This is a genomic window from Delftia tsuruhatensis NBRC 16741 (assembly GCF_001571325.1).
Lineage (GTDB): Bacteria > Pseudomonadota > Gammaproteobacteria > Burkholderiales > Burkholderiaceae_C > Comamonas > Comamonas tsuruhatensis.
This window is the reverse complement of the sequence record NZ_BCTO01000031.1, coordinates 1-56,526: the sequence shown is the minus strand read 5'-3', so window position 1 is coordinate 56,526 and position 56,526 is coordinate 1. Positions and strand designations below refer to the sequence as shown.

General features: G+C 66.7%; 51 protein-coding genes and 1 pseudogene (1 of these 52 only partly in view). 39 read left to right on the top strand and 13 right to left on the bottom strand.

Features of this window, described 5'->3' with window-relative positions; all coding sequences use genetic code 11:
- The 4 genes from DTS01S_RS16005 to DTS01S_RS15990 all read right to left on the bottom strand — a co-directional run.
- Nucleotides 1-401, bottom strand: the 5' portion of a protein-coding gene (locus DTS01S_RS16005; RefSeq protein WP_017406931.1) for a TonB-dependent siderophore receptor. Its footprint begins 2,074 nt before the window's first position; only the first 401 of its 2,475 coding nucleotides appear in the window; the start codon lies at nt 399-401; its stop codon lies off the left edge, out of view.
- 146 nt (nt 402-547) lie between these two features.
- On the bottom strand, nt 548-1,531 hold the full coding sequence (locus DTS01S_RS16000; RefSeq protein WP_017406930.1) for a FecR domain-containing protein: 984 nt from the start codon (nt 1,529-1,531) through the stop codon (nt 548-550).
- Between the two features lie 414 nt (nt 1,532-1,945).
- On the bottom strand, nt 1,946-2,689 hold the full coding sequence (locus tag DTS01S_RS15995) for a pseudouridine synthase (RefSeq protein ID WP_012203381.1): 744 nt from the start codon (nt 2,687-2,689) through the stop codon (nt 1,946-1,948).
- A gap of 53 nt (nt 2,690-2,742) precedes the next feature.
- Nucleotides 2,743-4,413, bottom strand: a complete 1,671-nt coding sequence (locus DTS01S_RS15990) for an MBL fold metallo-hydrolase (RefSeq protein WP_061288109.1) — start codon at nt 4,411-4,413, stop codon at nt 2,743-2,745.
- Between the two features lie 127 nt (nt 4,414-4,540).
- Between DTS01S_RS15990 and dapF the strand changes: the two genes are divergently transcribed.
- The 27 genes from dapF (at nt 4,541) to DTS01S_RS15860 (ending at nt 35,303) form a co-directional block, all read left to right on the top strand.
- Nucleotides 4,541-5,401: a diaminopimelate epimerase gene (dapF, locus tag DTS01S_RS15985; RefSeq protein WP_016448046.1), complete on the top strand. Its 861-nt coding sequence runs from the start codon at nt 4,541-4,543 to the stop codon at nt 5,399-5,401.
- Nucleotides 5,398-6,111 (top strand): DUF484 family protein, encoded by a 714-nt coding sequence (locus DTS01S_RS15980; protein ID WP_016448045.1) that lies wholly within the window; start codon nt 5,398-5,400, stop codon nt 6,109-6,111. The genes dapF and DTS01S_RS15980 overlap by 4 nt, the downstream gene beginning before the upstream one ends.
- A gap of 14 nt (nt 6,112-6,125) precedes the next feature.
- Nucleotides 6,126-7,214, top strand: a complete 1,089-nt coding sequence (locus tag DTS01S_RS15975; protein WP_017407135.1) for a tyrosine recombinase XerC — start codon at nt 6,126-6,128, stop codon at nt 7,212-7,214.
- Between the two features lie 134 nt (nt 7,215-7,348).
- Nucleotides 7,349-8,464, top strand: a complete 1,116-nt coding sequence (locus DTS01S_RS15970; protein WP_017407136.1) for a CobW family GTP-binding protein — start codon at nt 7,349-7,351, stop codon at nt 8,462-8,464.
- Between the two features lie 530 nt (nt 8,465-8,994).
- A complete protein-coding gene (gene dksA, locus DTS01S_RS31500) occupies nt 8,995-9,489 on the top strand; it encodes an RNA polymerase-binding protein DksA (protein WP_016448042.1) in 495 nt (164 codons plus the stop codon).
- 45 nt (nt 9,490-9,534) lie between these two features.
- Nucleotides 9,535-11,319: an STAS domain-containing protein gene (locus tag DTS01S_RS15960; RefSeq protein WP_026062825.1), complete on the top strand. Its 1,785-nt coding sequence runs from the start codon at nt 9,535-9,537 to the stop codon at nt 11,317-11,319.
- A gap of 69 nt (nt 11,320-11,388) precedes the next feature.
- Nucleotides 11,389-11,934 (top strand): ATP-dependent protease subunit HslV, encoded by a 546-nt coding sequence (gene hslV / locus DTS01S_RS15955; protein ID WP_016448040.1) that lies wholly within the window; start codon nt 11,389-11,391, stop codon nt 11,932-11,934.
- Between the two features lie 105 nt (nt 11,935-12,039).
- Complete coding sequence (hslU, locus tag DTS01S_RS15950) at nt 12,040-13,359, top strand: ATP-dependent protease ATPase subunit HslU (protein ID WP_174538910.1); 1,320 nt, start codon at nt 12,040-12,042, stop codon at nt 13,357-13,359.
- A 370-nt stretch (nt 13,360-13,729) separates the two neighbouring features.
- The gene (gene mraZ, locus DTS01S_RS15945) at nt 13,730-14,158 is read left to right on the top strand and encodes a division/cell wall cluster transcriptional repressor MraZ (protein WP_026062826.1); all 429 of its coding nucleotides are present in this window, start codon (nt 13,730-13,732) and stop codon (nt 14,156-14,158) included.
- A gap of 15 nt (nt 14,159-14,173) precedes the next feature.
- Nucleotides 14,174-15,103, top strand: a complete 930-nt coding sequence (gene rsmH, locus DTS01S_RS15940; RefSeq protein ID WP_016448037.1) for a 16S rRNA (cytosine(1402)-N(4))-methyltransferase RsmH — start codon at nt 14,174-14,176, stop codon at nt 15,101-15,103.
- Nucleotides 15,104-15,140: 37 nt separating this feature from the next.
- On the top strand, nt 15,141-15,425 hold the full coding sequence (gene ftsL, locus DTS01S_RS15935) for a cell division protein FtsL (protein ID WP_012203393.1): 285 nt from the start codon (nt 15,141-15,143) through the stop codon (nt 15,423-15,425).
- Complete coding sequence (locus DTS01S_RS15930; RefSeq protein WP_013804112.1) at nt 15,422-17,170, top strand: peptidoglycan D,D-transpeptidase FtsI family protein; 1,749 nt, start codon at nt 15,422-15,424, stop codon at nt 17,168-17,170. Before ftsL ends, DTS01S_RS15930 begins: the two co-directional genes overlap by 4 nt.
- Nucleotides 17,167-18,696, top strand: coding sequence for a UDP-N-acetylmuramoyl-L-alanyl-D-glutamate--2,6-diaminopimelate ligase (locus DTS01S_RS15925; RefSeq protein ID WP_016453129.1), 1,530 nt, complete (start codon nt 17,167-17,169; stop codon nt 18,694-18,696). Before DTS01S_RS15930 ends, DTS01S_RS15925 begins: the two co-directional genes overlap by 4 nt.
- Nucleotides 18,693-20,108, top strand: coding sequence for a UDP-N-acetylmuramoyl-tripeptide--D-alanyl-D-alanine ligase (locus tag DTS01S_RS15920; RefSeq protein ID WP_016453130.1), 1,416 nt, complete (start codon nt 18,693-18,695; stop codon nt 20,106-20,108). The genes DTS01S_RS15925 and DTS01S_RS15920 overlap by 4 nt, the downstream gene beginning before the upstream one ends.
- The gene (mraY, locus tag DTS01S_RS15915) at nt 20,099-21,277 is read left to right on the top strand and encodes a phospho-N-acetylmuramoyl-pentapeptide-transferase (RefSeq protein WP_016448034.1); all 1,179 of its coding nucleotides are present in this window, start codon (nt 20,099-20,101) and stop codon (nt 21,275-21,277) included. The genes DTS01S_RS15920 and mraY overlap by 10 nt, the downstream gene beginning before the upstream one ends.
- Nucleotides 21,278-21,281: 4 nt before the next feature.
- Nucleotides 21,282-23,243 carry a UDP-N-acetylmuramoyl-L-alanine--D-glutamate ligase gene (gene murD / locus DTS01S_RS15910; RefSeq protein WP_047217443.1) on the top strand — a complete coding sequence of 654 codons (1,962 nt, stop codon included), beginning with the start codon at nt 21,282-21,284 and terminating at the stop codon, nt 23,241-23,243.
- 5 nt (nt 23,244-23,248) lie between these two features.
- Nucleotides 23,249-24,514, top strand: a complete 1,266-nt coding sequence (gene ftsW / locus DTS01S_RS15905; protein WP_017404612.1) for a putative lipid II flippase FtsW — start codon at nt 23,249-23,251, stop codon at nt 24,512-24,514.
- Nucleotides 24,511-25,602, top strand: a complete 1,092-nt coding sequence (gene murG, locus DTS01S_RS15900) for an undecaprenyldiphospho-muramoylpentapeptide beta-N-acetylglucosaminyltransferase (RefSeq protein ID WP_017404613.1) — start codon at nt 24,511-24,513, stop codon at nt 25,600-25,602. The genes ftsW and murG overlap by 4 nt, the downstream gene beginning before the upstream one ends.
- On the top strand, nt 25,599-27,032 hold the full coding sequence (murC, locus tag DTS01S_RS15895; RefSeq protein WP_016453132.1) for a UDP-N-acetylmuramate--L-alanine ligase: 1,434 nt from the start codon (nt 25,599-25,601) through the stop codon (nt 27,030-27,032). The genes murG and murC overlap by 4 nt, the downstream gene beginning before the upstream one ends.
- Nucleotides 27,029-28,006, top strand: a complete 978-nt coding sequence (locus tag DTS01S_RS15890) for a D-alanine--D-alanine ligase (protein ID WP_017404614.1) — start codon at nt 27,029-27,031, stop codon at nt 28,004-28,006. Before murC ends, DTS01S_RS15890 begins: the two co-directional genes overlap by 4 nt.
- Nucleotides 28,003-28,803: a cell division protein FtsQ/DivIB gene (locus DTS01S_RS15885; RefSeq protein ID WP_016448028.1), complete on the top strand. Its 801-nt coding sequence runs from the start codon at nt 28,003-28,005 to the stop codon at nt 28,801-28,803. Before DTS01S_RS15890 ends, DTS01S_RS15885 begins: the two co-directional genes overlap by 4 nt.
- 84 nt (nt 28,804-28,887) lie before the next feature.
- Nucleotides 28,888-30,117, top strand: coding sequence for a cell division protein FtsA (ftsA, locus tag DTS01S_RS15880; protein ID WP_012203404.1), 1,230 nt, complete (start codon nt 28,888-28,890; stop codon nt 30,115-30,117).
- A gap of 119 nt (nt 30,118-30,236) precedes the next feature.
- Complete coding sequence (gene ftsZ / locus DTS01S_RS15875) at nt 30,237-31,475, top strand: cell division protein FtsZ (RefSeq protein ID WP_016448027.1); 1,239 nt, start codon at nt 30,237-30,239, stop codon at nt 31,473-31,475.
- Nucleotides 31,476-31,568: 93 nt separating this feature from the next.
- Entirely contained in the window at nt 31,569-32,492 is a 924-nt protein-coding gene (gene lpxC, locus DTS01S_RS15870; RefSeq protein ID WP_016448026.1) for a UDP-3-O-acyl-N-acetylglucosamine deacetylase, read from the top strand.
- Nucleotides 32,493-32,505: 13 nt separating this feature from the next.
- On the top strand, nt 32,506-32,682 hold the full coding sequence (locus DTS01S_RS30895; RefSeq protein WP_016448025.1) for a hypothetical protein: 177 nt from the start codon (nt 32,506-32,508) through the stop codon (nt 32,680-32,682).
- 218 nt (nt 32,683-32,900) lie between these two features.
- Nucleotides 32,901-34,385, top strand: a complete 1,485-nt coding sequence (locus tag DTS01S_RS15865; protein ID WP_074931936.1) for a coproporphyrinogen-III oxidase family protein — start codon at nt 32,901-32,903, stop codon at nt 34,383-34,385.
- Nucleotides 34,386-34,391: 6 nt separating this feature from the next.
- Entirely contained in the window at nt 34,392-35,303 is a 912-nt protein-coding gene (locus tag DTS01S_RS15860; RefSeq protein WP_061288107.1) for an alpha/beta fold hydrolase, read from the top strand.
- On the opposite strand, the gene ruvC is transcribed toward DTS01S_RS15860, so the two are convergent.
- Genes ruvC through DTS01S_RS15830 form a run of 6 tightly spaced genes read right to left on the bottom strand, consistent with a single transcriptional unit; the run spans nt 35,297 to nt 41,107 of the window.
- Complete coding sequence (gene ruvC, locus DTS01S_RS15855; protein ID WP_016448023.1) at nt 35,297-35,845, bottom strand: crossover junction endodeoxyribonuclease RuvC; 549 nt, start codon at nt 35,843-35,845, stop codon at nt 35,297-35,299. The genes DTS01S_RS15860 and ruvC overlap by 7 nt on opposite strands.
- Nucleotides 35,846-35,862: 17 nt before the next feature.
- A complete protein-coding gene (gene mtgA / locus DTS01S_RS15850; RefSeq protein ID WP_016448022.1) occupies nt 35,863-36,579 on the bottom strand; it encodes a monofunctional biosynthetic peptidoglycan transglycosylase in 717 nt (238 codons plus the stop codon).
- A gap of 7 nt (nt 36,580-36,586) precedes the next feature.
- The gene (gene aroE / locus DTS01S_RS15845) at nt 36,587-37,447 is read right to left on the bottom strand and encodes a shikimate dehydrogenase (RefSeq protein ID WP_017404620.1); all 861 of its coding nucleotides are present in this window, start codon (nt 37,445-37,447) and stop codon (nt 36,587-36,589) included.
- A gap of 41 nt (nt 37,448-37,488) precedes the next feature.
- Nucleotides 37,489-38,352: an energy transducer TonB gene (locus DTS01S_RS15840; protein WP_016448020.1), complete on the bottom strand. Its 864-nt coding sequence runs from the start codon at nt 38,350-38,352 to the stop codon at nt 37,489-37,491.
- A gap of 48 nt (nt 38,353-38,400) precedes the next feature.
- Nucleotides 38,401-40,467, bottom strand: a complete 2,067-nt coding sequence (locus DTS01S_RS15835; RefSeq protein ID WP_016453136.1) for a ribonuclease catalytic domain-containing protein — start codon at nt 40,465-40,467, stop codon at nt 38,401-38,403.
- Between the two features lie 55 nt (nt 40,468-40,522).
- Complete coding sequence (locus tag DTS01S_RS15830; protein ID WP_016448018.1) at nt 40,523-41,107, bottom strand: YqiA/YcfP family alpha/beta fold hydrolase; 585 nt, start codon at nt 41,105-41,107, stop codon at nt 40,523-40,525.
- A gap of 212 nt (nt 41,108-41,319) precedes the next feature.
- Here DTS01S_RS15830 and rodA point away from each other — a divergent pair, with 212 nt between their 5' ends.
- From rodA to DTS01S_RS15810, 4 genes are all read left to right on the top strand, one after another.
- Nucleotides 41,320-42,489, top strand: coding sequence for a rod shape-determining protein RodA (gene rodA / locus DTS01S_RS15825; protein WP_016448017.1), 1,170 nt, complete (start codon nt 41,320-41,322; stop codon nt 42,487-42,489).
- Between the two features lie 352 nt (nt 42,490-42,841).
- Entirely contained in the window at nt 42,842-44,302 is a 1,461-nt protein-coding gene (gene tldD, locus DTS01S_RS15820) for a metalloprotease TldD (RefSeq protein ID WP_017404622.1), read from the top strand.
- Between the two features lie 97 nt (nt 44,303-44,399).
- The gene (locus DTS01S_RS15815) at nt 44,400-45,020 is read left to right on the top strand and encodes a hypothetical protein (protein WP_016448015.1); all 621 of its coding nucleotides are present in this window, start codon (nt 44,400-44,402) and stop codon (nt 45,018-45,020) included.
- A 441-nt stretch (nt 45,021-45,461) separates the two neighbouring features.
- Nucleotides 45,462-46,619, top strand: a complete 1,158-nt coding sequence (locus tag DTS01S_RS15810; protein WP_016453139.1) for a 3-deoxy-7-phosphoheptulonate synthase — start codon at nt 45,462-45,464, stop codon at nt 46,617-46,619.
- Between the two features lie 57 nt (nt 46,620-46,676).
- Here DTS01S_RS15810 and DTS01S_RS15805 read toward each other — a convergent pair whose 3' ends face one another.
- Nucleotides 46,677-47,045: a YqcC family protein gene (locus tag DTS01S_RS15805; RefSeq protein ID WP_016453140.1), complete on the bottom strand. Its 369-nt coding sequence runs from the start codon at nt 47,043-47,045 to the stop codon at nt 46,677-46,679.
- 247 nt (nt 47,046-47,292) lie between these two features.
- Here DTS01S_RS15805 and DTS01S_RS15800 point away from each other — a divergent pair, with 247 nt between their 5' ends.
- On the top strand, nt 47,293-47,610 hold the full coding sequence (locus DTS01S_RS15800; RefSeq protein ID WP_016448012.1) for a hypothetical protein: 318 nt from the start codon (nt 47,293-47,295) through the stop codon (nt 47,608-47,610).
- Between the two features lie 83 nt (nt 47,611-47,693).
- On the opposite strand, the gene mpl is transcribed toward DTS01S_RS15800, so the two are convergent.
- Nucleotides 47,694-49,133, bottom strand: a complete 1,440-nt coding sequence (gene mpl / locus DTS01S_RS15795; protein WP_061288105.1) for a UDP-N-acetylmuramate:L-alanyl-gamma-D-glutamyl-meso-diaminopimelate ligase — start codon at nt 49,131-49,133, stop codon at nt 47,694-47,696.
- A gap of 244 nt (nt 49,134-49,377) precedes the next feature.
- Here mpl and DTS01S_RS15790 point away from each other — a divergent pair, with 244 nt between their 5' ends.
- The 7 genes from DTS01S_RS15790 to DTS01S_RS15760 all read left to right on the top strand — a co-directional run bounded on the left by DTS01S_RS15790 (nt 49,378) and on the right by DTS01S_RS15760 (nt 55,987).
- Complete coding sequence (locus DTS01S_RS15790) at nt 49,378-49,986, top strand: hypothetical protein (protein ID WP_016448010.1); 609 nt, start codon at nt 49,378-49,380, stop codon at nt 49,984-49,986.
- Nucleotides 49,987-50,032: 46 nt separating this feature from the next.
- On the top strand, nt 50,033-50,533 hold the full coding sequence (locus DTS01S_RS15785; protein WP_016448009.1) for a TlpA family protein disulfide reductase: 501 nt from the start codon (nt 50,033-50,035) through the stop codon (nt 50,531-50,533).
- Nucleotides 50,534-50,678: 145 nt separating this feature from the next.
- Nucleotides 50,679-51,143 carry an acetyl-CoA carboxylase biotin carboxyl carrier protein gene (gene accB / locus DTS01S_RS15780; RefSeq protein WP_016448008.1) on the top strand — a complete coding sequence of 155 codons (465 nt, stop codon included), beginning with the start codon at nt 50,679-50,681 and terminating at the stop codon, nt 51,141-51,143.
- Nucleotides 51,144-51,275: 132 nt separating this feature from the next.
- Nucleotides 51,276-52,640, top strand: coding sequence for an acetyl-CoA carboxylase biotin carboxylase subunit (gene accC / locus DTS01S_RS15775; protein ID WP_016448007.1), 1,365 nt, complete (start codon nt 51,276-51,278; stop codon nt 52,638-52,640).
- An 85-nt stretch (nt 52,641-52,725) separates the two neighbouring features.
- The gene (prmA, locus tag DTS01S_RS15770) at nt 52,726-53,616 is read left to right on the top strand and encodes a 50S ribosomal protein L11 methyltransferase (RefSeq protein WP_061288103.1); all 891 of its coding nucleotides are present in this window, start codon (nt 52,726-52,728) and stop codon (nt 53,614-53,616) included.
- A 75-nt stretch (nt 53,617-53,691) separates the two neighbouring features.
- Complete coding sequence (locus DTS01S_RS15765; protein WP_061288101.1) at nt 53,692-55,050, top strand: zinc-ribbon and DUF3426 domain-containing protein; 1,359 nt, start codon at nt 53,692-53,694, stop codon at nt 55,048-55,050.
- A gap of 34 nt (nt 55,051-55,084) precedes the next feature.
- Nucleotides 55,085-55,987 carry a carbohydrate kinase family protein gene (locus tag DTS01S_RS15760; protein ID WP_061288099.1) on the top strand — a complete coding sequence of 301 codons (903 nt, stop codon included), beginning with the start codon at nt 55,085-55,087 and terminating at the stop codon, nt 55,985-55,987.
- Nucleotides 55,988-56,084: 97 nt separating this feature from the next.
- On the opposite strand, the pseudogene DTS01S_RS15755 reads toward DTS01S_RS15760, so the two are convergent.
- A pseudogene (locus tag DTS01S_RS15755) lies at nt 56,085-56,526 on the bottom strand (hypothetical protein); the annotation flags it as partial.

The following is a 56,526-nucleotide window of genomic DNA, read 5'->3' as shown; positions in this document are numbered from 1 at the left end:
TCGCCCACGGCGGACACCGTGACTTCGGGCAGGGCCACGGTGCCGGCGGGCTTTTCCACCACCAGCGTGCCCTGGCTCGCATGGCCTTCCAGCCCGCTGCCGCGCAGCAGCCGGGCCACGGCGGCGGCGGTGCTCAGGCGCCCTTCCACGGCGGGCGCACGGCGGCCCTGCACGAGTTCAGGCGCGGCCAGCAGCTGCAGGCCAGCCTGGCGGGCCAGTTGGGCCAGTGCCTGGTCCAGCGGCTGGGCGGGAATGTGGAAGTCGGTGCTGGCGGCCGTGACCGGGGCCGGTGCCGCCTGGGCCAGAGCGGCTGGAGACAGCTGCACGGCCAGCAGCGCGATGCCCGCGGCAACGGCATGGTGGCGGGCAAGGCGGGAAGGTTTGGAGGGGAATGAAGACATGGAAGGTCCCGTGGCGGATCTGGGCAATGGCGATTCCCGGGCTGCGAATGCGTCGCGTTCCCGGGTCCTCATGCCTATACGAACGGGCGCAGGCATTCCCTCATGCCTGGTGCGCATGCGACGTGCATTCCGGGGCTATGGGCGCATCAGCTGCGGCGGCGGATGACCAGGGTGCGCCCGCTTCCCGGGCCCTGTTCCTCTTCCTGCACGCTGACCGGCAGGGTGCGCGGGAGCATGCGCAGCCAGCCCTGGGCCGCCGCAATGCGCACGCGCCCCAGCACGGGCAGGGCGGCGGCGTCGGGCTCCACGCGCAGTGGCTGCAGGCTGTAGCGCTCCAGGCGCCGGACCACCTCGGCCAGCGGCGTGTTCTGGAAGTCCAGCCAGCCCTCGCGCCAGGCGGCCACTGCCGCAACCGTTTGCACGGCGGCCGTCTGGCCTGGCGCCAGGCGCAGCATCTGGCCTGCGCCCAGTGCATGCCGGGCGCCGCTGCCGTCGCGCACCTGCACGCGGCCCGCATCGACGGCGACCAGCACCGCATCGTCCTCCAGCGCCACCTCGAAGCGCGTGCCCAGCACGGTGACCTGTACGTCCGCCGCCTGGACCACGAAGGGCCGTTCCGTGTCGCGCGCCACGGCGAAGAAGGCGCTGCCGGCCAGCAGCCGCACCTGGCGGCGCGTGGCGTAGAAATCCACCTCGGCGCGGCTGGCGGCGTCCAGCGTCAGGGTGCTGCCGTCGGGCAGGGGCTGGTTCAGCAGGCGGCCGGTGGCCGTGGCCAGCCGCACCTGGTACTGCGGCATCCACTGGCGCCAGGCCAGCCAGATCGCCGGGCTGCCGACACCCAGGCCCGCCATCCCCAGCAGGGTGGACAGGGCGCGGCGGCGGCCCGTGCGTGGTGCGGGTGCGGCGGTGTCTCCGCGCCAGCGGTGCAGCGAGGCTTCCACGCTGTCCATGGCGCGCATGACCTCGCGTTCCACGGTTTTGACCGAGACGCCGTGGCGCTCGGCCAGCTCGGCATGCGAGGCGCCCTCGATGCGGTCGGCCAGGAAGATGTCGCGGCAGCGCGCCGGCAACTGCGCCAGGGCGCCTTCGACCCCGGCCAGGGCCTGGCGGTAGGAATGGGTGTCGGCCACATCGGAAGGAGGGCGGCTCGCCTTCCCTCGCGCTGGTGTCAAAGCGCTCGGCCGTGCGCTGGCCATGGCGCAGGTGGTCGATGGCGATGTTCTCCATCACCGCGTAGAGATAGGCGCGGCTGGCGCCTGGCGGACTGTCCGGCGCGGCGGGCGCATCGCTTTCGCCGCGCTGGCGTTCGGCCAGGCGTATCCAGGCGTCATGCACCAGGTCACGCGCTGCCTGCGGGCCGGCGCGGCGCGCCACGAAGCGCACCAGCTCGTGGTAGCTGTCCTGGAAGGTGCTCAGCAGGGAAGAGGAGTAAGAGGCGGGCGCAGGCATGCGGGAGGCCCGAAGGCAGCACGGGAATCCCGCATTCTATGAAATGATTCTCATTTGCCGAATGTGCTGCCCGCCGCGCACCCGGCAATGCCGGCCTAGAACCGCTCCCAGGGCATCAGGTAGCGCCACTGGCCTTCGGGCACCTTGGCCAGAGAGAGGCGGCCAATGCGCAGGCGGCGCAGGCTGACCACGCGCAGGCCCACTTCGGTGCACATGGCGTCGATCTCGTCGGGGGCGATGCCCTTGAGCGCAAAGCGCAGGTGGTTCTCGTTCTGCCAGCTCACGCGGCAGGGCGGCAGCTGGCGCTTGCCGATCGGCAGGCCGGCCTTCATCAGCTCCAGGCCGTCCTCGTGGATCTGGCCCTCGACGCCGACGATGCATTCCTGCTCCAGCCACATGCCTTCCTCCCCCAGCTTGCGCGCCACGCGCTTGTCCTGGGTGTAGACGATGAGGCCGCTGGCCGGCAGCGGCAGGGGCAGGAAGGATTCCAGGTTCTTGAAGTGCTGGGCCAGCACCAGCAGCGGCATGGGCGTGTCCACCTGGGCCATGCTGGCTTCGCCCAGCAGGGAGTGGGCGCTGCGCACCCGGCCATAGGGCCGGCCCTGGGTATAGCCCGCAGGCTTGTTCATCAGCAGGGTGACGGGCGGCACGGCCTCGGGCTGGGCGCCGCTGCGCAGCGTGACCTGCTGCTCGGGGCGCACGCGCGTCTCGGGCAGTTGCACGACCTTGCCGTCCACCTGGACGTTGCCGGCGGTGATATGCAGTTCGGCCTCGCGGCGCGAGCATTGTTCCTGTTCGGCCAGGCGCTTGGCCAGGCGAACGCTTTCAGATTCAGACATGCGCGCAGCTTAACCAGATACCAGGCCCCGCGCGCGTCGTCGGTCATTGCCGGTCATTGCCGCCCGCACAGCGCACGGATGCGCTCCACATGCGCCAGCAGCGAGCGCTCGGCAATCGGCCACAGCTGCGGCGGGGCGTCGTCATAGGCCAGGCGCACCCAGTCCTGCACGCTGCCGTCGGGCTGTCTTTGCATGGCGGCCAGCACCTTGGCCTCGCGCGCCAGCCGGTGGGCCTTCAGCTTGGCGATCGCCTGGCGCGCAAAGCCCAGCACATAGCCATGGGCCGGCAGGATGAAGCGCGCATCGTGCGCGGCGCACAGCGCGTCCAGCCTGTCCAGCGAATCGATGTACTCGCGCATGTTGCCGTCGGGCGGATCGATGATGGTGGTGCTGCCGTTGAGGATGTGGTCGCCGCTGAACAGCAGGGCATCTTCCTCCAGCAGAAAGCACACGTGGTTGGCCGCATGGCCCGGCGTGAACACGGCCTGCAGCGTGTGGGTGACGGTGCCTTGCGCATCCTGCACGGCGATGCGCTGGCCATCTGCCAGCACGTGGTCTGGCGTGAAGCGGCTGGCCGGCCGGGCCGTGGGTGCCGAAGGCAGGCCGCCGATGGCCGGGCGTGGCTTGCCGGCCTGCACCGCCAGCGCCTGCAGCAGGGCTGCGCCCGGCGAATGGTCGGCGTGGGAGTGGGTGCACAGGATGTGGCGTATGTCGCCGCCGGCCGCCTCGAACAGGCGCTGCACATGCGCGGCGTCGGCCGGGCCGGGATCGATGCAGATGTAGCCCGTGGCGGTATCGCCCACCAGATAGCTGTTGGTGCCGGGGCCGGTCATCACGCCGGGGTTGGGGGCCGTCAGGCGCAGCAGGTTCTTGCGCAGGGGTACGGCGCGCTCGCTCTGCCAGTCCAGCGTGTGCAGGATCTGGCCGTCCGGGCAGACCATTTCCAGCTCGCCGAAGGGGGCCTCGTCCTCCATGTGGCGGGCTTCCTTGCCATCGAGAAAGCCGGTGCGCGGGCAGCACTGCCACAGCGGCCGCTCGCCTTGCAGGGCGGCGAACACGGCATCGGTGCCCGCGAAGCGGCTGAGCCGGTCCAGCGTGCGGATGGTGGGAAAGATCATGGGAAAGCTACCGGCGCGGTGGCGCTCCAGCGCTTGCTGGGGGCTCACCCAGATGGGCTCGAACTGTTCCGATCCGTCGGCGTCAGGCTCCTGGCCTTCGGGCATGCGCGCCACGAAGAAAGGCACATCGAAGCGCCGGGGCAGGTCGCGGTCGGCCGTCCAGTGGGCCAGGTACCACAGCGCATCCACGGCCAGGCGCAGGCCGCGTGCCTCGCACTGGGGAACCAGGGGAGCATTGCGGTCCAGCGTGGCCAGCTCGGCGGCCGATACCGGTCGGCCCTGGGCATCGTGGGCCAGCAAAATGCCGAGCTCCTCGAAAGTCTCGCGCAGGCCGGCGATGGCCTGGGTGACGCGCAGGCCATCGCCGGCCTGCGCGGGGCGGGTGCTGGCGCAGGCATGGGCGGCGTCGGCGGCGTCCTGGGCCTCGATGCCGCCGCCCGGGAAGACATAGGCGCTGGGCACGAAGCTGGCCTTGGGCGAGCGCCTTGTCATGAGCACCTCCAGTCCGCTGCCATCGGCGCGGTCGCGCATCAGCAAAACGGTGGAGGCCTTGAGCGTGTCTACGGGCTGGCGCTGGGGGTGCAGGAGCTGGCTGGGGCGGGTCATGGGGGCATTATGCGGATGGACCTGCATCGTGCTGTTGCGCCGGAGACGCAGGCGGCTGGATGGCGCTCTGCGCCAGGGCATGCCCCGGATTGCGCCATGAGGCTGCCGTGCAGGGGATAATCGCGGGATGCAGATCCGCTTTACCAAGATGCAGGGCGCTGGCAACGATTTCGTGGTCCTTGACGAAACCGCCGGCCCGCTGGGCCTGAGCGCAGCCCAGTACCGCTTTCTGGCCCACCGCCAATTCGGCGTGGGCGCCGACCAGATCCTCACGGTGCGGCCCTCGCCCGCCGAAGGCATCGACTTCGAATACGTGATCCACAACGCCGACGGCGGCGAGGTCGAGCAGTGCGGCAACGGCGCGCGCTGCTTTGCCCGCTATGTGCACGACAAGGGACTGACGGACAAGTCCGTCATCCGCGTGCAGACGCTGGCCGGCCTCATCGCCCCCGAGCTGCATGCCGATGGCCGCGTCACCGTGGACATGGGCCAGCCCGTGCTGGAGCCCGCCCTGGTGCCCTTCGATGGTGCAGGCCTGGTTCCCCGCCCGCTGGGTGCGGCGCAGCAATGGCCCCTGCAGCTGGGCGACGAAGCCACGGTCTGGATCGCCCCCGTTTCCATGGGCAACCCGCATGCGGTGCAGCTGGTGGACGATGTGGACCATGCGCCCGTGGCCACCTGGGGCCCGCTGATCGAGCGCCATGCGCGCTTTCCCCAGCGCGTCAATGCGGGATTCATGCAGATCGTCGATCGCGGCCAGATCCGGCTGCGTGTGTACGAGCGCGGTGCCGGCGAGACGCTGGCCTGCGGCACGGGCGCCTGCGCGGCCGTGGTGGCCGGCATCCGCTGGGGGCTGCTCGACGCGCGCGTCGATGTGCACACCCGCGGCGGCCGGCTGACCATCGAGTGGGACGGCGGCGCAGTGCGCATGACCGGCCCCGCAGAGTTTGTTTTTGAAGGACAGATCGAGGTTCCCGACCAGCCATGAACAGCACTACCGATATCGCCGTCACCGAAGAGACGATTGCCGACTACCTGCTGAACCATCCGGAATTCTTCGAGCGCCACGCCGAGATGCTCGCGCGCGTGCAGCTGGTCAGCAGCCACAGCCCGCGCACCGTAAGCCTGCAGGAACGCCAGGCCGAGATGCTGCGCGAGAAGATCAAGGGCCTGGAGCACCGCATCATGGACATGATGCGGCACAGCAGCGAGAACGCCTCCATCGCCGACAAGCTGCACGCCTGGAGCTGCGCCCTGGCCAAGGTCCAGGACCTGCGCGAACTGCCCCATGCGCTGACGGCCAGCCTGCAGCATGTCTTCGAGGTGCCCCAGGTGGCCCTGCGCCTGTGGAACGTCTCCGGCGCGCAGACCAGCAGCATCTACACCATGGGCGTCAGCGACGATGCCAAGTCCTTCGCTGCCTCGCTGACCATGCCGTTTTGCGGCCCCAACATGGGCTTCGAGCCCGGCGGCTGGCTGGTCGATCCCGACGCGGCCCAGTCCCTGGCCCTGCTCACCCTGCACGATGGCGACCCCGGCAACCCGGCCCATGCCTTCGGCATGCTGGTCCTGGGCTCGCCCGATCCGCTGCGCTTCGAGGCAACCATGGGCACGGAATTCCTCTCGCGCATCGCGGCCCTGGCCAGCGCGGCCCTCTCGCGCATGCGGCCCGTGGCGCTGACCCTGGCGCGCGGCTGATCGGCTGAAAGCCCATGCCGGGGGCATCGGACAGGGACGGGCTCCCGGAAGGCGGCCTTCCGGCAGAGGATCTGGAGGCAGAGGACCTGGCGCTGCTCCCCTCCGCCGTCCATGCCTATCTGGAGCATGTGCGCGTGCAAAAGCGCCTGGCCGACCGCACCTGCGAGCTCTATGCGCTGGACATGGCCCGGCTGTGCGCCATGGCCCGCGACGCCGGCCTGGATCTGCTGGCGCTGCAGCCCGCCCACATCCGCCGTTTCGTGGCCCGGATGCATTCCCGGGGCCGCAGCCCGCGCGGCATTGCGCTCATCCTGTCCGGCTGGCGCAGCTTCTTCCGCTGGGCGGCCCAGCAGTCGCTGGTGCCTTTCAATCCTGTGGAGGGCGTGCGCGGCCCCAAGGCCCCCAAACCCCTGCCCAAGGCATTGGGCGTGGATGACGCCGTGCAGTTGGCCGCCTTCGGCAACGCCGATGCCGACCCCTGGATCGAGGCGCGCGACGCCGCCATCACCGAATTGCTGTACAGCTGCGGCCTGCGCGTGGGCGAGCTGGTGGGCCTGGACGTGGCGCCCGGCCAGGACACGCAGCGCCAGGGCCGTGGCTGGATAGACCTGCAGTCCGCCGACGCCCACGTGCAGGGCAAGGGCGGCAAGCGCCGCACCGTGCCCGTGGGAGCGGCCGCGCTGCAGGCGCTGCAGCGCTGGCTGGCCCTTCGGGAAACGGGTCTTGCGGGTGCGGCCGCGCAGGCTGCGCAGCACGAACCCGCCCTTTTCATCGGCCGGCGCGGCGAGCGCCTTGGCGCGCAGTCGGTCTGGGCGCGGCTGCGCCGGCGCGGGCAGCAGGCCGGCCTTTCGGCCGGTGTCCATCCCCATGTGCTGCGGCATTCGTTCGCCAGCCACATGCTGCAGTCCAGTGGCGATTTGCGCGCCGTGCAGGAGCTGCTGGGCCACGCCAGCATCTCGACCACGCAGATTTACACGCGCCTGGATTTCCAGCATCTGGCCCAGGCCTACGAGAGCGCCCACCCGCGCGCGCGCCGCAAGAGCGGCGACAGCAGGCAAGTCGGCGAAATCGGCGAAACCCCTGAAAAGGACAGCCTCGAATAAAAAAGGCCAAGCCCTCTGGCAAAACAGCACTTGACAGGCTCGCTAAACTTATTCGGAACGTCTTTTCGACAAGGCCCGTCCATGGTGGACGGGCCTTGCCGCTTCCCTTTGCTGAATTTTCTGAAAGCAATCCCATGGCACTGATTCCCGTCACCATCCTTACCGGCTTCCTGGGCTCGGGCAAGACCACGCTGCTCAAGCGCGTGCTCAGCGAGTCCCACGGCATGAAGATCGCCGTGATCGAGAACGAGTTCGGCGAGGAAAACATCGACACCGACATCCTCAGGACGGAGTCCAAGGAGCAGATCCTGCAGATGAGTAACGGCTGCATCTGCTGCACCATCCGCGAAGACCTGCGCGAGACCCTGCAGCTGCTGGCCTCCAAGCGCCGCAAGGGCCTGGTGGAGTTCGACCGCATCGTGATCGAGACCACGGGCCTGGCCGATCCCGGCCCCGTCGCCCAGACCTTCTTCATGGACGACGAGATCGCCGAGACCTATCTGATCGACTCCATCCTCACCCTGGTCGATGCCAAGCACGCCAACCAGCAGCTGGATGACCGCCAGGAGGCGCGCCGCCAGGTGGGCTTTGCCGACCAGCTCTTCCTGTCCAAGACCGACCTGGTCAGCGAGGACGAGAAGAACGCGCTCATCCACCGCCTCAAGCACATGAACCCGCGCGCGCCCATCCGCGCCGTGCATTTCGGCGAAGTGCCCCTGAACGAAGTCTTCGACCTGCGTGGCTTCAACCTCAATGCCAAGCTGGACATCGATCCCGACTTCCTCAAGGAAGACGATCACGACCACGGCCATGATCACAAGCACGAGCATGGCGAGCACTGCAGCCATGACCACGAGCATGACGAGAACTGCGGGCACGACCACGCCCACAGCCACGCCCATGATCACGAGCACGGCGAACACTGCAATCATCCTCACCACCATCACCACGATGACGACGTCAAGAGCTTCGTCTACCGTGCCGACCGCGCGTTCGACCCTGCCCGCCTGGAGGACTTCCTGGGCGCCATCGTCAACATCTATGGCCCGCGCATGCTGCGCTACAAGGGCGTGCTGAACATGCAGGGCACGGAGCGCAAGGTCATCTTCCAGGGGGTGCACCAGCTCATGGGCAGCGACCTGGGACCGCAATGGGCCGAAGACGAAAAGCGCCAGAGCAAGATGGTCTTCATCGGCATCGACCTGCCCCAGGACATCTTCCTGCAGGGCCTGGAGCAGTGCCTGGTCTGAGCCGTCTGTGAACTTTTGTGAGGAATCACATGGTTTTTGCTGACATCTGATTGACGCAGGAGCCGCCCGCATCTGCAGGCGGTTCCTCTGCTTTCATGTGGGGTATGTGCAACGGCTTGCGCTCCTGTAGAGCATCGATACAATCGCGCCCCTGAAGAGAGCCCCCAAGCCCAATGGACTGCCCCGCAGGGGTCGCCCATACCGTGAGGAGACAGCAAGTGAGCGCCGAATCCAGCAAGAAGCCGTCAGTGGCCGCCCAGGCCCCGGCTGCAAGCCAGAAGGCCGCAGTCCGCACTGCGGTCGGCGTCGTCGACCTGGCCTCCCGCGCTGGCTGGAAAAGGGCTCTTTGCACGCACGGCCGCCGCACGGCCTGGATTGCCGCACCCCGCCGCAAGGGGAAGCCGGCAGGTTCCGCAACTGCGGCGATCGGCTGTCCTACATGGCATTCGACCCGGGCGCCTCGATTGACAGTACCATCCATGGCCCCGTCCGATGCCCCCGGCTCGGACTAAGTTAGCGAAACCAACACTATGCCTACCACTACGCAAACGCCTTCGTCGGGATCGACGAAACGAGACCCCAAGCTGGCCAATGCCTGGAAGACCAAGTCGGCGGAGGAGCTGACGGATGCCGAAGTGCTGGCCATGTCCGATGACGACTACATGAATGAGAAGCAGATGGCGTTCTTCCGCCTGAAGCTGCTCACTCTCAAGCACGACATGCACACCAACGCGGGCGAGACGGCAGAAAACCTGCGCGAGGACACCGTGGTGGTTCCCGATCCGGCCGACCGCGCCACCATCGAGGAAGAGCACGCGCTGGAACTGCGCACCCGCGACCGCGAGCGCAAGCTGCTCAAGAAGATCGAGCAATCCATTGCACGCATCGACGCAGGCGACTACGGCTACTGCGACGAAACCGGCGAGCCCATCGGCGTGGGCCGCCTGCTGGCCCGTCCCACGGCCACGCTGTCGCTGGAGGCCCAGCAGCGACGCGAGCTCAAGCAGAAGATGTACGGAGATTGAGTTGCGGCAACGGCCTTCGGAACGGTGGTGCTAATCTGATTCGCCATGGCAAAAGAAGAGAGCAGCAAATCGGGAGGGTTGTTGTCCAAGGTGGTGCGCTTTGTGCGCCACCCGACGGTCAATTGGTCCGATCTCGACGGCCTCGACGCTGACCAGGAGAGCCAGTACAGCAAGCAGGCGCTCAAGGAAATGATCGAGCGCAAGCGCCGCAACGACTTCGTACGCAAGCGCGAATTCGACCAGTTGCGCCGCCTGCGCCAGGCCGAGTTGCAACAGGCCTCCCGGCCGGGCAGCGCACCTGTCGGTGGCGGCGTGCCCGGACCGGCTGCGCAGGGCTCGCAATTCCTCAGCAGCCTGCTGAGCTCCAAATCCTCCGGCGAGCGCGCCGTCACGCTCAAGAAGATCGACGAGATCGAGGCCCAGATGTCCCAGCAATGGTGGCGGGGCAAGCAGGCGGCCGACGCCACCACCATTCCCATGGCGCTGCCCGCTGGCGGCAACCCCGCGCCGGCGTCGTTTCGCAAGCAGCCGCCGCCGGGCCAGATTCCCATGCTCAGCGACGTGGTGCCTGCGGCCATCGCCTCGGCCGGCGATGTGGCGGCCTTTGCCACCACCTTGCCCATGAGCCTGGCACCTGCGCCGCAGGTGCCGTCCGTCTCCACGGCTCCCCTCATGGATTCCATGCCCATGGCCCGCCCCTTGCGGCCATTGGAAGGGGCCACCGATTTCCTGCCCGCCTTCGCGGCCACCGAGGTCTCTGCCCCGCAGCCCATGGACATGGTGCCGCCATCCTTCGTGGTGTTCGAGCACGATCCCGACCTCGAAGAGCCGGCCATCCTCTTTGCCAATGGCGACGTGGACGGCGCCGAGCAGGGCATGCTGGAGCTGATCGAGCGGCGCGATGTGCCTGCGCAGCTGCCGGTCTGGCTGGCCTTGCTGGACCTGTACCGCGCGGCCGATCGCCCGCTGCAGTTCGACAAGGCCGGCATTGAATTCGCGGCGCGCTTCGGCCGCTCCGCTCCCCAGTGGTTCGCGATGCCGCAGCAGCGCACCGCCGCGATGGCGCCCCTTCCCGGCGCAGCGGCAGGGCGCGGCTGGCGCTGGAGCGCTCCCGCCCAGGTCACGCCCAGCGCTGTCACGGCGCTGAAGGCCTCCCAGGCCAAGGCCGCCGGTCCCTGGACCCTGGACTGGGCTGCCGTGACCCACATCGACGAGGCGGCAGCCACCGCCTTGGAGGCGCTGCTGCAGCAATGGGCCGATTCCCAGGGCGTATTCGTGCTGCTCAACGCGGACCGGCTGCAGGCGCTGCTGGGCGAGCTGGCTCCCTCGGGCGACTCCGCTGTGGATACGCTGTGGTGGCGCCTGCGCATGGCCGTGCTGCGCCTGATGAACCGGCAGGATGATTTCGAGCTGGTGGCCCTGGACTACTGCGTGACCTACGAAGTCTCGCCACCTGCCTGGGCGGACCCGGTCTGCCAGTGCCTGACGCAAGCCGTCGAGTCCGGCGGTGCACAAGCCCCTGTGCAGCCGGGCGCTGACGCCCCGGTGGATGCCGTGCGATTTGCGCTGTCCGGCACCATCGAAGGCGATGCCTCCACCTGGCTGGACCCGGTGCAGGAAGGCGCCAGCCTGGGCGAGCCGGTGTTCATCGACTGCACCCAGCTGGTGCGCATGGACTTTGCGGCGGCCGGCTCCGTGCTCAACTGGGCGGCCCACATGCAGTCGCTGGGCCATGTGCTGCAGTTCGGCCAGCTGCACCAGCTGGTGGCCGTATTCTTCAATGTGATCGGCATCCAGGAGCATGCGCAGGTAACGCCGAGACGGGACTGACCTGCCGAGCGGCGGCATTCTTTGGAGGGGCTCTTGAGAAGACGGGAGCCGCCCTCATCTGGCACCGCTATGGAACAGTATCACGGCACCACCATCATCAGCGTGCGCCGGCAGACCCCCGAAGGCGTGCAGGTCGCCATCGGTGGCGATGGCCAGGTCACATTGGGCAACATCGTCGTCAAGGGTACGGCGCGCAAGGTGCGCAAGCTCTACCACGGCAAGGTGCTGGCCGGCTTTGCCGGCGCCACGGCCGACGCCTTCACGCTGTTCGAGCGCTTCGAGGCCAAGCTGGAAAAGCACCAGGGCCATCTGACGCGCGCGGCCATCGAGCTGACCAAGGACTGGCGCACCGACCGCGTGCTGCGCCGGCTGGAGGCCATGCTGGCCGTGGCCGATGCATCGGCCTCGCTGATCATCACCGGCAACGGCGATGTGCTGGAGCCCGAGCAGGGCATCGTGGCCATCGGATCGGGTGGCGCCTACGCGCACTCGGCGGCCAAGGCGCTGCTGACCAATACCGAGCTGTCGGCCGAGGAGATCGTGCGCAAGTCGCTGGCGATTGCCGGCGAGCTGTGCATCTACACCAACATGCATCACACGGTCGAGACGCTCTGAGACCCTCGCGGCGCGGGCGGTTCTCGCCCGGCCATTGAAACGGATAGCCGCCAGCGGCCAGGTAACGGAAGCGGGGCTGGCGGCGCAATGCTTCGAATACACACCATGTCCTCTGCCATGACCCCCCAGGAGATCGTCTCCGAACTGGACCGCCACATCGTCGGCCAGACCGGTGCCAAGCGCGCCGTGGCCATCGCTTTGCGCAACCGCTGGCGCCGCCAGAACGTGGCCGACGGCCTGCGCCAGGAAATCACGCCCAAGAACATCCTCATGATCGGCCCCACCGGCGTGGGCAAGACCGAGATCGCGCGCCGCCTGGCGCGGCTGGCCGATGCGCCCTTCATCAAGGTCGAGGCCACCAAGTTCACCGAAGTGGGCTACGTGGGCAAGGACGTGGACGCCATCATCCGCGATCTGGCCGAGGTCGCCGTCAAGCAGACGCGCGAGGCCGACATGAAGAAGCTGCGCCTGCGCGCCGAAGACGCTGCCGAGGACCGCATCCTCGACGTGCTCGTGCCCCAGGCCCGCAGCGGCGAGGTGGCTGCCGACAACACGGCCCGCCAGGTCTTTCGCAAGAAGCTGCGCGAAGGCCAGCTCGACGACAAGGAAATCGATATCGACGTGGCCGACGCACCGCCCCAGGTGCAGATCATGGGCCCGCAGGGCATGGAGGAGATGGCCGAGCAGCTGCGCGGCATGTTCAGCCACATGGGCCAGGAAAAGCGCAAGACGCGCAAGCTGCGCATTGCCGAGGCCATGAAGCTGCTGACCGACGAGGAAGCGGCCAAGCTCGTCAACGAGGAAGACGTGCGCACGCGCGCCATTGCCAATGCGGAGCAAAACGGCATCGTCTTCATCGACGAGATCGACAAGGTCGCCACGCGCCAGGAAAGCAGCGGCTCCGACATTTCGCGCCAGGGCGTGCAGCGCGACCTGCTGCCCCTGGTCGAGGGCACCAGCGTCTCCACCAAGTACGGCGTGGTCAAGACCGACCACATCCTGTTCATCGCCTCGGGCGCCTTTCACCTGTCCAAGCCCAGCGACCTCATCCCCGAGCTGCAGGGCCGCTTTCCGATCCGCGTGGAGCTGGAGTCGCTGTCGGTCCAGGACTTCGAAGCCATCCTCACCCAGACCCATGCCTCCCTGGTCAAGCAGTACCAGGCGCTGCTGGCCACCGAAGGCGTCACGCTGGAGTTCACGCCCGAAGGCATCACCCGGCTGGCCGGCATCGCCTTCGAGGTCAACGAGCGCACCGAGAACATCGGCGCGCGCCGCCTGTCCACCGTGCTCGAGCGGCTGCTGGACGAGGTCAGCTTCGATGCGGCCAAGCTTTCGGGGCAGACCGTCACCATCGACGCGGCCTACGTGGACCAGCGCCTGCAGTCCCTGAGCCAGGACGAAGACCTGTCTCGCTTCATCCTCTGAGACCTGCCCCGGTGGCCGAGCGGCCGCCATCGAAGTGACTGCCCGCATTGCCGGGCAGTCACTTTTTGTAGGAGGCCGGCCCGAGTTGCACCCGGTCGCCAGCGAATTGAATCGTTGCAATTGCCTGCCGGCATTGAGAGTTCACTTGCAATCACTCCCCTAAGTGCTTGTAAAGTCTCGGTTTTTTGTCATCACTCACATTGCATTCGATCTCTAAGTTGTTGATTTCATTGCAAATAATTGTCCATTCCCGGGTTGTGAAACACCAAATTGCTGCTACAGTGCAAAAAAGTGCAATTAAGTGGTGAAAGTTGCCTTTGTGCCCCGATTTCCGGGACGCGATGGCTCCAACCGACCGGGGTGACTGACCGTGTTTCAAGGGGCGTCCTCGCTGAATCTCGATGGCAAGGGGCGGCTGTCTGTGCCGACCCGGCATCGTGACGCCCTCCTGGCCATGGCGCAGGGCCAGGTCACCCTCACCAAACACCCCCATGGTTGCCTGATGCTGTTCCCGCGCACGGAGTGGCTGCAGTTCCGCGAGCGGATCGCGCAGCTGCCCATGTCGGCGCAGTGGTGGAAGCGCATCTTCCTGGGCAACGCCATGGACGTGGACATGGATGCCACCGGCCGTGTGCTGGTGTCGCCCGAGTTGCGCGACGCCGTGGGTCTGACCAAGGAGGTCGTGCTGCTGGGCATGGGCAACCATTTCGAGCTGTGGGACAAGGCCACTTATGAGGCACATGAAGCGAAGGCCATGCAGGAAGAGATGCCTGCGGCCTTCCAGGATTTTGCTTTCTAGGAAAGAGGCGTTCTCTTGAATCAGCCGTTGCAACACATCACCGTTTTGCTCGACGAGGCCGTCGATGCGCTGCTGGACGGCGCCGCGCAGCCCGTTGCCGGGCAATGGGTGGACGCGACGTTCGGGCGAGGCGGGCATTCCCGGCGCATCCTCCAGCGGCTAGGGCCGGGCGGGACCTTGCTGGCGTTCGACAAGGACCCGGACGCGATCGAAGAGGCAGCGCGCATCACCGATGCGCGTTTTTCGATTCGGCACGAAGGGTTTCGCCACCTGGGCGAGTTGCCGGCTGGCAGCGTGCAGGGCGTGCTGATGGACCTGGGGGTGAGCTCTCCCCAGATCGACAACCCCGAGCGTGGCTTCAGCTTCCGCTTCGAGGGTCCGCTGGACATGCGCATGGACACCACGCGCGGTCAGAGCGTGGCGGACTGGCTGGCGGAAGCCGATGCCCAGCAGATTGCGGAGGTGATACGTGACTACGGCGAAGAACGGTTTGCTGGCCCCATTGCAAAGGCGATTGTTGCTCGGCGCGAAAGCCAGGGGCCCCTTCGCAATACCGCGGAGCTTGCCGAGCTCGTGGCTGGCGCGGTCCGGACCCGCGAGGCTGGGCAGAACCCAGCGACACGCACATTCCAGGCTCTTCGGATTTTCATCAATGCCGAGCTTGAAGAACTCGAACAGGCGCTAGAGGCCAGCCTGCGCGTGCTCGCGCCGGGCGGGCGCCTGGTGGTGATCAGCTTCCACTCGCTGGAAGACCGCATCGTCAAGCAGTTCATTGCCAGGCATTCCAAGGAAGTCTATGACCGGCGCGCACCCTTTGCCGCGCCCACACCCATGCGCCTTGAAGCCCTGGGCCGCATCAAGCCCAGCGAGGCCGAGGTCGCCGCCAATGCGCGTTCGCGCTCGGCCGTGATGCGCGTGGCCCGCCGCACCGAGGTGCCTGCATGAAGCGCACGCACCGTCTGGCGCAAGAGGAGGGCGTGGCATGCTGCGCCTGAACCTCGTGCTGCTGCTGGCGGTGATGGCCAGCGCCATCTTCCTGGTGCACAACCAGTACGAGTCGCGCCGGCTGTTCACCGAACTGGACCGCGCCGTGGCCGAATCGCGCCGCCTGGCCACCGAGCAGCAGCGCCTGCAGGTGGAAAAGCGCGCCCAGGCCACGCCGCAGCGCATCGAGGTCATGGCGCGCGAGCGCCTGCAGATGAAGCCGGCCACGCCGGCCATCGCCCAGTACGTCAATGACGATGCGCGCACGGGAGTGGCTCCATGACGCGCAGCGTGCTCTACACCTCCAGTCCCTTGCTGGCGTCCAAGACACCCCTGTGGCGCAGCAAGATGATCGTGGCCATGCTGGGCCTGGGCTTTGTCGGCCTGGGTGCACGCGCGGCCTATGTGCAGGTGTTCGGCAACGACTTCTTCCAGCGCCAGGGCCAGGTGCGTTTTGCGCGCACGCTGGAGTTGCCGGCCAACCGCGGCCGCCTGCTGGACCGCAATGGACTGATCCTGGCCTCCAGCGTGCCGGCCGCCAGCATCTGGGCCATTCCCGAAGATGTCGAGCAGGACGACCCCGAGGTCAAGGCCAAGCTCAAGCAGCTGGCCGCGCTCATGGAGATGCCGCTGCCCGCGCTGATGGAAAAGCTGGCCGACGAGGACAAGACCTTCGTCTGGATCAAGCGCCAGCTCGACTGGGACGTGGGCCAGCAGATCCATGCCCTCAACATCAAGGGCATCTACCAGCGCAAGGAATACAAGCGCCAGTACCCGGAAGGCGAATCGGCTGCCCACATCGTGGGCTTCACCAATGTGGAAGACCATGGCCAGGAAGGCATGGAGCTGGCCTTCGACAAGGAGCTGGGCGGCAAGCCCGGCTCGCGCCGCGTGATCAAGGACCGCCTGGGCCGCGTGGTCGAGGGCGTGGGCGAGGAAGTGCCGCCTCAGGACGGCCGCGACATCCAGCTGTCCGTGGACAGCAAGGTCCAGTACTTCGCCTACCAGAAGCTCAAGGAGCAGGTCATCGCGCACAAGGCCAAGGCGGGCAGCGTGGTGGTCATGGATGCGCACACCGGCGAATTGCTGGCCCTGGCCAACTACCCCAGCTACGTGCCCGACAAGCGCAAGAACCTGACGGGCGAGCAGCTGCGCAACCGCGCCATCACCGACACCTTCGAGCCCGGCTCGACCATGAAGCCCATCACCATCGGCCTGGCGCTGGAGTCGGGCCGCTTCAAGCCGGAAACGCCCATCGACACCACGCCGGGCCGCGTCAACGTCACGGGCTCGACGATTTCCGACACCCACAACTACGGCCTGCTCACCGTGGCCGGCGTGATCCAGAAGTCCAGCAACGTGGGCACGACCAAGATCGCGCTGCAGATGCCGGCCAAGGAAATGTGGGAAACCTTCTCGGCCGTGGGCTTCGGCCAGAAGCCGCAGATCTCCTTTCCCGGCGCCGCCAGCGGTCGCCTGCGTCCCTACAAGACCTGGAGGCCGGTGGAGCAGGCCACCATGGGCTATGGCTACGGCCTGTCCGCCAGCCTGCTGCAGATGACGCGCAGCTACACCGTCTTTGCCAACGGCGGGCGCGTGATCCCGGCCACCATGGTCAAGACCGACGAGCCGCCCGTGGGCGTGCCCGTGTTCTCTCCGCGCACGGCCAACGAGGTGCGCAAGATGCTGGCCCTGGCGGCCGGCCCCGGCGGCACGGGCCAGCGCGCCCAGACCATCGGCTACTCGGTGGGCGGCAAGTCGGGCACGGCCCGCAAGCAGCAGGGCAAGGGCTATGCCGCCGGCAAGTACCGCGCCTGGTTCACGGGCATGGCGCCCATCGAGAACCCGCGCATCATCGTCGCCGTGATGGTGGACGAGCCCAGTGCCGGCACCATCTACGGCGGCACCGTGGCGGCACCCGTGTTCAGCGAAGTGGTGCAGCAGACGCTGCGCCTGATGGGCGTGCAGCCCGATATGGAAGTCAAGCCCTTGATCGTCGCCAATCCCGTGGAGGAGCCCTCGCTATGAGTTCCTCCCAAGCCCTGCTGATGCTGTCGTCGGCCACCGAGGCTGTCCAATGGCTGGCCGCCCGCCTGCAAGGCAGCGGCACGCTGCAGACCGACAGCCGCAAGGTCCGGCCCGGCGACGCCTTCATTGCCTGGCCCGGCGCGGCCACCGATGGCCGCGCCCATGTGGCCTCGGCCCTGGAGCGCGGCGCCGTGGCCTGCCTGGTCGAAGCGCAGGGCGTCGAGCCCTTCGGTTTTTCCGGCGAGCACATCGCGGCCTTGCCCGGCCTCAAGGCCGCCACGGGCCTGATCGCCGACCAGTGGTTCCAGCATCCCAGCGCCCGGATCGACGTGCTGGCCGTCACCGGCACCAACGGAAAGACCACCACGGCCTGGTGGCTGGCGCATGCGCTGGCCCAGGTGAAGCTGCAGGAACGCAGCGGCTGCGCCCTGGTGGGCACGCTGGGCGTGGGCATCCCGCCCGCCCTGGAATCCACGGGAATGACCACGCCCGACCCGGTGCGGCTGCAGCGCGCATTCCGCGAGTACGCCGATGCGGGCCTGGCGGCCTGCGCCATCGAGGCCTCGTCCATCGGCATCGTCGAGCACCGGCTGGACGGCACGCGCATCCGCGTGGCGATGTTCACCAATTTCACGCAGGACCATCTCGACTACCACGGCAGCATGCAGGCCTACTGGGATGCCAAGGCCGCGCTGTTCGACTGGCCCGGCCTGCAGGCCGCCGTCGTCAATGTGGACGACGCGCACGGCGCGCGCCTGTGGGCCACGCTGCAGTCGCGCCCATCCTCTGCCGCGCTCGATGTCTGGAGCATTTCCATCGAGGGCGCGGCGCGCCTGCAGGCCAAGGACATCGCGCTGGGCGCCGAGGGCCTGAGCTTCACCGTGATCGAGGCCGGCCACAGCCTGCGCATGCACACGCGCATGGTGGGCCAGTACAACGTATCCAACCTGCTGGGTGTGCTGGCAGCGCTGCGCTGCCTGGGCCTGAGCCTGGACCAGGCCGTCGCTGCCTGCGCCCACCTGGAGCCCGTGCCCGGCCGCATGCAGCAGATCGTCCAGCCCGGCCAGCCGCTGGTGGCCGTGGACTACGCCCACACGCCTGACGCGCTGGACAAGGCCCTGCGCGCCTTGCGCCCGGCCGCCGAGCAGCGCCAGGGCCGGCTGTGGTGCGTGTTCGGCTGCGGTGGAGACCGCGATGCCACCAAGCGGCCGCTCATGGGGCAGGCCGCCCAGAAGAATGCCGACTGCGTGCTGGTCACCAGCGACAACCCGCGCAGCGAAGTGCCCGACCGCATCATCGACCAGATCCTGGCCGGCATGCAGCCGGGCGAGAACCTGCAGTCCCAGGCCGATCGCGCGGCGGCCATCGCCCAGGCGATCGCGCACGCCAGCGAACGCGACGTGGTGCTGATCGCCGGCAAGGGACATGAGGACTACCAGGAGACGGCAGGCCAGCGCCATCCGTTCTCCGACATGGCCGAGGCGCGCAAGGCGCTGGCGGCCCGTGAAGGAAAGAAGCGGTCATGATGACCTTGCAACAAGCGCTGGAGCTGATCCAGTCGCATATCCCCCAGGCACGGCTGGTCGGCAACGGCCAGACCGTGCTCACGCGCGTGCACACCGACACCCGCACGCTGCAGGCCGGGGATCTGTTCGTCGCCTTGAAGGGCGAGCGTTTCGATGCCAACCAGTTCCTGGTCCAGGCCCGCGAGGCCGGTGCCGCCGCAGCCCTGGCCCATGGCGGCCTGGAGGCTGCAGGCCTGTCCGGCATCGAAGTGCCCGATTCGCTGGCCGCCCTGGGCGCGCTGGCCACGGCCTGGCGCGCGCGCTTTGCGCTGCCGCTGATCGCCGTCACCGGCAGCAACGGCAAGACCACGGTCACGCAGATGGTGGCCTCCATCCTGCGTGCCCATGCGGGCGAGGCGGCGCTGGCCACGCGCGGCAACTTCAACAACTCCATCGGCCTGCCGCTGAGCCTGATGCGCATGACCGGCCAGCACCGCGTGGCCGTGCTGGAGATGGGCATGAACCATCCCGGCGAGATTGCCGAGCTGGCCGCCATCGGCCAACCCACGGTGGCCCTGGTCAACAACGCCCAGCGCGAGCACCAGGAATTCATGCACACGGTCGAGGCCGTGGCGCGCGAAAACGGCAGCGTGCTGCTGGCCCTGCCCGCCGACGGCGTGGCCGTGTTCCCCGCAGGCGACACCTACACGCCGCTGTGGCGTGAGCTGGCGGGCGCCCGCCAATGCCTGCTGTTCGGCGAGTCTGGCGACGGCGCCCATATCCACGCGCGTGACGCGCTGTGGCTGGGCGATGCCTGGCAGTTCACCCTGGCCACGCCCGAGGGCGAGGCGCCGGTGCGCCTGCACATCGCCGGCCGCCACAACGTGCGCAATGCGCTGGCCGCTGCGGCCTGCGCCCAGGCGGCCGGTGTGCCGCTGGCCGACATCGCACGCGGCCTGAGCGTGTTCGAGCCCGTGCAGGGCCGCTCGCGCGCGCTGGGCGTTTCGGTGCAAGGCCGCCCGGTCACCGTGATCGACGACAGCTACAACGCCAATCCCGATTCGGTGGCCGCGGCCATCGAGGTGCTGCGCGAACTGCCCGCTCCCCAGCTGCTGGTGCTGGGCGACATGGGCGAGGTCGGCGACCAGGGGCCGCAATTCCATGCCGAGGCGGGCGCGCTGGCGCGCAGCCTGGGCATTGCCCGGCTGTTCACGCTGGGCGCGCAAAGCACATCCGCCGCCACCGCATTCGGTGCAGGTGCCCGGCATTTCGAAGACATGGCCTCGCTGCAACAGGCAGCCTGTGCCGCGCTGCCCGAGGTGGGTAGCATTCTGGTCAAGGGTTCGAGGTTCATGAAGATGGAGCAGGTGGTTCAGGCGGTCGAGGCGGCCGGCAAGGATGACGGTTGCAAGAAGGAGGCCGCATGCTGCTGATGCTGTCCCAATGGCTGCAGGGCCTGTCCCCCGAGTTCGGCTTTCTGCGCGTCTTCCAGTACCTCACGATGCGCGCCGTGATGGCCGCGCTCACGGCCCTGGTCATCGGCCTGCTGGCCGGGCCGCGCCTGATCCGCATGCTGACCTCGCTCAAGATCGGCCAGCCCGTGCGCGGCTACGGCATGGAAACCCATCTGGCCAAGAGCGGCACGCCCACCATGGGTGGGGCGCTGATCCTGCTGTCCATCGCCGTGTCCACGCTGCTGTGGTTCGACCTGTCCAACCGCTTCGTCTGGATCGTGCTGCTGGTCACCCTGGGCTTCGGCACCATCGGTTGGGTCGATGACTGGCGCAAGGTGGTCAACAAGGACCCCGAGGGCATGCGCTCGGGCGAGAAGTATTTCTGGCAGTCCGTCATCGGACTGCTGGCCGCGCTCTACCTGGTGTTCTGCATTTCGGAGAACACCAATGCCCAGGTCTTCGAGCTGTTCGTGACCTGGGTGCAGTCGGGCTTTTCGCTGGACCTGCCGCCCAAGGCCGGCCTGCTTGTTCCCTTCTTCAAGGAAGTCAGCTACCCGCTGGGCGTGCTCGGCTTCGTGGTCATGACCTACCTGGTCATCGTGGGCGCCAGCAATGCGGTGAACCTGACCGATGGCCTGGACGGCCTGGCCATCATGCCCGTGATCATGGTGGGCTCGGCCCTGGGCATCTTTGCCTACGTCACCGGCAACGCCGGCTACGCCAAGTACCTGCTGTTCCCGCACATCCCGGGCTCGGGCGAGCTGCTGGTGTATTGCGCGGCCATGGCCGGAGCGGGTCTGGCCTTTCTGTGGTTCAACGCCCATCCGGCCCAGGTCTTCATGGGCGACGTGGGCGCGCTGGCGCTGGGCGCTTCGCTGGGCACCATCGCCGTGATCGTTCGCCAGGAAATCGTGCTGGCCATCATGGGCGGCATCTTCGTGGTCGAGGCGCTGTCGGTGATGCTGCAGGTCACCTGGTTCAAGTTCACCAAGAAGCGCTATGGCGAAGGCCGTCGCCTGCTCAAGATGGCGCCGCTGCACCACCATTTCGAGAAGAGCGGCTGGAAGGAAACCCAGGTCGTGATCCGCTTCTGGATCATCACCATGCTGCTGTGCCTGCTGGGCCTGTCCACGCTGAAGCTGAGGTGAGTCCATGAACACCGAAGACTTCAAGACCGAACCTCCTGCGCTGCCGGCTGGCGAGCCCGCTGTCCCGGCGCTGCATGCCGAACTGGCCAAGGGGGCCGACTTTGCCTCGGAGTCTGCCGGCGAGCGGGCGGACGAGCCGGTCGCGGATCCGGTCCTGGACGATTCGCCGGCTGCGGCTCTGGAAGGCGCAGAGCAGCCGCTGGCTGCGGAGCCTTCGCAGGCGCTCGGGCTTGAGGCAGCCCCGGCCCCTGCGGCGATGACCGAGCCTGTACCCGACATCTCCACGCTGACGGCAGCCAGGGATGCCGCTGCCTTCGTGGCCCAGATCTTTGCCGACCCCAGCATCTCGGATTCCTCCGACGCCGAGGTCACCCCGGTCGCCACCGAAGAGGCGGTTGAAGCCGAACAGGTACTGCCACCCGTGGCTGCCGGCTGGCCCGGCGAGCAGGCCCAGCACCTGCAGGGCCAGCGCGTGCTCATCCTGGGCCTGGGCGCCTCGGGCCTGGCCATGGCGCGCTGGTGCGTGCGCTGCGGCGCCGAAGTCATCGTGGCCGATACGCGCCAGGCGCCGCCCCAGCTGGAACAGCTGTCCGCCGAACTGCCCCAGGCGCGCTTCGTGCCCGGAGATTTCACGGCCCAACTGGTGGACGGCCAGAGCCTGGGGCTGGTCTACCGCTCGCCCGGCCTGAGCCCGGCCGCCGTGGCGCCCGTGGTCGACACGGCCCGGGCCCAGGGCCTGCCCGTGGGCGGCGAACTCGATCTCTTCGCCATGGCGCTCAAGGCCCTGGCCGCAGCCCATGGCTACCGTCCCACCGTGCTGGGCATTACCGGAACCAATGGCAAGACCACGGTCACCTCGCTGACCGGCCAACTGCTGGAGCATGCCGGCCTGCGCGTGGCGGTGGCGGGCAATATCGGCCCCACGCTGCTGGACACGCTGACCCAGGCCATCGATGCCGAAACGCTGCCCCAGGCCTGGGTGCTGGAGCTGTCCAGCTTCCAGCTCGACGGCGTGCAGATGTTCGAGCCCACGGCCGCCGCCGTCCTCAATATCACCCAGGACCACCTGGACTGGCACGGCAGCCTGCGCGCCTATGCCGATGCCAAGGCCTGTATCTTCGGCAGCAGCGGCATCATGGTGCTCAACCGCGAGGACCCCGAGGTCATGCGCATGCTGCCGGCACCCGTGGTGCCGCCGGGCAAGCGCCAAAAGCCCCAGCAGCGCGCCCACATCACCTTCGGCGGCGACATGCCGCGCCGCCCCGGCGACTTCGGTCTGGAAGTGGTCAGCGGCATGACGTGGCTGGTGCGCGCCCATGAGGCCGACGAAACCGCCAAGGGCAAGAACGCCGAAGACCTGTACATCCAGCGCCTGATGCCCGCCGACGCGCTGCGCATCCGTGGCCGGCACAACGCCATCAATGCCCTGTCCGCCCTGGCCCTGGCCAGCGCGGGCGGCTGCACGCTGGCGCCCCTGCTCTACGGCCTGCGCGAGTACCGGGGCGAGCCGCACCGCGTCCAGCCCATCGGCCGCGTCAACGGCGTGGAGTACTACGACGACAGCAAGGGCACGAACGTGGGCGCCACCGTGGCCGCGCTGTCGGGCCTGGGGCCTGACCACCGCATCGTGGTCATCCTGGGCGGTGACGGCAAGGGCCAGGATTTCTCTCCGCTGGCCGCACCCGTGTCGCGCCACGTGCGCGCCGCCGTGCTGATCGGCCGCGACGCGGGCCGCATCCGCGCTGCGCTGCAGGACTGCGGCGTGCCCCTGGTCGATGCCACCACCATGGCCGATGCCGTGGAGCTGGCCGCCTCGCGCGCCCATGAAGGCGACGCCGTGCTGCTGTCGCCCGCCTGCGCCAGCCTGGACATGTTCCGCAACTACGAGGACCGGGCCCACCAGTTCGTCGATGCCGTGCGCGCGCTGGCGCTGGATGCCGGCCATGAACTCGGAGGTGCTGCATGAGCGCGATGAACGCCATGAACCAGGCCCTGGGCCGCATGCGCTCCTGGTTCGGAGGCGCGCAGGAAAAGGCCATCGACGTGCTGCCCGTGCGCCTGGGCGGTCCCCAGTACCACCGGCCCACGCAGACGCCGGCCAGCGTGCTCGGCCTGGACCAGGCCCTGATCTGGGTGGTCATAGGCCTGCTGGCCTGGAGCCTGGTCATGGTGTATTCGGCATCGATCGCCATGCCGGACAATCCGCGCTTCGGCAAGATCGCGCCCACCCATTTCCTGATGCGCCATGCCATGTCCATAGGCATGGCCTTCGTCGGCGCGCTGCTGGCCTTCCAGGTGTCCATGGCCACCTGGGAGCGCATGGCGCGCAAGCTCTTCCTGGTGTCCCTGGTCCTGCTGGTGGCCGTGCTGATCCCGCATGTGGGCACCGTGGTCAACGGCGCGCGGCGCTGGCTGTCCCTGGGCATCATGAACTTCCAGCCGTCCGAGCTGGCCAAGTTCGCCGTGCTCATCTATGCGGCCGACTACATGGTGCGCAAGATGGAGGTCAAGGAGCGCTTCTTCCGCGCCGTGCTGCCCATGGGGCTGGCCGTGGTGCTGGTCGGGGTGCTGCTGCTGGCCGAGCCCGACATGGGCGCCTTCATGGTGATCGTGGTGATCGCCATGGGCATCCTGTTCCTGGGCGGCGTGAACGCGCGCATGTTCTTCCTGATCGCGGCCCTGGTGGTGCTGGCCTTCGTGCTCATCATCGCCACCTCCGAATGGCGGCGCGAGCGCATCTTTGCCTACCTCAATCCCTGGGATGAAAAGCATGCCCTGGGCAAGGGCTACCAGCTGTCGCATGCGTTGATCGCCATCGGGCGCGGCGAGATCTTCGGCGTGGGCCTGGGCCGCAGCGTCGAAAAGCTGCACTGGCTGCCCGAGGCGCACACCGACTTTCTGCTGGCCGTGATCGGCGAGGAATTCGGCCTGGTCGGCGTGCTCCTGATCGCCGTCACCTTCCTGTGGCTCACGCGCCGCATCATGCTCATAGGGCGGCAGGCCATTGCGCTGGACCGGGTGTTCTCCGGCCTGGTGGCCGAGGGCATTGCGATCTGGATGGGCTTCCAGGCCTTCATCAACATGGGCGTGAACCTGGGCGCGCTGCCGACCAAGGGACTGACGCTGCCCCTGATGAGCTTCGGCGGGTCGGCCATCCTCATGAATCTGATAGCGATAGCGGTGGTGTTAAGGGTGGACTACGAGAACAAGTTGCTGATGAAGGGAGGGCATGCATGACGCAGTCCACCTCTCAAGGCACGCAACGCCAGCGCACGGCCCTGATCATGGCCGGCGGCACGGGCGGCCATATCTTCCCGGGCCTGGCCGTGGCCCAGGCGCTGCGCGAGCGCGGCTGGAACGTGCGCTGGCTGGGCGCCCCCGGCTCCATGGAGTCCCGCATCGTGCCGGCCCAGGGCTTCCCGCTGGAGACCATCGAGTTCTCGGGCGTGCGCGGCAAGGGCATCATGACCCTGGCCTTTTTGCCCATGCGCCTGCTGCGTGCCTTCTGGCAGGCGCTGGCCGTGGTGCGCCGCGTCAAGCCCGACGTGGTCGTGGGCCTGGGCGGCTACATCAGCTTTCCTGGCGGCATGATGGCCGTGCTGGCCGGCAAGCCCCTGGTGCTGCATGAGCAGAACTCCGTGGCCGGCATGGCCAACAAGGTGCTGGCCAGCGTCTCCCACCGCATCTTCACCGCCTTCCCCAACGTGTTCCCCAAGGGCCGCTGGGTCGGCAACCCCTTGCGCCAGGCCTTCACCGAGCAGCCCGCGCCCGAGCAGCGCTTTGCGGGCCGCAGCGGACCGCTGCGCCTGCTGGTGGTGGGCGGCAGCCTGGGCGCTAAGGCGCTCAACGAGATCGTGCCGCAGGCGCTGGCCCTGATACCGGCCGATGTGCGCCCCGTCGTGCTCCACCAAAGCGGCGCCGCACAGATCGACGCCCTGCGCGCCAACTACGCGGCGGCAGGCGTGCAGGCCGAGCTGACGCCCTTCATCGACGATACGGCGCGCGCCTTTGCCGAGGCCGATGTCATCGTCTGCCGCGCCGGTGCCAGCACGGTCACCGAGATCGCGGCCGTGGGCGCAGCCGCCATCTATGTGCCTTTCCCGGCCGCCGTGGACGACCACCAGACCGCGAACGCGCGTTTCCTGGTCGATGCTGGTGGTGGATGGTTGATGCAACAAAGCGCACTGACTGCCCAAACCCTGGCCGAAATGCTACAAAATATGCAGCGTGCGACGCTGCTGGAGCGCGCTGGAAAAGCCAAGAAAATGCAAAAGACCGAAGCCACCGCCGAGGTGGTCGCCGCCTGTGAGGAACTGGCCGCATGAAGCACGCCATTCATCACATCCATTTCGTCGGCATCGGCGGCGCCGGAATGAGCGGCATCGCCGAGGTGCTGCACAACCTGGGTTACGCCGTCTCGGGCTCGGACCTGTCCGACAGTGCCACGCTGCGCCGGCTCGCAGGCCTGGGCATTGCCACCCACGTCGGCCATGCGGCCGCGAACATCGAAGGGGCTGACGCCGTCGTCACCTCCACCGCCGTGCAGTCCGACAACCCCGAGGTGGTCGCGGCGCGCACGCACAAGATCCCCGTCGTGCCGCGTGCGCTCATGCTGGCCGAGCTGATGCGCTTCAAGCAGGGCATCGCCATCGCAGGAGCCCACGGCAAGACCACGACCACCAGCCTTGTGACCAGCGTGCTGGCCGAGGCCGGGCTGGACCCGACCTTCGTCATCGGCGGCAAGCTCAACAGCGCGGGCGCCAACGCCAAGCTGGGCCAGGGCGACTACATCGTGGTCGAGGCGGACGAGTCCGACGCCTCCTTCCTGAACCTGCTGCCCGTGATGGCCGTCGTCACCAACATCGACGCCGACCACATGGAAACCTACGGCCATGACTTCGGCCGGCTCAAGGGCGCCTTCGTCGACTTCCTGCACCGCATGCCGTTCTACGGCCGCGCCATCGTCTGCGTGGACAGCCCGGCCGTGCGCGAGATCCTGTCCCAGGTGGCCCGCCCCGTGACCACCTACGGCTTTGCCGAGGACGCCCAGGTGCGCGCCCTCAACGTGCGCGCCGAGGCCGGCCGCATGCATTTCACGGTGCGCCGCAGCAACGGCCAAAGCTATCCCGACCTGGACGTGGTGCTGAGCCTGCCGGGCGAGCACAACGTGCTCAACGCGCTGTCTGCCGTGGCCGTCGCCATGGAGCTGGAGATTGCCGACGAGGCGCTGCTGCGCGCCTTCGAAAGCTTCAAGGGCGTGGGCCGGCGCTTCCAGCGCTATGGCGAACTCCCTGCAGCGGACGGTGGCATCTTCACCGTCATCGACGACTACGGGCACCACCCTGTCGAGATGGCGGCCACGCTGGCTGCTGCGCGCGGCGCCTTCCCGGGCCGCCGCCTGGTGCTGGCCTTCCAGCCGCACCGCTACAGCCGCACGCGCGATTGCTTCGAGGATTTCGTCAAGGTCATCGGCCTGGCCGATGCCGTGCTGCTGACCGAGGTCTATGCGGCCGGCGAGGCGCCGGTGGTGGCGGCCGATGGCCGCTCGTTGGCGCGCGCCCTGCGCGTGGCCGGCCGGGTCGAGCCGGTCTTTGTGGAAGACGTTGCCGAGCTGCCGGCGGCCCTGGCCGCCCACGCCCGCGATGGCGACGTGCTGTTGTGCATGGGGGCCGGCTCGATTGGCGCCGTGCCCGGAAAGTTGGTTGAAATGCTTCAGAAACAAGAGCTGCAGGCGCAGCAGGGAGCTGCGCAATGAGCAGCTTCGGCACCCAGATCGATGTCAAGGCCCTGGGCAAGGTGGCCGTGCTGTTGGGCGGCCGCTCGGCCGAGCGCGAGGTCTCGCTGATGTCGGGCACGGGCGTGCTCAAGGCCCTGCTGTCGCAGGGCGTGGATGCCCATGCCTTCGACCCCGCCGAGCGGGACCTGGGCGAGTTGAAGAAGGACGGTTTCGACCGCTGCTTCATCGCGCTGCATGGCCGCTACGGTGAGGACGGCACGGTGCAGGGCGCGCTGGAGCTGCTGGGCATCCCGTACACGGGCCCCGGCGTGATGGCCTCCAGCATCGCCATGGACAAGATCATGACCAAGCGCATCTGGCGCTTCGAGGGTCTGCCCACACCCGACTGGCGGCTGGTCGCCAGCGCCGACGAGACCCGCGCCGCGCTGCAGGCGCTGGGCGCGCCCATGATCGTCAAGCCCTCGCGCGAGGGCTCGACCATCGGCCTGACCAAGGTCTGGACAGCCGAGGAATGCGAGCAGGCCTATGTGCTGGCCTCCCGGTACGACCCCGAAGTGCTCTGCGAAGAGTTCATCGAAGGCGACGAGACCACCTGCCCCGTGCTCGGAACCGGCGAGGGCGCCCACGCCCTGCCCGTGATCCGCATCGTCGCGCCCGAAGGCAACTACGACTACCAGAACAAGTACTTCACCGACGACACCCAGTACCACTGCCCCAGCGGCCTGCCTGCCGAGGAAGAGGCCGAGATCCGGCGCATCGTCGTGCGGGCCTTCCGCACGCTAGGCTGCCGCGGCTGGTCGCGCGCCGACATCATGATCCGCGCCAGCGACCGCAAGCCCTTCCTGCTGGAGATCAACACCTCGCCGGGCATGACGGGCCACTCGCTGGTGCCCATGTCGGCCCGCGCCATCGGCGTGAGCTACGAAAACCTGTGCCTGGGCATCCTGGCCAGCGCCGCGCTGGACGCGCAACCGGAGCAGGAGCACGCATGAGCTACTCCCTGCCGGCCCCCTTCGACGTCAAGCTCATGAACGTGACCGCCACGGTCCTGTTCGTGGGCGTGGCTGCGCTGGGGCTGGCAGCGGTGAGCTGGTGGGCGCTGCGCCATCCGGCCTTCAATATCGGCCGCATCGTGGTCGAGGGCGAGCTGGTGCACAACAACGCGGTGACGCTGCGCGCCAATGTGGCGCCGGTGCTCACGGGCAACTTCTTCACCGTGGATCTCAAGGCCGCCAAGGCGGCGTTCGAGCAGGTGCCCTGGGTGCGCGAGGCGCAGGTGCGCCGCGACTATCCCAACAGCCTGCGCGTCATCCTGCACGAGCATGTGGCCGAGGCCTTCTGGGGGCCTGATTCGGGCACCGGCCTGGTCAACAGCTTCGGCGAGGTCTTCGAGGCCAACCTGGGCGAGCTGGACCGCGACGGCCTGCCGCGCCTGCAGGGCCCCGAGGACAGCGCCCCGCAGATGCTGCAGATGTACCGGCTGCTGGTGCCGGCGCTGGGGCCGCTGGATGTGGAGATCGACGGGCTGACGCTCAATGCGCGCGGCAGCTGGCAGCTCAGGCTGGCCAACGACGCACAGATCGAACTGGGTGGCGGCAGCGTGGAGGCCGTGCTGCAGCGCGTGCAGCGCTTCGTGCGCACGCTGCCCCAGATCACGACCCAATACAAGCGCAAGGCCGACGCCATCGAGTCGGCCGACCTGCGCTACGAAGACGGATATGCGCTGAGGCTGCGCGGTGTGACCACCGGCACGGCCAAGGCGCCGGCTGCAGTGCGTCCCCGACGCTGAAGACGAGGGAGGACAGACCTATGTACATGCACACCAAGCAGCGACACAGCGACAGGACAGAACCAACCGGGGGCGGATGCTGATATGGCAAGAGAATACAAAGATGTGATCGTCGGACTGGACATCGGCACGGCCAAGGTCATGGTCGTGGTCGCCGAGGTCCTGTACAACGGCGAACTCAAGCTCGCCGGCCTCGGCGTGGCCCCGAGCAACGGACTCAAGCGTGGCGTGGTGGTCAACATCGACGCCACGGTGCAGAGCATCCAGCAGGCGCTGAAGGAGGCCGAGCTGATGGCCGACTGCAAGATCCAGCGCGTGTGCACCGGCATCACCGGCAGCCACATCCGCGGCCTGAACTCCAGCGGCATGGTGGCCATCAAGGACAAGGAAGTCACGGCCACCGACGTGGCGCGGGTGATGGAGACGGCCAAGGCCATCAACATCTCCTCGGACCAGCGGCTGCTGCTGGTCGAGCCGCAGGAATTCGTGATCGACGGCCAGGAAGTGCGCGAGCCCATCGGCATGAGCGGCATCCGCCTGGAGGCCAAGATCCACATCGTCACGGGCGCGCAGAGCGCGGCCGAGAACATCATCAAGTGCGTGCGCCGCTGCGGCCTGGAGGTCGAGCAGCTGCTGCTCAACCCGCTGGCATCGAGCCAGGCCGTGCTCACCGATGACGAGCGCGAGCTGGGCGTGGCCGTGGTCGATATCGGCGCGGGCGCCACCGACGTGGCCATCTTCACGGGCGGCGCCATCCGGCACACGGCCGTCATTCCCATCGCGGGCGACCTGATCACCAGCGACATCGCCATGGCGCTGCGCACGCCCACCAAGGACGCCGAGGACATCAAGGTCGAAAGCGGCTATGCCAAGCAGCTGCTGGCCGACCCCGACGCCCAGGTCGAAGTGCCGGGCCTGGGCGACCGCAGCCCGCGCATGATCAGCAAGCAGGCGCTGGCCGGCGTGATCGAGCCGCGCGTGGAAGAGATCTTTTCTTTGGTGCAGCAGGTGGTGCGCGATTCAGGCTACGAGGAAGTGCTGTCCTCGGGCATCGTGCTGACCGGCGGCAGCGCCGTCATGCCGGGCATGGTGGAACTGGGCGAGGACATCTTCCTCAAGCCCGTGCGCCGCGGCATCCCCAAGTATTCGAGCGCATTGGCTGACATGGTGGCTCAACCCCGCGCCGCCACCGTGATGGGATTGCTCGAAGAGGCCCGCCTGGCTCGCCTGCGCGGTTTCAAGGTGGCACAAAAGAGTGGGTCGATGAAGACCGCTTTTGGCCGTTTCAAAGACTTCATCGTGGGGAACTTTTGATATGTGCTTTCATCGACTGCGCATTACCGGCCCGCCCACCGGCTTCCGAATACCGGACAGAAGACAGAATTTTCCCCAGACGGTGGTGACCACTTACAGAGAGCTACAGGAGAACCAACATGCCCATCGACATGATTGAAGTTGAAGAATTCAACCAGGGTACGCAGATCAAGGTGATCGGCGTTGGCGGCGGCGGCGGCAATGCCGTCGAGCACATGATTGCGCGCAACGTGCAGGGCGTGGAGTTCGTCTGCGCCAACACCGACGCGCAGGCGCTGCTGCGCAGCAGCGCCCACCGCACCATCCAGCTCGGTGGCAGCGGCCTGGGTGCGGGCAGCAAGCCCGACAAGGGCCGCGAAGCCGCCGAGCTGGCCGAGGACGACATCCGCACTGCCATCGAAGGCGCGCACATGCTGTTCATCACAGCCGGCATGGGCGGCGGCACGGGCACGGGCGCTGCGCCCGTGATCGCGCGCGTGGCCAAGGAAATGGGCATCCTCACCGTGGGCGTGGTCACCAAGCCCTTCGAGTGGGAAGGCGGCCGACGCATGGCCAACGCCGACAGCGGCCTGAGCGAACTCGAAGCCAACGTCGATTCGCTGATCGTCGTGCTCAACGAGAAGCTGCTGGACGTGCTGGGCGACGACATCTCGCAGGACGAGGCCTTTGCCCATGCCAACGACGTTCTCAAGAACGCCGTGGGCGGCATTGCCGAAATCATCAACGAGTACGGCCATGTGAACGTCGACTTCGAAGACGTGCGCACCGTCATGGGCGAACCCGGCAAGGCCATGATGGGCACGGCCAAGGCCGCCGGCCCCGACCGCGCGCGCATCGCTGCCGAGCAGGCCGTGGCCTGCCCGCTGCTGGAGGGCATCGACCTGTCGGGCGCCAAGGGCGTGCTGGTGCTGGTCACGGCCGCCAAGGGCAGCCTCAAGCTGTCCGAGTCGCGCCTGGCCATGAGCACCATCAATGCCTACGCCTCGCCCGATGCGCATGTGATCTACGGCGCTGCCTACGACGACAGCCTGGGTGACGAAATCCGCGTCACCGTGGTGGCCACCGGCCTGTCGCGCCCCAGCGCACGCCGCCAGAACATGCAGGTGGTGCAGGGCGGCCTGCGCACCGGTACCGACAACATGAGCTACCAGCTGCCTTCGGCCTCCATGGGTGCCGCAACGGCAGCCGGCGGCCTGGTCGGCGGTGCCGCTGGCGGCGCCGACTATGCCAACAACATGTCGGTGCCCAGCGTCTGGCGTACCAACCGCACGCAGGCCGCTGCCCGCGTCGATGCCCTGGCCTCCGGCGGCATGGACGATCTGGAAATCCCGGCCTTCCTGCGCAAGCAGGCTGACTGAGCAGCGGCCGATACGGTCGCTGCATGGTTGTGATAGCGAATGCCGTGCCAGGGCCATGCCCTGCGCACGGCTGCCGCACTTTAAAATAGCCGGATGCTCCAACAACGCACCATCAAGACGATCACCCGTGCCGTGGGCGTGGGTCTGCACAGCGGCCAGCGCGTCGAATTGACGCTGCGTCCCGCGCAGCCCGACACCGGCATCGTGTTCCGTCGCGTGGACCTGCCGGAGCCCGTGGACATCCCGATCTCGGCCGAAGCCGTCACCGACACGCGCATGGCCTCGACCATCGGCACGGGCGGCGCCAAGGTGCATACCGTGGAGCACCTGATGTCGGCCATCGCCGGCCTCGGGCTCGACAACATCTACATAGACATCACCGCCGAGGAAGTGCCCATCCTCGACGGCTCCTCCGCCTCCTTCGTATTCCTGCTGCAAAGCGCGGGCATCGAGCTGCAGAAGGCGCCCAAGCGCTTCATCCGCGTCATCCGCCCCGTCGAGGTGCGCGAGGGCGAGGGCCAGAACCTCAAGTGGGCACGCTTCGACCCGTACCACGGCTTCAAGCTGCGCTTCGAGATCGACTTCGCCCATCCTGCCGTGGACTCCACCGGCCAGTGCGTGGAGTTCGACATGGGCGAGGACAACTACACGCGCGACATCGCGCGCGCGCGCACCTTCGGCTTCACCAAGGACGTGGAAATGCTGCGCAGCCACGGCCTGGCGCTGGGCGGCGGCATGGACAACGCCATCGTCATGGACGACTACAAGGTGCTCAACAGCGACGGCCTGCGCTACGACGACGAGTTCGCCAAGCACAAGATCCTGGACGCCATCGGCGACCTGTACCTGATCGGCAGGCCCCTGCTGGCCGCCTACAGCGCCTTCCGCTCGGGCCACGGCATGAACAACCAGCTGCTGCGTGCCCTGCTGGCCCAGCCCGACGCCTGGGAAATGGTCAGCTTCGACAGCGAGCGCCAGGCGCCCAAGGGCTTCGCCCAGCCCGCGCGGGCCTGGTGAGGCGGGCGCCGCCATGCTGATCTTCCGCTGGCTGGCCACCGTGCTGCTGCTGGCGTCAGCCGTGTCCTTTGCGTTCTACCTGGGCACGGGCCAGCCCCGCTACAAGCGCTGGGGCTTCATCATCCTCAAGTGGACCGTGATTGCCGGCGTGACCTTCTTCGCCGTGCTGTTCTTTGGACGCATCGTCTGAAACCTTGAGCGGATTCCAGGCTTCAGCTACTCGGCAGGGCTTGGTGAAAACACCCAGGCCGTAGTACGCGTGGGGCTCAATAGGAAATATCTGATCTTTTTCTTCATATTTTCAGAGCTGTCCTATTTGTCGATTCTCATGAATCTTTTAGCTTTTCGGTACCTGGCGGGCTCTTGTGGCAAGTGCCTGCCGGGGCAAAAAATGCTAAAGGAGACTTCATGCATATCAGCTGTATTACCCGAGAGCAGGCCCATCGTTTCATTAATGAAGAAATGAGACGTCCTCAGAGCAACAAGGTGTTGCATGCCCACCCGAGTCCGTTGTATTGGAGAGGCCCGAATGGGGAAGAAAATGATCGTTGGGAGGCGCGCAGAGAATCAAGCAATACCCGTTCAATGAATGCCAATTTCTATATAGGCATACCTTATTGCCTCCCTACTACACCAAATCATTGTGGTTTCTGTCTATTCCCCACGCAGGACTATGGCGGGAATGGCGCCATGTTGAAATATCTCGATTATCTGGAGAAAGAGGCGCAGATGATGGCGTGTCATCTTCGCCATGATAGGCTTTCATCTGTTTATGTGGGGGGAGGCACTCCAAATCTGTTGCGCGCAGAGGACTATATTCGGCTAATGAATATCACTAGGCGTATTTTTGGTGAACCGTCGGAAGGTGTGGAGCGAACGCTTGAAGGTATTCCCCAACTTTTCAACCATGACAAGGTTCAAGCCATAAAAGAGGCGGGTTTCAACAGAGTCAGCATGGGGGTGCAGCAGATGAGCGACAGGCTCATTCGATACAGTGGTCGAAGGCAGACCCATGAGCAGGTGATCAGCGCCCTGGAAGAGTTCAATGCTGCACGCCTTTCCGTCAACGTAGATCTCATTTATGGCTGGCCTGAGCAAACCTTGCATGACATGTTGCGCGATCTTCGTGAAGTCTGCGATCTCGGTGTGCGCCATATCACGCTATATCAACTCAATATCGCTGGTCGAAGTGATTTCAGCCGGCAGCAGCGAGATCTGTTGCCCTCGTTCGAGAATACGTACGAGATGTATGAAGCTGCTTGCAGCTATCTAGGATCGCGTGGCTTCCGTCAGGCAACGCTTTACGATTGGGAGCGCATCGAAAGTGAGGCGGGGAGATTTTCGTATGAAAATGCCGAGCGCTATCAATATGAGCAGCAGCTTCGCGAATTTCTTCAAAAGGATACCGAGGGTGTGATGGCGGTGACCTGCAACATGGTCGGCATCGGCTATGCGGCCATCAGTGGCTGCATGACTTGGCCAAATGAAGGCGGGCCAAACTGGATACAGATGAACAAGCGCTCAATGCAGGGCTACTTCGAATGCATTGATGCTGGTATTTTGCCAGTAGAAAAATACTTCGAATATACGCCGGAGGATCTTCGGTTGGTCTATATATTTCAACAATTGCAGACTATGAGAATTGATGGGACTACCTATGAGCAAGCATTTGGTACGGAGGTAGTCCAAGACTATGCACCCATATGGGATGAACTGGATGCACGGCAATGGATAGAGAAATCTGGGTCTACCATTCGCATGGTGGGTCTAGGGCGGTTCTTGATTCCGATGATTCAATCATTGTTCTCGCATGCCCGCTTGCAGGAGATGCGTATGGGCCGCGATGCAATTCAGGCTGAAGGCAAGCGCTTCATCCAGATTTCAAAAGGTTGACGGCGCATGCAGAAAATCCATGCACCGACCAGGGATGGCCATGTCATCGTGCTGACGCGCATCGGCCCTTCGGAGGGGCCAGTGGTGGCCGTGACGCATGGCACGTTTTCTAACGTCACGTCATGCAAGAGACTAGGTAGATTCCTCGCTTTACAAGGTTATGGCGTTTGGCTGTTTGATTGGCGCGGGCATGGGCTGAATCCGCCAACCACCCACGACTACGACTTAGAAACGGTGGCCGAAGAGGACATTGAAAGCGCTCTCGGAGAGATACATCGTCAAGAGGGGGGGCGGCGCTTGACGCTCATAGGGCATAGCGGTGGAGGTATTGCCGCTGCCATCTGGGCTGCGCGTCGGCCCGATCGGGCGCATGCGTATCTGGCTGGCCTAGTGCTACTTGCCGCCCAGGTGACCCATGCTGCGGCAACTTTTGCGTCGTGGGCTGCAATCAAGGGCTACGGGGCCTGGATTGCCCGCAGACAATGGCTTACCGCGAGCGGCATGCTCGGTCCCGAGAGGGAAAGCGCCCGCCTGATGCGCCAGTGGTGCTATTGGAACCTGCAGCGCAAATTCGTCGGTTATGACGGCATGGACTATTTGCGCAGGCTAACCGAGGTTCGTATTCCCGTTCTGGCGCTTGCGGGATCTGCCGACCGTGTGATCGCCCCTTGGCAGGGGTGCGAAGCTTTAGCCAGGGCTTTTGGAGGTAAGGACGTCGAATTCCTGCTGTGCGGCAAGGCCACCTGTTTTCAGGAGGACTACAGTCACAGCCGGCTGTTGATGGCGGGCAACGCGCAGTCCGACGTATATCCACGGATCGCGCAGTGGATGAAGCTGAGGATCGGCGCCGCATCATCCTTAGAGCCTGCTCACGGTCTCGCGGGAGACGGAGCGCAGTGCTCCGAGGCGCCTCAATAGACCCTGCCGCCCTTGTAGACCGCATGCTGGCGGCGCTGCAGCTGCGTGACCTCGGCCATCTTCGTCATGGCGGCGCCTGCATGGGCGTGGGTGATGGCCAGGCCCAGGGCGTCGGCGGCATCGGTGCCGGGCAGGCCGGGCAGTTGCAGCAGGCGGCGCACCATTTCCTGGATCTGGCTCTTGGCCGCGCGGCCATGGCCGGTCATGGCCTTTTTCATCTGCAGTGCCGTGTATTCGGCGACCGGCAGGCCCGCATTGACCAGGGCCGTGAGCGCGGCGCCGCGTGCCTGGCCCAGCAGCAGGGTGGATTGGGGATTGACGTTGACGAAGACGATTTCCACGGCCGAGGTGTCGGGCTGGTAGCGGCTGGCAACTTCCGAGATGCCGTCGAACAGCAGCTTGAGCCGGCCCGGCAGGTCGCCGAGCGCGATGCCCGTGGTGCGGATGGTGCCGCTGGCCACATAGGCCAGGCGGTGGCCGTCGACGTCGATCACGCCGAATCCCGTGGTCTGCAGACCGGGGTCGATTCCAAGGATGCGCATGGAGTGAATGTAGCTGTTCAGGGGACGACGGCGCTGGGCATTCTCTGCATGACCGTGCGCGTGCGCTGCAGCAGATAGCCGGAGTTGGGCAGCTTCTCGAAGCGCTTGGGCTGGGGCAGCATCACGGCCAGGCGCGCGGCCTCGGCGGCGCTGAGCTGGGAGGCGCTCTTGCGAAAGTAGTGGCGAGCGGCCGCCTCGGCGCCGAACACGCCCTGGCCCCATTCCACGCTGTTGAGGTAGATCTCCAGGATGCGCTGCTTGCTCAGCATCAGTTCCAGCAGCTGGGTCAGCACCAGTTCCTGCCCCTTGCGCAGCAGGCTGCGTTCGCCCGACAGCAGCAGGTTCTTGGCCAACTGCTGCGTGATGGTGGAGCCGCCATAGATCTTGGGCGCCTTGCCGTTGTCGGCCTTCATGGCCCGGGCTTCGGCGCGCTGGTTGCGCTGCCAGGCTTTCTCGATGGCTTCCCATTGCACCCCGTGGTGTTCGGTGAAGCTGTCGTCTTCGGAGGCAATGACGGCGCGCTTGAGCGTGGGCGCGATGCGGTCATAGGGCAGCCATTGCTGGCTCCAGTGCAGGCCTTCGGAGCTGCGCAGCATCTGCCAGGCTTCGGAGCGCTGGAAGGCCGTGGACTCGGGATCGACCACCACCATCAGCGCAATGCGCAGCACGAAGAACAGCTGCAGCAGCAGGCCGGCGCACAGCACCAGCAGCAGGGCGCGTGCCAGGGATTTCATGAAGCGCTCAGCCGCCTTGAGCAATATGGGCGCGCAGCTCGTTCAGCACCTGGGCCGAGGGCGGGCGCACGCCGCGCCACAGCGCAAACGATTCGGCCGCCTGCTCCACCAGCATGCCCAGCCCGTCGCGGGCCGTGGCGCCGTGCTGTTCGGCCCACTGCATGAAGCCCTGGGCCGCGGGGCCGTACATCATGTCGTAGGCCAGGCTGCCAGGGCGCAGCACGCGGGCCGGCACGGGTACCTCGGCACCGGCCAGGCTGCTGGCGGTGGCGTTGATGACCACGTCGAAATCCTCATCCACGGCCTGCTGCTCCAGCGCCACCAGTTCCACGCCATGTTGCGCGGCAATGGCGGCATGGCGCTGCACCAGGGCCTGGGCGCGCTCGAAGGTGCGGTTGACCACGGCGATGCGGCGCGGGCGCTCGGCAAGCAGCGAGCCCAGTGCGCCGGCTGCGGCGCCACCCGCGCCCAGCAGCAGCAGGTCGCGCCCGGCCAGCGGCACGCCCGCATTGCGCACGATGTCGGCCACCAGGCCCAGGCCGTCGGTGTTGTCGGCATGGATGCCGTCCGCCGCCAGCACCAGGGTGTTGGCGGCGCCGGCCAGTTGCACGCGCTCGCTGGAGGTGGTGGCCAGCTGTGCGGCTTCCAGCTTGAAGGGCACGGTGACATTGCAGCCGCGTCCGCCTGCCGCGACGAAGCCGCGCACGGCCTCGGCAAAGCCATCCAGCTCCACATGCTGGCGCTCGTAGTGCAGGTCCTGCCCGCACAGTTCGGCAAAGCGGGCATGGATCCAGGGCGAACGGCTGTGCGCGACGGGGTTGCCCATGACGCAGTAGCGGTCGGAGGAGGTGGCGGCAACGGAAGTCATGTCGAAAAAATGGAGTGCGAAGAGGGCGGGGCGCTACTGGGCTACTGGACCGTGGTCTGCAGCGTCTGCTCACGCGTGAACTTGAAGCGCGAGACCACGGCGATCTGGTCGGCCTTGGCGCGCATGGCGGGGCCGAAGTGGCCGAAGGGGCCGGCCGCACGCGCGATGGCTTCGGCGCGGGTGTCCAGCAGGCGGTTGCCCGAGCCCTGCACGATCTCGGTGGACAGCACGCGGCCATCGTGGTTGACGGTGAGGATCATGACCAGCTCGCCATAGAGCTTCTTGCCGGCCTGCTCGGGAAAGTTCTCCGTGCCCTTGTCCTCGACCTTGCGGCGCAGGCCGTCGTAGTAGATGGCGTAGACGGCCTCGCGCGTGGACGGGCTGATATAGCGCTTCTTGGGGCGGGCGTTTTCTTCGTTGATGCGTTTTTCGATCTCGGCCAGCAGCTTGACCAGCTGCTGGCGCTTTTCCTGCTGGGCCTGCTGCTCCTTGGTCTGCTTTGCCGCCTCGCGCGGGTCCAGCGGCGGCAGGGCCGCGACCTGCTTGCGCAACTGCGTCAGCAAGACGGTCTGCTGCTCCTGCATGGAGTCGATCTGGCGCTGGCGTTCCTCGAAGTCGTCGCCCACGGCGGTGAGCGCCGAGTAGGGCATGGGGCTGGAGGCCCGGCCCTTGTCGGCTTCGCCGCCGCCGGCCAGCGAGGTCTGGGCGATGGCCTGCGCCTTGTCGGGCTGCTCGTTGGCGCGGGCATTGACCAGGATGACTTCCAGCGGCGTGTCCTGGAACACGCGGTCGAAGCGTTCCGGATCGATGAACCGGAACGAGAGCAACCCGGCATGCAGGGCAATGGAGACACCCAGTGCCAACTGCAGCGTACTCAGGGAACGGAAGGCGGTAGGCAGTTTCACGTCAGATCTAAGGCAGTGGCTTGGATGCGAGGCAGGGGCGCGGGCAGATCAGGGCTGGGCAGGATCGGCCGCGGGCGTGCCGTCGGTCTCGTTCATGTCCACGGCGATGGCGATGGGGCCGGCCACGGCCTCCTCGTCGTCCTCCGCTCCATCGTCGGCAGCGGCGGCGTCGCTGTCCAGGCGCTCGATCAGCGTGCCCGAGACATCGAGCGCGATCTCGTCGATCTCGCCCAGGCGCACGCGCACATGGGCACCGCGCGGCAGGCCGGTGACGCCCAGCACGGGGAAGACCAGCGGCAGGTCGTCGGCGCGCACCAGCAGGCCGCCGCCCATGCCTTCCTTGATGACGGTGGCCGTCAGCTCGGTGATGGCGTTCTGCTGCAGGTACTTGAGCGTCCAGAAGCGCTCCATGCCTGCCTGGTAGCCGTTGTAGGCGCTGTAGGCGCCGTCAAAGCTGCTGATGATGCCGAACAGCTCGGCATCCTTGGGCTTGAACGGCGCGGCCAGTGCGGCGGTCTTGCCGTGGCGCGCGCAGGCAATGATCTGCCACTGGTTGACCAGGTCCACATAGCGGCGCAGCGGCGAGGTGGCCCAGGCATAGCTCTTGACGCCGATGCCCGCATGGGGAAGCGCCTTGGTGGACATGCGCACCTTGATGCCGGGGGCCAGGCTGGCCTGGCTGCGGTAGATGCCGGGCACGCCCAGATCGGCCATCCAGCCGCCCCAGGTGCTGTTGGCCACGATGGCGGCCTCGGCCACGATCAGGTCCAGCGGTGCGCCGCGCTTGCGCACGGTGATCTCGACCTGCTCGTTGCCGCGGGGCTCGGCGCTGCCGTTGCCCACCAGGCGGAAGTTGTAGTCGGGACGGTTGAAGTTCTCGGGCTTGCCCCGCACCAGTTCGCGCCCAGCCTTCAGGTGCCTGGCCCAGCGCTGCAGGAACGTCAGTTCGGCGCGCTTGCCCTGCAGCACTTCGGGCGTGCCCTCGACCTCGATGGACGGGTCGGCCAGCCACTGCTCGGTGACGATGTGGTCCAGCTTGTCATGGCGGAAGTTGACCTGCACGGGCACGCGTTCCAGGCGCGTCTCGCTGGCCGTGGTTTCCAGCGTGGTCTCGTCCACGGTGACGTACAGCGACACGGCGGGGTTGGCGCGGCCTTCGTCCAGCGTGTAGATCTGCACCACCTCGTTGGGCAGCATGGTGATCTTGTAGCCGGGCATGTAGACAGTGGACAGGCGCGAGCGGCCGAGCTGGTCCAGCGGCGTGCCCGGCACGATGGCCAGGCCGGGGGCCGCGATGTGGATGCCCACGGTGACCGTGCCCGTGCCCAGGCCGCGCACCGACAGCGCGTCGTCGATCTCGGTGGTGGCCGAGTCGTCGATGGAAAACGCCTGGACATCGGCCAGCGGCAGCTCTGCCGGCGGCTGGGGCGCCTCCAGCGGCGGAAATTGCGTGCCCTTGGGGAAGTGGTCGAAGAGGAAGCGCTTCCAGTGGAATTCGTAGGCCGATTCAATGGCGCCGGCCCTGTGCAGCAGATCCAGCGGTGCCAGGCGCGTGGCGCGGCTGGCCTCGACCACGGCCTTGTATTCGGCGGCGTTCTTGTCGGGGCGGAACAGGATCTTGTAGAGCTGTTCGCGTATGGGGCCGGGGCATTCGCCGGCGCCCAGCTGCTCGGCCCAGGCCGTGATCTGGGCCTGGATCTGCTTTTTCTTCTCTATGCCGGCCAGCGCCTGCTGCAGGATTTCGGCCGGCGCCTTCTTGAAGCGGCCCTTGCCGGCGCGGCGAAAGTAGTGCGGCGCCTCGTAGATGCGAAACAGCGCGCCGGCCTGCTGGGCCAGCGTGGCATTGTCCGAGAAATAGTCGCGTGCCAGGTCGGCGAAGCCGAATTCCTCCTCGGGGGCGAATTCCCAGGCCAGGTCCAGATCGATCTCGGCGGCCATTGCCTGGCCCTGGGCGATCAGTTCGGCAGGCGCCGGCTTGTCGAACTTGAGCAGGATGTTGGCGGACTTGACCTTGACCCGTTTGCCCGAGTCCAGTTCCACCTGGGCGGAGGTGTCGGCTTCGGAGAGGATGCGGCCGGCCAGGAACTTGCCGGCTTCTTCAAACAATGCGTGCATAGCCCGATATTCTCCCACGCTGCGGCTGGCAGCTGCCGCGCAGGCGTGTGCGGCATCAGGCCAGATTCAGGAACTCGTCGAGCTGGGGCAGGTACTCCTCGAAGTTGCTCAGCGCGTGATCGCCGCCTTCCTGGATGATCTGCAGCGCATGCGGGTAGCGCGCGCTCATCTCGCGCCAGTCCAGAACTTCGTCGCCCTCGGCCGCCAGCAGCATCTCGGGCGCGGCCGGTGTCATGGAGCGCGTGTCCAGCGCGCGCAGCTCTTCCATGTACTCGCGGCGAAAGAAAAAGCGTTCCTCGGGGTTGTGCCAGGACGTCTGCTCGCCAATGTACTTTTCAAGATCGCGCGCCGGGTTCACGGCCGGGTTGATCATCACGCTGCGGCAGCGCGCCAGCTGGGCCACCCAGCTGGCGTAGTAGCCGCCCAGCGAGGAGCCGATAACGGCCATGGTCTCTCGCGGCCAGCTGCCTATGCCGTCGGCAATCAAGGCGGCCGCCTCGCGCGGGGATGGCGGCAATTGCGGGCTCCACCAGCGCACATGGGGATGGCGCGTGGCCACATGTTCGGCCATGCGCCGGGCCTTGGTGGATTGGGGTGAGGAGCGAAAGCCGTGCAGATACAGCAAATGGGTGGTGGTCATGGCGGGCGCTCTCCTTTGCGTTGCTGGGGCCGGGCGCCGGATGCGGCCCGGACGGCTCATGGCCCATTGTGGCCGCTGCGGCGGGTGGCGCCCAGCAGGGAAGGCCCGGGCCGACAGCTGGATGACAACCGCCTCCGTGGGCAACCCTGCGCCGGGCTAGGCCGCATGCGCCACGGGATAATGGCGGCCCGTGCCCGCGACCGACCATCCCCGTGACCGAATTCGACAAGCCCTCCCTCTGGCAACGTGTTGCCCCGCTGCTGCGGGGCTTTGACTTCTGGTTGCTGCTGTTCGTGGGCATGCTGGCGTCGGCGGGGCTGATCGCCATGTACTCCTCGGGCTTCGACCACGGCACGCGCTTCACCGACCACGGGCGCAACATGCTGATCGCGGCGGCCATCCTCTTTGTCGTGGCCCAGATTCCCCCGCAGCAGCTCATGAAGGTGGCCGTGCCGCTGTACATGCTGGGCGTGGCGCTGCTGGTGGCGGTGGCGCTGTTCGGCATCACCAAGAAGGGGGCTCAGCGCTGGGTCAACGTGGGTGTGGTGATCCAGCCCAGCGAGCTTCTGAAGATCGCCACGCCGCTGATGCTGGCCTGGTGGTTCCAGCGCCGCGAGGGCCAGCTGCGCGGCACGGACTTCGTGATCGCCATGGTGCTGCTCATGGTGCCTGTCGGGCTGATCATGAAGCAGCCCGACCTGGGGACCTCGCTGCTGGTGATGGCGGCCGGCCTGTCGGTGATCTTCTTCGCGGGCCTGCCCTGGAAACTCATCGTTCCGCCCGTGCTGGCCGGTGTGATCGGCATCACCCTCATCGTCTGGTACGAACCCCAGCTGTGCGCCGACGGCGTGCGCTGGCCCGTGCTGCATGAATACCAGCAGACCCGTGTCTGCACCCTGCTGGACCCCACGCGCGACCCCCTGGGCAAGGGGTTCCACATCATCCAGGGCATGATCGCCATCGGCTCCGGTGGCGTCTGGGGCAAGGGATTCATGGCAGGCACGCAAACCCACCTGGAGTTCATTCCCGAGCGCACGACCGACTTCATCTTCGCCGCCTATTCCGAGGAGTTCGGCCTGGTCGGCAACCTGTTCATCATCGTCTCCTTCCTGCTGCTGGTCTGGCGCGGGCTGGCCATCGCCATCCAGGCCAACACGCTGTTCGCGCGGCTCATGGCGGCGGCCGTGGCCATGATCTTCTTCACCTATGCCTTCGTGAACATGGGCATGGTCAGCGGCATCCTGCCCGTGGTCGGCGTGCCGCTTCCCTTCATCAGCTACGGCGGCACGGCCATGGTCACGCTGGGGCTGGCGCTGGGGGTGCTGATGTCGGTGGCGCGTTCGCAGCGGCAACTGCCGGGCGAGGGCGGCGGCCCGCTCTGAACACCAGTTTGCGGCGCCCAAGGCGCCTGCAAATGTCAAATAGTCTGGATGCCTGCTACCGGAAAGCTCCGTTTCTTCCTATGATTTGGCGAGCAAGCCAAGCCTGCATGAGACTGGCATGCTCCTGTTTCCATAACGTCTGCGGGATGACCGTGCACTTGCCACAGACGCCGAGGCGCGCTACAAAGCAAGCGCGGACATGGGCCAGCATGTTCGCCATCCACGCGGATGCATGCCTACGGAATGCCGCTCAGCCTGGTGGGGCGGCATTCCGTTCTTTTTTGCAGGCCCATGAACCGTTGGCTGCCCCCGTTGCACGGCGAGGGCATGGCCGGCTCTCTACAATGGGCGAATGATCTCCCGCGAACCCACCATTGAACGCCTGGCCACAGCGCGCCAGTTGCTGCTTGAGCCCTTCGGGCTCGATGAAACCCATCTCGCGCGCGCACTGGCCGAGATCCGCAGCCACCAGGTCGACGACGCCGACCTCTACTTCCAGTACACCCGCGCCGAAGGCTGGAGCCTGGAAGAGGGCATCGTCAAGACCGGCAGCTTCAGCATCGACCAGGGTGTGGGCGTGCGGGCGGTCAGCGGCGAGAAGACGGCCTTTGCCTATTCCGACGATATTTCCGAAGCCTCCCTGCTGGATGCGGCACGCACCGTGCGCTCCATCTCGGGCGCGGCCCAGAGCAAGCGCGTGCGCGCCAACGCGTCCAAGATCGCGCAAAGCCGCTCGCTGTATCCGGGGCTGGATCCCATTGCCACGCTGGACAGCACGGCCAAGGTCGAGCTGCTGGGCAAGGTCGAAACCCTGGCCCGCGCCAAGGACCCGCGTGTCGTCCAGGTCATGGCCGGCCTGGCCAGCGAGTACGACGTGGTGCTGGTCGCCCGCGCCGATGGCACGTTGGCTGCCGATGTGCGGCCGCTGGTGCGTCTTTCCGTCACCGTGATCGCCGAGCAAAAGGGCCGGCGCGAAGTGGGTTCGGCCGGCGGTGGTGGCCGTTTTGGCCTGGCCTATTTCAGCGATGAGCAGATCACGCAATATGTGGACGAAGCCGTGAGCGCGGCCCTCACCAACCTGCAGTCGCGCCCCGCGCCGGCAGGCGAAATGACCGTGGTGCTTGGCCCCGGCTGGCCCGGCGTGCTGCTGCACGAAGCCGTGGGCCACGGCCTGGAAGGCGACTTCAACCGCAAGGGCGCCAGCGCCTTCAGCGGCCGCATCGGCCAGCGCGTGGCGGCCAAGGGCGTCACCGTGCTGGACGACGGCACGCTGGCCGATCGCCGCGGTTCGCTCAACGTCGATGACGAGGGCTGCACCAGCCAGAGCAATGTGCTGATCGAGGACGGCATCCTCAAGGGCTACATCCAGGACGCAATGAACGCCCGCCTGATGGGCGTCAAGCCCACGGGCAACGGCCGCCGCGAAAGCTATGCCCACATCCCCATGCCGCGCATGACCAACACCTACATGCTAGGTGGCGACAAGGATCCGCAGGAAATCGTGGCCTCGATCAAGAAGGGCCTGTACGCCACCAACTTCGGCGGCGGTCAGGTCGACATCACCAGCGGCAAGTTCGTGTTCTCTGCCAGCGAGGCCTATTGGGTCGAGAACGGCAAGATCCAGTACCCCGTCAAGGGCGCGACCATCGTGGGCAGCGGCCCGGAATCGCTCAAGCACATCACCATGATCGGCAACGACATGCGCCTGGACAGCGGTGTGGGCACCTGCGGCAAGGAAGGCCAGAGCGTGCCCGTGGGCGTGGGTCAGCCTACGCTGCGCATCGACGGCCTGACGGTGGGCGGCACGGCCTGACCGTCGCATGCCCGCGCCCTGCATGGCAGGGGGCGGGTCCTCTGTCCTGCCTGACGCGGCCCGCCGCGCTCCGTGGGCGCCGCCCGGCGCCGATTCCATGACCCAGCTTTCCTTTCCTTCCCGGCCAGGCCTGCAGACTTCTGCCCATCCCCTGCGCAGCCTGCCGGAACACTGGCGCACCTGGGCCGGCGAGTCGCGGCTGAACCGCGTCTGGCTGAACGAGTTGATCGTGGGCGACCTGCAGCCCATGCACCAGCAACTGGCCTTGCTGGCCGTTGCGTTGGACGAGGCCGTGCGCGTGCGCTATGCGGGCAGTGCACGCCCTGCCGTGGAAGAGGCCATACAGCAACTCGACCTGGCCGTGCTGGACCACCAGCACTTCCTCACCACGCTGGGGGCGGTATGGCACGCCCTCTACGAATTTCCCGCCTACCAGCGCCTGCTCAAGGGATTCAGGGAGGTCGTGCACGCCTGGCAGCAGTCCGTGCTGGTGGGCGATGCCCAGGAGCCCGAGCATTTCCGCCGCTGCGAGCGTCTGGGCTGGCGCCTGCTGGGAGATGCATGCCTGTTGATAGACATGTTTGCGGAATCCGCCGCTGTGGCCGGCGGGTTCGATGCCGCCGCAATGCAGCCTTGGTACCGGACGCGTCGCTGGCGTCCCTGGAGCGCCCTGCGCCGAGCACTGCGCAGGCTGCGCGACTCCTTGCTGCGGCGTTGAGGCGGGCCTGCCGCGATGCGCGGAAGCGTCATTTTCTGGGGTTTGCACGTTTTCAAAGGTGAATGCAAGAAAACTGCATGCCATCGTGTTTTTATCCGTGATGACGAAATATTTTTGCGTTGAACGGTTAAAAAAGCAGTTTAAGTGCGTGGATGATTTTGAGGTTTCTCTCTGTGGCACTGTGAAGTGCGCCCCCCGTGCTGCCATGGCCATGTTGCACTGCGAAAAATGACTGTGCTACATTCAGTTCCCATGCAAGCCCGTACCTCCTTCTACTTTTACTTTTGGTTCTCCTCCCCGGCGGAAGAGAGGTAAGCGCGCGCACCCGAACAAACCTCCCTCAGAACCGCCGAAGCTGCAGAGCCCGGCGGTTTTTTGTTTTTCCCCTCCCGATTCTTCGCTCCGTTTTCCACGATCCATCTTTCCTCACGAAAGCAAGCAATGACTGCTCATCAAGCTTCCCTCGCCGATTCCTGGTATCGCGGCGGTTCCCAAAAGACTGGCCAAACCGACGACGCACGTATCAAGGACATCACCGTGTTGCCCCCTCCCGAGCACCTCATTCGCTTCTTCCCCATCCGCGGTACGGCCGTCGAAACCCTGATCGGCGATACCCGCCGCACCATCCACAACATCATGGCTGGCGAGGATGACCGCCTGCTGGTCATCGTCGGCCCCTGCTCCATCCACGATCCGGCGGCCGCCATCGAGTACGCGCGCCGCCTGGCGCCCATACGCGAGCAGTACAAGGACACGCTGGAGATCGTGATGCGCGTGTACTTCGAAAAGCCGCGCACCACCGTGGGCTGGAAGGGGCTGATCAACGATCCCTACCTGGACCAGAGCTACCGCATCGACGAGGGCCTGCGCATTGCGCGGCAACTGCTGATCGACATCAACCGCCTGGGCGTGCCGGCCGCCAGCGAGTTCCTGGACGTGATCTCTCCCCAGTACATCGCCGATCTGATCAGCTGGGGCGCCATCGGTGCGCGCACCACGGAAAGCCAGGTCCACCGTGAACTGGCCTCGGGCATCTCGGCGCCCATCGGCTTCAAGAACGGCACGGACGGCAACATCCGCATCGCCACCGACGCCATCCAGTCGGCCAGCCGTGGCCACCACTTCCTGTCGGTGCACAAGAATGGCCAGGTTGCCATCGTGAACACGGCGGGCAACCAGGATTGCCACGTCATCCTGCGCGGCGGCAAGACTCCCAACTACGACGCCGCCAACGTGGCCGCTGCCTGCGAGGACCTCGAAAAGGCGGGCCTGACGCCCACGCTGATGGTCGACTGCAGTCACGCCAACAGCTCCAAGCAGCATGAGCGCCAGAAGGACGTGGCCCGCGACATCGCCGGACAGATCAGCGGCGGCTCGCGCAGCGTGTTCGGCGTGATGATCGAAGGCCATCTCGTGGGCGGCGCCCAGAAGTTCACGCCCGGCAAGGACGAAGTGGCTGCCCTGACCTACGGCCAGAGCATTACCGACGCCTGCCTGGGCTGGGATGATTCCCTGGCCACGCTGGCCGAGCTGTCCGACGCCGTGCTGCAGCGCCGCGTCAAGCAGACCGAGGCGGCAGCAGCCTTGGTGGCTGCCTGAGGCGCAAAAGAAAACGGGGCGTCTGCGCCCCGTTTTTCGTGCCTGGCCGCTCCGTGGTCAGTGGGACGATGTGGCGTCCGGCGGAGTCAGACCGCACTGGTTCAGCGTGTCGTCTATGCCCTGCAGCAGGGCCAGCAACTGGCGCTTGTCGAATTCCACGGGCTGGCTCCACTCATGTTCGGCCAGCGGATGAACGTGGCTTTGGCAGGGCAGCTGGCCGCCGGCCTCGATCACGGCACGCAGCCGGGGCAGGAAAACCCACTGCAGCCATTGCTGCAGCTTGAGCGTGTCGTACATGAAGGGCATGGTCGACGCCATGGCCTCGGGGCTTGGCGCCACGGCCGACCAGAGGCTCTGGCCGCGCAGCTCATCTTCGAGCTGCTGCAGCTGGTCAAGCAGTTTCTGGTGTGTGGTGTCGGTCGTCATGCGATGCGGTTGATGAAGATTCGGGGTCCAATCTGCAGGCGATTGTACGTTTGCACCTTGAAGCGGGCGCCGTGCCGCCATGAAACACCTGCTGCTGGCAGTGCCAGCCCCAGGCTGCGGCGCTTGCGCCATGTCAGCTTGCCCGGGGTGTGGAAAAGGCGCTTGCGGTTAAGCTCGCGGTATGAGTAACGACCCTGTCCGCGCGAGCAGGCACGGGGTTGTATCCAGTAATGACGAGAGGAGTTCCATGCGCAGCGAAGTGATTGTGGTGTTGGATGCCGGAAAAGAGTACCGCACGGACACCAACGGGCTCACCCCCATGAGTTCCGATGAAGGACGGCATTGGCTGGACCAGCAGTTCATCTCCATGGACTGCGAACCCCTGCGTGCCAGCGGCAAGGTACTGCTGGCCGACAAGCTGGTGGTGGTGGCGCGCGCGGCGCGTTCGCGTGCCGGGCTGTTCGACGACGAGCAGTGGCGCAACAGCTATGCCGTTGCAGCCCAGGCCGTGCTGTCCAAGCCGCTGATCCGTGTCGACGTGCCCGCCATGTCCATCAGCTACTGACGGCTGACAGGCGAAGGCACATGAAAGAAGCCCGGGCATGTCCCGGGCTTCTTTCATTGGGGCGGGGCTTGCTTGCGCTTTGTTCAGCCTGCGGCCTGCAGGGCGGCCAGCAGCTTGGGGTGTATGCCGCCGAAGCCGCCGTTGCTCATGCACACCACATGGTCGCCCGGCCGGGCGGCTGCGAGGATCTGTCCGATCAGCGTGTCCATGTCGCCTGCCACCTGCGCCTTGCGGCCAGGGCCCACGCCCAGGGGATGCAGCGCCTCGGCGGCGTCCCAGTCCAGGCCGGCCGTGTGGCAGAACACCAGATCGGCGCTTTCCAGGGACCAGGGCAGTTGCGACTTCATGGTGCCCAGCTTCATGGTGTTGCTGCGCGGCTCGAACACCGCAAGGATGCGTGCCTGGCTGCCGAGTTTGCGGCGCAGGCCGTCCAGCGTGGTGCGTATGGCCGTGGGGTGGTGGGCGAAGTCGTCGTAGACGGATACGCCGCCCGCCATGCCGCGCAGCTCCATGCGTCGCTTGACGTTCTGAAAGCGCGCCAGCGCCTCGCAGGCCTGTGCCGGCGTCACGCCCACGTGCTCGGCTGCCGCAATGGCGGCCAGCGCGTTGAGCTGGTTGTGTTCCCCGGTCAGCGCCCATTCCAGGCGGGCCACCTTGCGGCCACGGTGCAGCACGTCGAAGGCGCTCGGATCGCCCTCTGCGCTGAAGTCGCTGACCACCGCCCCGAAGCTGGAAACCTCGCTCCAGCAGCCCTGGTGCAGCACGCGGGTGATGCTTTCCTCGATGCCGTTGACAACAAGCCGGCCCGAAGCGGGGACGGTGCGCACCAGATGGTGGAACTGGCGTTCGATGGCACCGAGATCCTCGAAGATGTCGGCGTGATCGAACTCCAGGTTGTTGAGCACGGCCGTGCGCGGGCGGTAGTGCACGAACTTGCTGCGCTTGTCGAAGAAGGCCGTGTCGTATTCATCGGCCTCGATGACGAAGACGGGCTCCGCGCCGGCCGGGCCCTCGCCTGGCGTCGGGCGCCTGGATGCACCCAGGCGGGCCGAGACGCCGAAGTCCAGCGGCACGCCGCCGACCAGAAAGCCCGGGGCCAGGCCTGCGCATTCGAGAATCCAGGCCAGCATCGACGTCGTGGTCGTCTTGCCATGCGTGCCGGCCACGGCCAGCACATGGCGCGGGCAGGATGGATGGTGCAGCACATGTTCGCAAAGCCATTGCGGCCCGCTGGTGTAGGGAGCGCCGCTTTCGAGGATTGCCTCCATCAGCGGGAACTTGGGGCTGCCGTCGGGCAGGCGCGCGCGGCTGACCACGTTGCCTACGACATACATGTCGGGTTGCAGGGTCATCTGGTCGGCGCCGTAGCCCTCGATCAGCTCGATGCCCAGTGCACGCAGCTGATCGCTCATCGGCGGGTAGACGCCGGCGTCGCAGCCTGTGACGCGGTGCCCAGCCTCGCGCGCCAGCGCGGCCAGTCCGCCCATGAAGGTGCCGCAGATGCCCAGAATATGTATGTGCATGGCCGGGCATTCTACGGTTGCCGCCATGTCTGGGATGGCTGGCCTGCAAAAACAGGAGCTTGCGGCCCAGCAGGCACCGGGTCCCGGAAACACAAGGTTGCGAAATCGCCGGTGCAAGGCGCTGGCGGGAACATGCAAAGCCCGTCAGCGGCCGGCGTTGCTGCGGCTTGGGTCACAATGGCCCGGGGCCATCCGCAGGGAAGGCCTCTTATATATATGTAGGGATACAGCGGATCGTAAAGCCATGGACCAAGCCACTGCCGAAATTGCCCAGACTGCGGCCCGCCTCGTGGTCGAGGAAGGTCTGGAATGGGGGCCTGCCAAGCACCGCGCTGTGCGCCAGCTGGGACTGCCCTCGCGCACTGCGCTGCCGGGCAATGACCTGGTGGAAGAAGCTGTGCGCGAATACATCGCCCTGTTCTGCGCCGACACCCAGCCCCAGGAACTGCAGGCCCTGCGCGAGCTGGCTCTGCAATGGATGGATCGCCTGGCCGAGTTCCGTCCCCACCTGGCCGGCGCCGTCTGGCGCGGCACGGCCACGCGCCTGTCCGATATTTATCTGCAACTGTTCTGCGACGACCCCAAATCGGCAGAGATCGCACTGATCAACCAGCATGTGAACTACGAACCCAGCACCGTGACGGGATTCACCGGCCAGAGCGTGGAGGCGCTGAGCATCCATGCCTTCTGCCGCCCGCTGAACGAGGATGTGGGTGTGCACCTGCTGGTCCATGATCTTGACGATCTGCGCGGCGCGCTCAAGCCCGATGGACAGGGGCGCAGCCCGCGTGGCAGCGCAGAGGCATTGCGCAAGCTGTTGAACCAGGACGAAGGGGAGGCCGACCGTGGCTGATTCCGTGGATGCAGGTCAAAACACATCTTCCCGCCGCCGCTGGCTGATGGGCGGCGTTGCCGCCGCTGCGGGACTGGGTGGCGCCGGATTGGCCTGGTGGCGATTTCAGCCCCATGCCATGGAGTCCAGCGCCGAAGAGCAGCTGTGGCAGCAGCGTTTCATCACGCCGGATGGCTCGGCCATGACGCTGTCGCGCTGGCGTGGCAAGCCGGTGCTGGTCAATTTCTGGGCCACCTGGTGCCCGCCGTGCGTGCGCGAACTGCCCATGCTGGATGCCTTCTCGGCACGCCAAGACCAGCATGGCATTCAGGTCATTGGCCTGGCCGTGGACAAGCCCGAGGCAGTGCAGCGCTTTCTGGGCCGCACACCCCTGCGTTTCCCCGTGGCGCTGGCGGTGGAAGGCGGTCTGGGCCTGACCCGCTCGCTCGGCAATCTGCAGGGCGGACTGCCCTTCACCGTGCTGCTCGGCGAGGATGGCCTGGTGCGGCAACGTAAAATAGGTGAGCTTACTACCGAAGATCTGGCTTCCTGGAGCGCAAAAGGCTGATTTCCGCAGCGACCGAGCCTGTGCAGGCTCAGGAAATCCCCCGAATTCCATGGCGACGTTGATGAAAAATATGCCTCAAAGCACGCAGAAGGGCGAAATTGGAGTAAATTCGCGCCCTATTTAGTTGTTAGCCGCTGGAGCTCCCATGGATTTGCGAAAACTCAAGACCCTCATTGATCTGGTGTCCGAATCGAACGTGTCGGAACTGGAGATCACCGAAGCAGAGGGCAAGGTCCGGATCGTCAAGAGCGAAGGCGCCGTGGTGCAGCACTACGTGGCTGCGCCCATGCAGGCTCCGATGGCTGCGCCCGTGGCAGCACCTGTGGCCGCTCCTGCAGCAGCGCCCGTGGCAGCCCCTGCCGAGGCAGCCGTCGCGGGACACGTGGTGAAGTCGCCCATGGTCGGCACCTTCTACCGCGCATCCAGCCCTGGCGGCAAGCCTTTCGTGGAAGTGGGCAACCAGGTCAAGGAAGGCGAGACCATCTGCATCATCGAAGCGATGAAGATTCTCAACGAGATCGAGGCCGACAAGAGCGGCACCATTACCCGCATCCTGGGTGAAAACGGCCAGGCCGTCGAGTACGGCCAGCCCCTGTTCGTGATCGAGTAACCTGCAGGCGAGCGATGCCGCAAGCGGCACGACGCCCTGGCGCGAACGCATGCCGCGGCGCGACAGAGCAATTGGCTCAACTGACGGCTTCGGCCTGCGTACCGCCGCAGGCACCAAGCCGCGAGGACCTTCATGTTTAAGAAAATTTTGGTTGCCAACCGGGGCGAGATCGCCCTGCGCATCCAGCGCGCCTGCCGTGAACTGGGCATCAAGGCGGTGATGGTGTATTCCGAGGCCGACCGTGACGCAAAGTACGTCAAGCTGGCCGACGAGGCCGTGTGCATCGGCCCCGCTCCTTCGCCGCTGAGCTACCTCAACATGCCGGCCATCATCTCGGCCGCCGAGGTGACCGACGCCGAGGCGATCCACCCTGGCTACGGCTTTCTCAGCGAGAACGCCGACTTTGCCGAGCGCGTGGAAAAGAGCGGCTTCACCTTCATCGGCCCCACGCCCGACAACATCCGCACCATGGGTGACAAGGTCTCGGCCAAGCAGGCCATGATCAAGGCGGGCGTGCCCTGCGTGCCGGGCTCGGACGGCGAACTGCCCGACGATCCGGTGCAGATCCGCCGCATCGCCAAGGCCGTGGGCTATCCGGTGATCATCAAGGCCGCAGGCGGCGGCGGTGGCCGTGGCATGCGCGTGGTGCATACCGAGGCGGCGCTGATCAATGCCGTGCAGATGACCAAGGCCGAGGCCGGTGCGGCCTTCGGCAATCCGGCCGTCTACATGGAGAAGTTCCTGCAGAACCCGCGCCATGTGGAAATCCAGATCCTGGCCGACAACCATCGCAATGCCGTCTACCTGGGCGAGCGCGACTGCTCCATGCAGCGCCGCCACCAGAAGGTCATCGAGGAAGCGCCGGCTCCCGGCATTCCCCGTCGCCTGGTCGAGAAGATCGGCGAGCGCTGCGCTGCAGCCTGCAAGAAGCTGGGCTACCGTGGCGCAGGCACCTTCGAGTTCCTCTACGAAAACGGCGAGTTCTACTTCATCGAGATGAACACGCGCGTGCAGGTGGAGCATCCGGTGACGGAACTGATCACGGGCGTGGACATCGTTCGTACCCAGATCATGGTGGCCGCAGGCGAGAAGCTGCCTTTCACGCAGCGCCAGATCAATGCCCAGCTCAAGGGCCATGCGATCGAATGCCGCGTGAATGCCGAGGACCCCTACAACTTCATGCCTTCGCCAGGCCGCATCACCATGTGGCATGCGCCCGGTGGCCCGGGCGTGCGCGTGGACTCGCACGTCTACAACAACTACTTCGTGCCGCCGAACTACGACTCCATGATCGGCAAGATCATCGTTCACGGCGACACGCGCGAGCAGGCGCTGGCACGCATGCGCACTGCGCTGCTGGAGACCGTGGTCGAAGGCATCAAGACCAACATCCCGCTGCACCAGGACCTGATGGTGGACGCCAAGTTCATGGAAGGCGGCACCAACATCCACTATCTGGAAGAGTGGCTGGCGCACCGCAACGCCAACAAGCGTTGAGCGGGTCACCCGATCGACCATGCATGCTGGCCCCCGGCGACGGCGGCCGGCATTTTTCATTGATTGCTTAGAAAAGGATGGGCCCATGTTCGAGTTGAGCCTGCTGTGCCCGGAAGACCGGGTCGAAACCATCAGCGATGCACTGGATGCGCTGGACGCCCTGAGCGTATCGGTCGAGGACGCCGACGCGCAGACCGAGGCCGAGCAGGCCCTGTTCGGCGAGCCCGGCATGCCGCCACCCAAGGACGGCTGGCAGCGCAGCCGCCTGGTGGCGCTGTTCCCCACGCAGCAAGCGGCCGAAGAGGCACGTGATCTGCTGCTGCCCCAGGACTTCTTCGAGGGCTGCAGCATCATCGCCGTCAAGCAGGTGCCCGAGCAGGACTGGGTGCGCCTGACGCAGTCGCAGTTCGCCCCCGTGGACATCACCCCCGAATTCTGGATTGTTCCCACCTGGCACGAACTGCCGCCGCAGGCGCGCGTGAGCATCCGCCTGGACCCGGGCCTGGCCTTCGGCACGGGTACGCACCCGACCACGCGCATGTGCCTGCGCTGGATCGCACGCCAGCCCGAGGGCAGCCTGGGGCGCACGCTGGACTACGGCTGCGGCTCCGGCATCCTGGCCATCGGTGCGGCCAAGTTCGGTGCCACCGACATCGACGCGGTGGACATCGACCCGGCTGCCGTGGAGTCCACGCGCTACAACGCCGATGCCAACGCCGTGCAGTTGAAGGCCGGCCTGCCCGATGCCGTGACGGGTGAATACAGCACCGTGCTGGCCAACATCCTGGCCACGCCGCTCAAGGTGCTGGCGCCGCTGCTGTGCGCCCGCGTGGCGGAGGGTGGAAACCTGGTGCTGGCCGGCATCCTGGAGCGCCAGGCCGACGAACTCAAGCAGGCCTACGCGCCGTACCTGGCACTCGAAGTCGCCGACAGCGAAGATGGCTGGATCCTGATGACCGCGCGCCGCGCGGCCTGATTTGCGCCACGAGTCCCTGCGCGGCTGCCGCCTTCATGGCGCGTGCCGCGAGCAGCTGCCTACAATCGATCGCTGATGAGCCAAGTCACCCGCTGTCCTGCCTGTGGAACCCGCTTCAAAGTGGTGGCCGACCAGCTGCGAATTTCGCAGGGGTGGGTGCGCTGCGGCGTCTGCCATGAAGTGTTCGATGCCTCCGAGGATCTGCAGCCCCTGCCGGCCACGCCTGCGCATGCCGCCGGCAATCCCGTGGCGGGCGGGGCATCGCTCGATGGGCCGGAATTCGAGGACGATGACATCCGCGAATTCCGGGAGTCCATGTGGCTGCCGACGGCGCCCGTGGGGCTGCCGGGGCGGGGTGCTCCGGCACCGGCTGCAGCCACGGCAACTGGTGCAAGCACGGCGCCTGCTGCCAGGGTCGAGCCTTCGCCTGCCGTGCCGCCTGCCGAAGCTGCGGCTCCGCAGGCGCCCGCGTCCACGTCCACGTCCACGTCCACGTCCACGGCACCGCCTGCGCAGACCCCTTCGGCTTCTGCCGCCGACGATCCGGGCCGCGAGCTGCCTGGCGCGTCGCTGGTGGACGAGATCCTGGCGGCGTCCGTGGCTGCACCAGCGGCGCAGCCCCAGCCTGACGCGCGGCATGGGCCGGCGGTGGCGTCCCCGCCCGGCCTGGAGCCCGAACCCGAGCCTGAACCCCAGCCCGAGCCTGAACACAAGCCTGTTTCCGCGCCATCGCCGCACAAGGTGGATGGTGCCGTGCCGTCCCAGAAAGCCGATGCGTCTTCGCTGTCCGTCCCGACGGGCCTGGTCCGTGAATCGGAGCGGCAGGCGCAGGTATCCGTGCCTTCGCCGGAGTTCTCCCGCTGGCCCGACAGCGACGGCGAGGGTGGCAGCGACGACCAGCCTGCGCTGCCCGAAGCCGAGCCCGGCTTTGTGCGTCAGGCGCGGCGCAAGGCCTTCTGGCGCCGGCCTGCCGTACGCGTGGCCCTTGTGCTGGGCTGCCTGCTGGGCGCGGGCGCTTTGGCAGGCCAGGTGATGTGGGGCCAGCGCGATGCGCTGGCCGTGCAGCATCCTTCGCTGGCGCCCACGCTGCAGACCCTGTGCGCCATGGCGGGCTGCGAGCTGCAGCCGCGCCGACAGATCGGCGATGTGGTGATCGGCAGTTCGGGTTTTCGGCAGCTGCCGCGCAACGGCCAGTACCAATGGAGCCTGAGCCTGGAGAACCGTTCCGGCTTCGCCGTGGCCATGCCCGCTGTCGAACTCACGCTCACCGATGCGCAGGACAAGCTGCTGCTGCGGCGCGTGATCCGGCTCGACCAGTTCGGTGCCCCCGCGCAGATCGAGGGCCATGGCGAATGGAGCGTGACCGCCCCGGTCGAAGTGCAGGGCCTGGAGTCCGCCGTTGCCGGTTACCGCGCCCTGGTTTTTTATCCCTGATTCCCCTGACTCTTCAAGAAAGCCGAGACACACCATGGCCGCTCTCATCTGCGGATCGCTTGCGTTCGACAACATCATGACCTTCGACGGAAGGTTTGCCGACCAGATCCTGCCTGACCAGTTGCACATCCTCAATGTGTCCTTCCTGGTGCCCACGCTGCGCCGCGATTTCGGCGGGTGCGCGGGCAACATCGCCTATGCGCTGAGGCTGCTGGGGGGCGATGCCTGGCCCATGGCCATGGTGGGCAGTGACGGTGCCGAATATGTGCAGCGCCTGCAGGAGCTGGGCGTGCACACGGCGCACATCGGCCAGTTGCAGGACACGCACACGGCCCAGTGCATGATCATGACCGACCGCGACAACAACCAGATCACGGCCTTCCACCCGGGCGCCATGATGCAGGCCCACGGCAACCGCATCACGCCCGAACTCAGGGAGCAGGTGCGCGTGGGCATCATCGCTCCCGATGGCCGCGAGGCCATGATCGAGCATGCCCAGCAGTTCAAGGCTGCAGGCATTCCCTTCGTCTTCGATCCGGGCCAGGGCCTGCCCATGTTCGACGGGCAGGATCTGCGCCGCTTCATCGAGCAGGCCGACTGGGTGGCCGTGAACGACTATGAAGCCCGCATGCTCAGCGAGCGCACGGGCTGGAGCCTGGAGCAGATTTCAGGGCAGGTGCAGGGCCTGGTGGTGACGCTGGGCGCGCAAGGCTGCGAGGTCTGGGTGCAAGGCACCAGGACCCCGGTGGCGCCTGTGCAGCCCGCTGCCGTGGTCGACCCCACGGGCTGTGGCGACGCGTGGCGTGGCGCCCTGCTGTTCGGCCTGGAGCGTGGCTGGGATCTGGTGCGTTGTGCAGAACTGGGCAACCGCCTGGGTGCGCTCAAGATTGCCAGCCGCGGCCCGCAGAACTACGTGCTGGACTTCGCCAAGCCCTGATGCGGTGATCGCCGGGTGGCGGTACAGCCGCCATCGTCGCAATGAAAAAAGCCCGACTCGAAAGAGCCGGGCTTTTTGCTTTGAGACCGGAGAAGTCTCAGGGCTTGCTGCCTGTGGGGAAGGGCCATGCGGCTTGGGGTGCGAGGCGGGTTTGCGCGATGGGCGCGGGTGCGGCAGCGGGAGCTGCAGGCGCGGCAGCGGCGGGAGCTGCTGCGGCCTTCTTGGGAGCAGCGGCCTTCTTCGGCGCTGCAGCCTTCTTGGCGGGAGCGGCAGGAGCTGCTGCAGCCTTGGCGGGTGCTGCTGCGGGCTTGGCAGCCGGTGCAGCGGCGGGCTTCTTGGCCGCAGGAGCTGCAGCCTTCTTGGCGGGAGCTGCGGCCTTCTTGGCGGCAGGAGCAGCAGCCTTCTTGGCAGGCGCGGCAGCCTTCTTGGCAGCAGGAGCAGCAGCCTTCTTGGCGGGCGCTGCGGCCTTCTTGGCAGCAGGTGCAGCAGCCTTCTTGGCAGGAGCTGCGGCCTTCTTTGCAGCAGGCGCAGCAGCCTTC

What these genes read in the sequence shown, in the direction of transcription:
- mraY (WP_016448034.1), top strand. Translation starts at nt 20,099, where the DNA reads ATGCTGCTGATGCTGTCCCAATGGCTGCAGGGCCTGTCCCCCGAGTTC.
- accC (WP_016448007.1), top strand. Translation starts at nt 51,276, where the DNA reads ATGTTTAAGAAAATTTTGGTTGCCAACCGGGGCGAGATCGCCCTGCGC.
- tldD (WP_017404622.1), top strand. Translation starts at nt 42,842, where the DNA reads ATGATCTCCCGCGAACCCACCATTGAACGCCTGGCCACAGCGCGCCAG.
- lpxC (WP_016448026.1), top strand. Translation starts at nt 31,569, where the DNA reads ATGCTCCAACAACGCACCATCAAGACGATCACCCGTGCCGTGGGCGTG.
- DTS01S_RS15890 (WP_017404614.1), top strand. Translation starts at nt 27,029, where the DNA reads ATGAGCAGCTTCGGCACCCAGATCGATGTCAAGGCCCTGGGCAAGGTG.
- DTS01S_RS15930 (WP_013804112.1), top strand. Translation starts at nt 15,422, where the DNA reads ATGACGCGCAGCGTGCTCTACACCTCCAGTCCCTTGCTGGCGTCCAAG.
- mtgA (WP_016448022.1), bottom strand. Translation starts at nt 36,579, where the DNA reads ATGAAATCCCTGGCACGCGCCCTGCTGCTGGTGCTGTGCGCCGGCCTG.
- DTS01S_RS15970 (WP_017407136.1), top strand. Translation starts at nt 7,349, where the DNA reads ATGGCACTGATTCCCGTCACCATCCTTACCGGCTTCCTGGGCTCGGGC.
- accB (WP_016448008.1), top strand. Translation starts at nt 50,679, where the DNA reads ATGGATTTGCGAAAACTCAAGACCCTCATTGATCTGGTGTCCGAATCG.
- DTS01S_RS15980 (WP_016448045.1), top strand. Translation starts at nt 5,398, where the DNA reads ATGAACAGCACTACCGATATCGCCGTCACCGAAGAGACGATTGCCGAC.
- DTS01S_RS15995 (WP_012203381.1), bottom strand. Translation starts at nt 2,689, where the DNA reads ATGTCTGAATCTGAAAGCGTTCGCCTGGCCAAGCGCCTGGCCGAACAG.
- DTS01S_RS15860 (WP_061288107.1), top strand. Translation starts at nt 34,392, where the DNA reads ATGCAGAAAATCCATGCACCGACCAGGGATGGCCATGTCATCGTGCTG.
- ftsZ (WP_016448027.1), top strand. Translation starts at nt 30,237, where the DNA reads ATGCCCATCGACATGATTGAAGTTGAAGAATTCAACCAGGGTACGCAG.
- DTS01S_RS15765 (WP_061288101.1), top strand. Translation starts at nt 53,692, where the DNA reads ATGAGCCAAGTCACCCGCTGTCCTGCCTGTGGAACCCGCTTCAAAGTG.
- DTS01S_RS15975 (WP_017407135.1), top strand. Translation starts at nt 6,126, where the DNA reads ATGCCGGGGGCATCGGACAGGGACGGGCTCCCGGAAGGCGGCCTTCCG.
- dapF (WP_016448046.1), top strand. Translation starts at nt 4,541, where the DNA reads ATGCAGATCCGCTTTACCAAGATGCAGGGCGCTGGCAACGATTTCGTG.
- DTS01S_RS15865 (WP_074931936.1), top strand. Translation starts at nt 32,901, where the DNA reads ATGCATATCAGCTGTATTACCCGAGAGCAGGCCCATCGTTTCATTAAT.
- hslV (WP_016448040.1), top strand. Translation starts at nt 11,389, where the DNA reads ATGGAACAGTATCACGGCACCACCATCATCAGCGTGCGCCGGCAGACC.
- DTS01S_RS15830 (WP_016448018.1), bottom strand. Translation starts at nt 41,107, where the DNA reads ATGACCACCACCCATTTGCTGTATCTGCACGGCTTTCGCTCCTCACCC.
- murC (WP_016453132.1), top strand. Translation starts at nt 25,599, where the DNA reads ATGAAGCACGCCATTCATCACATCCATTTCGTCGGCATCGGCGGCGCC.
- DTS01S_RS15920 (WP_016453130.1), top strand. Translation starts at nt 18,693, where the DNA reads ATGATGACCTTGCAACAAGCGCTGGAGCTGATCCAGTCGCATATCCCC.
- DTS01S_RS15815 (WP_016448015.1), top strand. Translation starts at nt 44,400, where the DNA reads ATGACCCAGCTTTCCTTTCCTTCCCGGCCAGGCCTGCAGACTTCTGCC.
- ftsL (WP_012203393.1), top strand. Translation starts at nt 15,141, where the DNA reads ATGCTGCGCCTGAACCTCGTGCTGCTGCTGGCGGTGATGGCCAGCGCC.
- DTS01S_RS15790 (WP_016448010.1), top strand. Translation starts at nt 49,378, where the DNA reads ATGGACCAAGCCACTGCCGAAATTGCCCAGACTGCGGCCCGCCTCGTG.
- hslU (WP_174538910.1), top strand. Translation starts at nt 12,040, where the DNA reads ATGTCCTCTGCCATGACCCCCCAGGAGATCGTCTCCGAACTGGACCGC.
- DTS01S_RS15785 (WP_016448009.1), top strand. Translation starts at nt 50,033, where the DNA reads ATGGGCGGCGTTGCCGCCGCTGCGGGACTGGGTGGCGCCGGATTGGCC.
- DTS01S_RS15760 (WP_061288099.1), top strand. Translation starts at nt 55,085, where the DNA reads ATGGCCGCTCTCATCTGCGGATCGCTTGCGTTCGACAACATCATGACC.
- murD (WP_047217443.1), top strand. Translation starts at nt 21,282, where the DNA reads ATGAACACCGAAGACTTCAAGACCGAACCTCCTGCGCTGCCGGCTGGC.
- DTS01S_RS15835 (WP_016453136.1), bottom strand. Translation starts at nt 40,467, where the DNA reads ATGCACGCATTGTTTGAAGAAGCCGGCAAGTTCCTGGCCGGCCGCATC.
- DTS01S_RS15990 (WP_061288109.1), bottom strand. Translation starts at nt 4,413, where the DNA reads ATGACCCGCCCCAGCCAGCTCCTGCACCCCCAGCGCCAGCCCGTAGAC.
- dksA (WP_016448042.1), top strand. Translation starts at nt 8,995, where the DNA reads ATGCCTACCACTACGCAAACGCCTTCGTCGGGATCGACGAAACGAGAC.
- ftsA (WP_012203404.1), top strand. Translation starts at nt 28,888, where the DNA reads ATGGCAAGAGAATACAAAGATGTGATCGTCGGACTGGACATCGGCACG.
- DTS01S_RS15960 (WP_026062825.1), top strand. Translation starts at nt 9,535, where the DNA reads ATGGCAAAAGAAGAGAGCAGCAAATCGGGAGGGTTGTTGTCCAAGGTG.
- prmA (WP_061288103.1), top strand. Translation starts at nt 52,726, where the DNA reads ATGTTCGAGTTGAGCCTGCTGTGCCCGGAAGACCGGGTCGAAACCATC.
- mpl (WP_061288105.1), bottom strand. Translation starts at nt 49,133, where the DNA reads ATGCACATACATATTCTGGGCATCTGCGGCACCTTCATGGGCGGACTG.
- DTS01S_RS15800 (WP_016448012.1), top strand. Translation starts at nt 47,293, where the DNA reads ATGCGCAGCGAAGTGATTGTGGTGTTGGATGCCGGAAAAGAGTACCGC.
- DTS01S_RS15885 (WP_016448028.1), top strand. Translation starts at nt 28,003, where the DNA reads ATGAGCTACTCCCTGCCGGCCCCCTTCGACGTCAAGCTCATGAACGTG.
- ftsW (WP_017404612.1), top strand. Translation starts at nt 23,249, where the DNA reads ATGAACGCCATGAACCAGGCCCTGGGCCGCATGCGCTCCTGGTTCGGA.
- DTS01S_RS15810 (WP_016453139.1), top strand. Translation starts at nt 45,462, where the DNA reads ATGACTGCTCATCAAGCTTCCCTCGCCGATTCCTGGTATCGCGGCGGT.
- DTS01S_RS15925 (WP_016453129.1), top strand. Translation starts at nt 17,167, where the DNA reads ATGAGTTCCTCCCAAGCCCTGCTGATGCTGTCGTCGGCCACCGAGGCT.
- DTS01S_RS15805 (WP_016453140.1), bottom strand. Translation starts at nt 47,045, where the DNA reads ATGACGACCGACACCACACACCAGAAACTGCTTGACCAGCTGCAGCAG.
- ruvC (WP_016448023.1), bottom strand. Translation starts at nt 35,845, where the DNA reads ATGCGCATCCTTGGAATCGACCCCGGTCTGCAGACCACGGGATTCGGC.
- aroE (WP_017404620.1), bottom strand. Translation starts at nt 37,447, where the DNA reads ATGACTTCCGTTGCCGCCACCTCCTCCGACCGCTACTGCGTCATGGGC.
- murG (WP_017404613.1), top strand. Translation starts at nt 24,511, where the DNA reads ATGACGCAGTCCACCTCTCAAGGCACGCAACGCCAGCGCACGGCCCTG.
- DTS01S_RS30895 (WP_016448025.1), top strand. Translation starts at nt 32,506, where the DNA reads ATGCTGATCTTCCGCTGGCTGGCCACCGTGCTGCTGCTGGCGTCAGCC.